Raw genomic sequence first — 41,658 nt, 5'->3', positions numbered from 1 at the left:
TCGGAAACGATGTTCACGAGCAACCATCAGGTGGGGCCAGATCAAACCGTCGCAACACCACCGGCGAGTCGCAAACGGGGCCAGGTCTAGCCGTCGAGCCGGGGCCTCTTCAAGCTGTCATAGCCAAACAGCTCGCGCACCGGCTCGCGCGCACTAAGAACGTCCTGTTCAACATCGGCTTTCACCAGTACTGCGAACGCTTTCCCACTAGAGCCCGCGCACTCCTGCAGAGCCAAACCGTGCGAATCCTCGGGCCCGAAGCCACCGCACAGCACTTCACCCCGTCCTACCGCCCGTGGGAGCAACGCCTGTGTGCCGCGCCCGGCGCAGACATCTTCAAAGCGATCAAGGCCGGACACGCCAGCGTCGTGACCGACACCATCGACTCGCTCGTCCCTGAAGGCATCCGCCTGACATCCGGCCAGGTCCTCGAAGCCGACGTCATCGTCAGCGCCACCGGCCTGAAACTGACGACGTTCGGCGGAATAGTGCCAAGCGTCGAAGGCGTACCTGTGACGCTGGCAGACCAGTACGTTTGGAAGGGCGCCTTCGTCACCGGGCTCCCCAACTTCGCGTTCACCATCGGCTACACCCAACTGTCCTGGACACTTCGCGCAGATCTCACAGCACGACTGGTGTGCAGAGTCCTCAACTCGATGAAGGAGCACGGCCACCGCGCGCTTGTGCCTGTCGCCGATGACACACTTGAGCCGCTGCCGCTATTCAACCTCACCTCCGGCTACGTACAACGCTCCGTCGACGCCTTTCCCCGGCAAGCCATCCGAACCCCGTGGCGCATGCATCAGAACCACCTCATCGACCTCATCACGACACTGCGGCGCAACCATGCTCCCGATGTCCTCGTGCCTGTCGGTCCCACCCAGGAGGGACGCTAAGGTGCGATCTACGACCTCTGCCCAAATAGAACAGCAGGGGACTGGTACATGGGTAGGTGAAATCTGATCCGGCTTGCCCGAGCGGCAGACCTCCCGCTTCCGGTGAATCCAGGGCCAGGCATCAGTACCTCCCGCACCTGCCGCTGGACGTCCTGCCTTTCGGCCAGCACGAGCGGACGAGCCGCGATTGGTATAGGTCTTTATAGGTCGTCCCTAGTTATAAAGACCTATAAGTCGCGTGTATCACAACACTGGCAGGCCAGGTTTTGACATTACACACCCCACCTGCGGTAAGACATGCAACGGCGCTTTCCGACCACTCCCAGAGCACCTACAGGAACCCCCACCTCGAAAGCACGGTGTGCCAGACCCGCTCGTACAGACGGGGCCAAATGATCTCGTCCATGTGCTCGGCGACGGTGCGCGGGTCGATCGAAAATTGGGACCCTACAGCGGTGTAGGGTCCCGACCTACCTGGCGACTGTCAGCCTTCTCACCTGCACTGCATCACGCAGTCCCACGGAGTTGGCATCTCGCCAGTCCCAGCAACATGGCATTTCCACCACAGCATTCAGGCCGTCGCCGGACTCCCACTCCAGCAGCAGTACCGTTCCCACAGCCTTCGACAGGTCGTAACTAGAACTGGGTCTACGAATTGATCAGCCGGACCACGTAGGGCATCGCGCCGTCGGTGCGCAGCGGCGATACTTTGACCGTCGATCCGGACTCGGGTGCCTCAAGCATCTGGTTGTCACCCAGATAGAGCGCTTCGTGCTGGCTCGCATTCGGGCCGAAGAAGATCAGGTCACCCCGCTTGATCTCAGCGAGCGGAACCTTCTTGCCGATGTTGTACTGGTAGCCGCTGTAGTGCGGGAGCTTGATGCCGACGGCAGCAAATGCGAACAGCGTCAGGCCCGAGCAATCAAATCCCGGGTTCTCGAAGTCACGGAAGGTATCGGCAACGCCGCCGTCGCGGACCCCGACGGTGGGGCCGTTGATATCACCACCCCCCCAGGAATATCTGGTGCCGACCACCGACAGGCCCCGGGCAATGACCGTGTCAATCATTTGCTTGCCCGACATCGACGCGACTGACACAGGCGCTACTGGTGCCTGGATTGCAGGCACCTGGGCTGCCGCTTGAGCCGGGACCTGGGATGCGGTCTGCGGTTGCGGCGTGAACCCGAACAGGTTGCTCAGTTGCCCGAGCAACGACGACGCTGCGGTCGCGGCCGACGGTGGCCCCCCGGGCGCCGACACTGCCGGTGCCGCAGAAGGAGCCGCTACGGGTGTGCTTGCGTTCGGGGGTGCCGCCGGTGCAGGAGCCGGCTGCGAGGAAGGCACCGTCACTGTCTGCTGTTCGCTGACGACGTATTGGTCATAGATCCGCTGCTGACCTGCGGCATCCCCGGACTTCGCCTTCGCCTCGGCGAGCGCCCTTGCGGCCGTCTGCCGACGCAAATCCAACCGTCGGCGTTGATCGGTCGCCGAACGCAGCGCCTCCAGGGTCTGGGCCACCGACCCCTGCGCTCGGGTGCGGCGGTCGGCAGCCGCGCCAGCCGCTGCATCCGCGGAGATCTTCGCGATCCGCGCAGCATCGCGGCTCGATCGCGCCCGCCGCCGGGCGTCATTGAGGCCGGTGACAGTACCTGCCTGGGCGGCAGCAACGCGCCGAAGAACCGCAGTGCGGTCTACCGCCGTCTGCCCATCCGGGGCGGTCAGAGCATCCGCGACCCCGCCCGAGGTGTTCCCCTGCATGTAGGCGGCGCGGAGCATCTCATCGAGCCTGCGCTGAGCAGCATCCACTGCCTGGTCGGAAGCCACGGCCTCCCGATCCGCAACTACTACTGCATTCGTCGCGGCCCGCGCAGCGTCGGCGGCCAACGCCACGTCGATCACCGCCTTGTTCACCGACTGCCGCCGAATGTCAACGTCGTTCTGCAAAGCCGCGATCTGCTGATCAAAGTCCGCAAGGCGCACGATCAACGAAGGAACCACCGCGACCGAGTGACCTGCTCGAGGGTCGTCTCCCACGTGCCGCGCCCACGCAGGATCCGCTCCGCCGACCACGATCGCAGCCACGATCGTCACCGCCGCCGCCCGCTGCATTCCAGACGCCCATCGATGCTGATTCACCACGGAACATCTCCTTCAACGAGCCGACCGCCCCCCGCGGGGAGGTTGCGCCCACGCGAGGGGATCAGAAGCGGAATATTGTTGGTGCGCAATCTTTTTACGCAAAGTTTGACGCGCCGCACCGGCACCCCTTGAGTACCATCCGAACCGTACGTCACAGACGCCACAGAGGGAAGCGGTGATCGAGCAGATGCAGAGCCTTAACTGCCACCTACAATGGGGTTGGCCTGCGGTATTCAAGATTCAATCAAGATCCTGCTACTATCCACGATAGTACTAAGGAGGAGTGCGACCCTTGCCTGGTGAGTTGGAATCCGCGGTCATGCAAGTGCTCTGGGACAGTGAGCACGCCTTGAAGGTGCAGGAGGTGGTCGATGCCCTCGACACCGGGCGGGCACTGGCCTACACCACGGTGATGACGGTTCTAGACAACCTGCACCGCAAGCAGTGGGTCCAACGCGAGAAGGTCGGCAAGGCCTACTTCTACGAGCCGACACTCAGCCGCGCGGAGGCTGCGACCCAGGCGCTGCGTGACGTGCTGGATGCATCCGGCGATCCTGAGGCAGTGCTGCTGCACTTCACCGAGTCCGCGTCGGACGAGGAATCAAAGGTCATCCGGCGGGCACTACGCCGTCGGTCACGGCAGCAATAGACTAAGCCCGGTGCGCGAGATCCGAATCCGGACCCGGATGGAGGGAATGAGTACACGATGACGGTGTTCGCGGCATTGGTCGTCGCGGCGGCTGCGATCGCGGCTGCCGGACCTGTGCTGCTCACCCGCGCGGGGCGTACGCGGCTCGATCCAGTTGCCCTGCTCATCGGCTGGGTGGGAGCGCTGGCAATGCTTGGACTGCTGACGGCGTTAGCGATCGTGGCACTGTTGCTGCCGCTGCACGCAGACTACTCGGTAACCACTGCGTTCGGAGACTGCTGGTCCCTGGCGGTCCATGGCACCGTGCCGCAGGGACGCCGGGCGACCGGCGCCGCACTAGCCGCGCTCATTGCGGGCTCCGTCGTGATCTCCGGCGTGCGCTGCGTCTTCGTCCTCGCGCGCCGGCGGGCGGTCGCGACGTTGCATTGCGACCGAATAAGGCTGGTGGCCAGTCCAGCCGCCGGGGACGGCCGAGTGTGGTGCCTCGAGCACGACGCCCCCTTGGCATTCGCCATCGCCGCACCCAGGGGCGGGATGGTGGTGATCTCCCGCGGCCTACAGACCTTGTTGGCACCCTCCGAGCTGGCGGCAGTGCTGGCACACGAGCACGCACACCTCCGCGGTCGCCACCACCTGATCGTTGCCATCACTGAGGTCATCGGGCAGGTCCTGCGCCCGATCCCGCTGTGCCGGAACGCCCCGAGCGCCGTGCGGGAATTGGTCGAGGCGATCGCTGACGGAGCAGCAGCACGCCGTTGCGGGGCGGCCACGGTACACCGGGCCCTGCTGCAGATGGCCTCCGCACAATCGGTGCGGCAGCGATCAGGGACAGCCGGGCGGGGCCCTACTCTGGCGATGGCGACCACCGCGACCTCGGCGCGGGCCCGCCGCCTACAGCTCCCCGCAGCGAGCCGCAGTGCTCGCGTGCGCCACTGCGGCGCGGTCGCCGCGGCCACCGCCCTGGGATCAGCCGCTACGGTGGCGCTTGCAGCCCTCGTCGTGTCCGCTATTTCCTGCCCAGCGCTCTAGCCCGCTGCGCCCGTGGCGCAGCGTGACAGAGAGATTTGCCTGTTCCCCGGGGGGCCAACTGCGCAGCAACATCCGCTGCGACGCTTCATCGTGACTAGCGAGTGCGACCCACGAGTCGCATTTCAGCGACCGTACACCGAGTCCCGAGCGCCTACGTCCTTGAGCCACTACGCTCCGGTGCCGCTATTCGACGAGTCACGAATGCCGATGCCCGGCGGTCGTGTCCACAGCCACAGGCATCTTCGCCGAGGGGTCGCACACCCCGGCGGGGCATTCGCTCACCTGTAGCGGATGCTCAGGCTCGCCGCCCCGCCACGACCACCGTATCCCCCAGCGGGTGGCGACCGCGGCACCCATGGCGAGGGCCGAGACGACAGCAACCAGGGGCTGCAGCGGCGCCCACAGCGTCAACGCTCCCGACGCGCCCAACATCGCGACGACGACCTTGTTACACAACGGGCACCCCACCGCGAGCGTCGACAGGACCACACCGGAAGTGCCTCGCACAGCACCACGATTCCACCCGGCCACCACCGGAGCTGCCAGCCAGGCGGCCGCGAGAACGGTCACCACCACGAGGACGAGGTAGTCCCACCAGCGCACCGGCGTCATCCGGGTGAAGACAGGATTGGGAAGCACTCGGGAGGGGATCGCGATCACCAGTGCGATCAGCGCACCGCCAGCCGCTGCGTGCCACCACCGCACCCGTCCAATGACCGCCCTGCGGTTCATACCACTCACAGTGCACCCTCCTCACCTCGCGCTTGTCTTTCCTCGAACTCAGCATAACTACTAGATCACATAGTAGTTCTTGGTGGCGGGCCTGCCCGCCCCTCATCTACTATTCAACATAGTAGTTACCTACTAAGCGTGTTAGTAGCTCAATCTCGGGAGAGGCCTGATCGATGAAACATCTCTCTAGCGTGCCGGATCCAGACGTGGGCCTTCCAACGGTGACCGAATCCGTCGGCGCGCCGGTGCGGCATGACGCGGTGCAGGCGTCGGAGAGGATCTCGACGATCACCGGTCCGGTGGGCGGTTGCGACCCAGTGAACGAAGCGGAGCCACAAGGACTGTCCGCTACGTACGTGCTAGACGCGGTCAGCGCTCCCGGTGCGCTCCGGATGCAGTACGAGGGCCTACGGATCGGCGCCGAGGCCGACGATACGCAAGGGCGATTCACCTGCCAGCGCGATGTCAGTCTCGCGGCGGCCCGCGGGCGGCCGGTCGCTGTGACCGAGCGGCTATCGGGGATCCCGGCAGGCGAGTGGGATATTCGGGTGCGAGCAGCGTGGACACCGGCTGCGACGCAGGCGGGCGAGCTGGCGGGCGAGATGAAGCTTCCGGACCAGCAGATGCGGGTCCGGACGGTGTTCGCGCCTCTGGCACACGGGCCCGCGGTGGCAGCGTGGTGTTGGCCGCTGCTGGTGGGGCTCGGCGCTGTCGTCGCGGTCGCGCTCATGGCAGTGAACGTCTCCCTCGCTGGCGGCTCTGCATTCGCGGCGGTGGGGATCAGCGGTGTGGCCTGTGCTGTGGGGTTTCTCGGCGCGCGGTTGTGGTTCTTGGCAATCCATCGGATGCCGCTACGGAAGCTGCTGTCCTCCGGAGCCTGCATTCAGGGGTTCAACGCCGCTGCCGCGGTGGTCTTGGTGATGGGGGCGCCGGCGATCGGACTGTCATGGGGCGCGGTGCTCGATTCTGCTGCCCCGGCACTGCTCGCAGGGATGGCCGTCGGGAGGCCGGGGTGTTGGCTGACCGGCTGTTGCGCTGGAAAGGTCACCGTGTCGCGGTGGTCACTGTGGTCATCGGATCGGAGGGTGGCCGCTTCACGCTATCCGGTGCAGCTGTTTGAAGCTGCGGCGTGCGGGACGCTGGCGATAGGGGCCGAATTCCTGTTCCTGGGCGTCCGGCACTCGGGAGCGATCTTCGTGATCGGACTCGCTGCCTACGCGCTGGTCCGGCAGGTGCTGTTTCCGCTGCGCTCCGACCCGCACACTCGGTGGGGGCGTACCGCAGTCGCAGCAGGTGCTACGGCCGCGATCGCGGTGGCGATATGGGTGATGACGTTGTGACGAGTCGGCGGGGCTACCGGGATGTGCTCAGACAGATCCGGACTGCCTCGCCCATTCTCCGTCCTGGTCAGCGGCCTTCCGACGACGCCAGGGCGCTGGCTTTGGTCCACTGCTGCCAGGGCACACTCCAGTCACCGTTCTGCCATTGCTCGAGAGGTGCGCCGCCAGTGTTGCGGATTTCGACGATGTCGCCGGGGACCGAGAAGTCGAAGAACCATCGAGCGTTGTCACCGTTGAGGTTGAGGCACCCGTGGGAAGTGTTCGTGTTGCCCTGCGCCCACACAGAACTGTCGAGTTGGTGCAGGTAGATACCGTCTGTGCTGATCCGTGTCGCGTAGTTGATCGTCTGTTTGTACCCCAAGCGCGAGTTGATCGGTAGCCCGTAGGTGGACGAGTCCATCACCACCGGGTTCGCCTTGTCCATCACGGTGTAGATGCCCCGTTGGGTCCAGAAGCTGATGGTGTTGCCGTTGATGATCTCGCTGCCGCCCATGCCCATGGAGGTGGGCATCGTACGGACGAGATTACCGCCGTCGTAGACGGTGACCGTCTTGGTCGCGTCGTCGGCGATCGAGACATGCGAGGCGCCGATGGTCGCACTGGCACGCACGTCCTCGGCGCCGTAGAGGCGCTCGCCCAGGCGGACACCGTATAGCGCGGCGTCCACGGTGATCTGAGTGCCCGGCGTGTGGTATTTCTCAGGTCGCCAATGCGCTTCGGTATTCGAGACCCAGCACCACGCTCCCTCGACCGCGGGTGTACAGGTGACTTTCATACGACGTTCTGCCTCGGCGCGGTCTGCGATGTCGGTGTCGAACTTCGCCACCAGCACCAGCCCCACACCGTAGGTCCGCCCTTCGCCGACCGGGGTGCCCGCCGTCGTTGCCAGCTCCATCGTCGCCTGCGCCTGTGGCGCGAGAGTGGTGAACGTGCTCTGCCGTTCGGTCCGGCGTCCTGCCTCATCGACCGCGACCGCTCGCAAGCGGTAGGTGCGGCCGAATCCAAGGGGCTCACCGGCCGACCAGGATTTGCGCGGTGCGTCCAACGTGCCGGCAACGGCGCGTCCCGCCTCGTTGGTGAGCGTGACTTCGGCGAGGGCGCCGGTGCCCACGACACGCACAGTGACCGGTGTGCGGGGTGTGACCTCCGCGGCGCCGTCGGCCGGCGCCAGCTCGATCAGTGGCACGGCGCCCGACGGTTTCGGTGAGGACGAGGATCCGCTCAGCGGCACCGCGCCCCGCTCGGCACCGCAGGCGGACGTGATCGCGACGGCTCCGATTCCGGTTGCCGTCCGCGCCAGCAGAGTTCGCCGTTGCAGAACCATTCAGCCTCCCTCGACCCGCCTCATCACGCAACTACTAATTTGCATAGTACTTTATGGTGAGTGGTCGAGCCCGCCAGGTCCGCAGGCGAGGTACTCTCACCCGCTCCGCCGGTACAGGTACCAGGCGCGGCGAGTCGTCGAGCAGGTGCGGGTGGGTGTTCTGACCGTTCCATCGACTGAAGCGCTCACTTGCCCGGAAGCGAGGGTTGCGCCCTAGCAACAGCGTCCTCGATGTCCTGTACTGATCGGAAGACCAGCGGGTCCACGATCCGCTGCACGGAGCCGTCGGGGCGGACGAGAAAGGACAGCGGCAGCAGGGGCGGGATCTGCAGTGTCCTCGCGACCGCGCCGTCCGCGTCGATGATGCTCGGGTACGCGAGGGCGAGATCGGTGGCGAAGGTACGAGCGTAACTCTCGACGTCGCGGACGTTGATCCCGAGTACCTGGACTGCTTCGGGGCGTTGGGCATAGCGCGAGAGGATCGGCATTTCTTCGCGACACGTCCCGCACCAGGACGCCCAGAAGTTGAGCAAAGTGGTTCTGCCTGCGGTGAGTTGTCCGAGGTTGATCACATCGGGGGTAGTGAGGCAGGGCTCGGACAGATCTGCCAGGGGCCCAACGGATCGGGCTGATACCGATTTCGTTCCGCCGCACTGCGGTTTAGGTACACCGCGGGCTGAGCTGGCCTGGAGTGGGGCCTCGGTTCCAGTGCGGGTGCCGGTGGAGGCGGTATCGTGGTCTCCTGGTTTTTCCGTGAGCGAATGCGCGGTCGAGACGGCGATGAGCAGCAGCGCGGCAGCGATCGCAATAAGGGCCAGTGCGTACCGGTGCCGGCGATGCCACGGCGGGGTTGAGGCGCACTCGTCGGGTCCGGGGGGAAGGGCGACGCTCATGGTGTCTTCTGCTCGTCGATGGGCACGGGCGTCGTATCGGCGGGGACCGACTGTTTGAGACCGGTGGTGCGACGTGCGCGCCGTTTGATCACCGTTGCGGCGATCAGGGCCGCAGCGGCCAGGGCGGACGTGACCGCTTCGGGCAACGCGCCCCAGCGGGTGGCGAGTGTGAGCCGGTCGTCGAGGGGAACAGTCGCGATCAGAGTATCCGCGCTGAACAGTGCGGACTGGTCGGTGACCGTCCCGTCCGGGGTCACGACAGCGCTGACGCCACTCGTCGCGGCGATCAGGACGGTGCGGCGGTGCTCGATGGCCCGCAGTCGGGACATCGCCAGTTGTTGGTACGACATGGCCGTGCGGCCGAAGGTCGCGTTGTTAGTGGGCACGGTGATCAGCTGGGCTCCACCGCGTACAGATTCACGGACGAGGTCGTCGAAGGCCACTTCGTAGCAGATGGCAGCCGCGGTCGGTATGCCAGCGAGGGTGACAATGCCGTCACCATCGCCAGGCACGAACCGGCCGGCCTTGTCGGCGTATGCGGACAGGCGGGTCGCGAGCGGCCGCATCGGTAGGTACTCCCCGAAGGGCACCAGTCGCCGCTTGATGTGTTGCTGTCCAGGACCGGAGCCGGGGTTCCAGACGATGGAGACGTTGCGTGATGTGCCGTCGTCGGCGGAGAGCACTGCACCGACGAGGACAGGTACGCCGAGCCTGTTGACCGTCTCATCGATCCGCGCGCGCACCTGCCGATCGCGCAGCGGGTCGATATCCGAGGCGTTCTCGGGCCAGACGATCATGGCGGGCCGGGGCATCTGGCCAGATTCGATGGCACTGGCGAGGTCCTCGGTGCGTCGTAGGTGATTCTCGAGCACTGCGGCACGCTGAGCATTGAAGTCCAGTCCTAGGCGGGGAACGTTGCCTTGGATCACCGCAACGGTCACGCTCGCTCGCGGTTCGTACGCTGGTAGCGCGATTAGGAGTGCTGCGCCGGCGAACGGGAGGATGCCACCAAGCGACGCACGGACAGCAGCGCGCGGTGACCTCCGCAGTGCCGCGCGGACCACGGCGAAACCGGAGCACCCGATGAGGGCGACCGCGAACGAGACGGCCGGTGCGCTGGCGATCGCGGCCAACTGTACGAGAGGCCCATCGGTCTGCCCGAACGCCAACTTTCCCCAAGGGAACCCGCCGAATGGCAGGCGGCTGCGCAGTGCCTCCGTCGCTGTCCACGCGCAGGCGCACCACAGCGGGTAGCCGGGGAGAACCACCATCCGGCTGACCAAGGCGCCGAACACCGCTACCGCGACGGCTTCGACCGCGGCGAGCGCGATCCACGGCCCAGCCCCAACGTAGATGCCTACCCACGGAAGCAAGGGCAGGAAGAACGCCAGCCCCGCGGCGTAGCCGTACAGCAGGGCTTGGCCGATTCCGCAGCCCCACACGGCGGCGACCACGAGCGCGACACCGACCGGCGCCGCTCCCCACAGCGCGGTGGGTGGGAACGAGATGAACATCGCTCCGCCGCCGGCGGCAGCCAGAAGTAGCCTGACCGCTGTGTGCGTCCACGGCCAATGAGCCGGCCCCCACCGAGTGGATGTCGCGGATGGGAGCCTTCGTGCTGTCTGCGTGGTCACGAGTGAGATCTCCTCAATTCTGGACCGTGGTGGTGCTGCTCGTCGCGAGTCGTCTGGGCGATCGCGGGCGTACTGGTTGGTGCGTGTCGACGGCGATTCCTGTCAGATCGGCATGACGATGTTGGAGACGAAGAGCCGCCGGACCATGTCGACGAAGTCGGACCAGTAGCCGGTGACCAGGGCGAGTCCGACGGCGATCATGAGCACGCCGCCGGCGACCTGGATGCGTCGGCTGTTGCGGCGAAGCCATCCGACGGCCCGCACCGCGGCGGTCGATCCGACGGCGAGTGCGATGAACGGCAGGCCCAGGCCTACGCAGTAGGCCACCACCAGCGCGGCACCGCGTGCCGGCGCTGCGTTGGTGCCCACAATGATCGACATGATCCCCGCCAGGGTGGGACCGATACAGGGAGTCCAGCCGAGCGCGAACACCCCGCCCAGCAGCGGGGCACCGGCAAGCGTGGTCCAGGGTCGTGGCGCAAAACGCACCTCGCGGGCAAGTGCCGGGACCAATCCGATGAACGCCAAGCCCATGATGATGGTGATTCCCCCACCTATCCGCATCAGCGTCTCTGCATTGAGCCGAATCGTCGCCGCCAGACCAAACACCGACATCGTCATCAAGAGGAAGGCCGCTGTGAACCCGCCGACGAACAACGCGGCTGCGCCGAGCACTCTCCACCGACCGGACCGGTCTACCGCCTTTCCGCTGCCGCCGAGCTCTGCGATCGACGTCGCTGGAGCCTCGGCGCCGACCAGCCCCGCGAGGTACGACAAGTAGCCGGGAACAAGGGGCACGATGCACGGCGAGGCGAAGGACACCAACCCGGCGAGCAGGCATGCCCCGATCGCCAGGATCAGCGGACCTGACACGGCGGCGTCGGCAAAGGCTTGTCCCATCAGCCCTCCCCGGCGACGCGGTCCACGGCATCGGTGAGGGTCTTCTCGTCGATCGTCGTCAGGTATGCCGCGGCCACGCGATGCTGCCGATCAAGGACGAAGGTCATCGGCACTACTGTGGTCGGGTACTGCTCACCGAGCGCGAGCAGCGTCTTGCCAGGGGGATCGTAGATCGACGGATAGGTCAGCCCGTGGGAGCGGATGAAGTCCCGCGCCGCATCGTCGCCGGCGGTTTCACGAACGTCGATACCGAGAAACTGCACACCCTTGGACTTGCGCGCCGTGTACACCTTTTCCAGAGCAGGAGCCTCGAGACGACAGGGGGCGCACCAGGAGCCCCAGACGTTGATCACCACGACCTTTCCGGCGTAGTCCGACAGTCGCAGCGTGGCCCCGGGATCAGTGACACTACGTCCGGACAGCTCACCGACGACGCTGCGCCGCTCGGGCGGGTAGAAGTGCCTGGCCTTGCCATCCGGAGCGATGATCCCGCCATCGCGTGCCCGGTCGCTGAGCTGAACGCACCCGCCGAGCAGCATCGCGACCACAAGCACCGCGATCACACCGGCGCACCGGCGCAGACTCGAGCTGCCGCTCGGGGGACGGTCATCATCGCCCAGCGATGCCCGTGTGGACTGTCGTCGCATCCTCACCCCTTCTCGGCGGCTAACGAACCAGCCACCAACTACTAAGTAGCATAGTAGTTGGTGGCTGGTCGGTCGCACTCGCCATCGGGGGCAGCCGCGGAGACGTCGGTCGCGTCAGGTGTACTTGAGGGTGGTCATCATGCCCATCTCCATGTGATAGATGTTGTGGCAGTGCAGGGCCCAGGTTCCGGGGTTGTCCGCGTCGAGGTCGACCTCGACCGAGCCCATGGGCTTGATGAGCACCGTGTCCTTGCGCAGTCCGCCACTGCCGGGGAGGCCCCAGGTGTGGCCGTGGATATGCATGGGGTGGAGCATCATCGTTTCGTTGGTGATCTGCATCCGCAGTCGCTGGCCCTTGCTGACGCGCAGAGGCGTGTCTTCGCCGTGCTTCTTGCCGTTGATGCCCCAGGCGTACGGGTCCATCTGGCCGTTGAGAGTGACCTTGATCGTGGAGTCGGGCTGGGCGTCAGGAAGGCGCGCGGAGTCGGCGGCGGTGAGTTCGGTGGCGCCGAGCAGGACCGGGCCGTCCAGTTCCGCGGGGCGAATGTCGGCGGCGGGTGCGGCGCCGGAGCCTGTGCGCAGGACTGCCAGAGCCTGGCCCTTCTTACCTTCGGCGGCGGCGACTAGCGGAAACGCGCCGTCGCCTGCGGTGACGGTCACGTCGTAGCGTTCCCCCATAGCGACGAAGAGCGCGCGGGCCTGCATGTCGTTGACCCTGTGTCCGTCGGTGTGGGTGACGGTCATCGTGTGACCGCCAAGGGCGACCCGGAAGACGGTGTCGGAGCCGGCGTTGATGATCCGCAGGCGGATGCGTTGTCCGGGCTTGGCGCGGAACTCGGTCGGCGCCGTAGGGATTCGGCCGTTGATGAGGTAGTGCGGGTAGACCACGTCGCCAGCATCGCCCAGCGGAGAGCTTCCCATGCCAGGCATCGAGGAGTGGTCCATGCCACCCATCCCGCCCATTCCGGTCTGCAAAGGTCCGGTCTTGGCTTGGAAGTCGGCAAGGATCTGGTCAGGGTTCTTGCCGATGCCGTCGGTCCAGTCGTCGAGGACGACGATCCACTCGGCGTCGAAGGCGCCTGGTTCATTGGGGTCGTCGATGATGATCGGAGCGTAGAGGGCACGGTCGAGTTGGGCACCGACGTGGGGATGGAAGTAGTGGGTGCCGGCGTCCGGGGCGGTGAACTCGTAGACGAATCGCCCCCCGGGGCGCACAGCATCCTGGGTGACGCCGGGAACGCCGTCAGCTTCGTTACGCAGGCGGATGCCATGCCAGTGGATGGTGGTGTCGGCGGGAAGCTTGTTGTCGAGGGTGACGCGGAGGAAGTCTCCGGCGTTGGCGCGCAGGACCTTGCCGGGGAGGGCGTCGTCGTAGGCCCAGGTACGGGCGGTGATACCGCCGAGGTCTACGGTGGTCTCGCGCGCGGTGAGGGTCGTCTCAACGACCTTCTGTCCGGCCTGGGGTGTGGCCTGTAGTGGCGGTCCTTGCAGCGCACGAGAGGCACCACTCGGCGTGCTGGCGGTCTTGTCGCCACATGCGGCGAGCGCGCCGACGCTGAGCGCGGCGAGACCGCCGAAGAGGGCTGTTCGTCTGGTCACCGGTGTCATGAATTGGTTCCTTGGTTTGACGTCGAGGAAGTCGGGGGCGGCCCTGCTTAGGGGGCAGCGGGGCTGACTGTCGGGCTGCCGTCGCCCATCCCTGGCATACCCGACATACCCGGCATGCTTGTGTGAGGTGTCGGCGATGAAGTCGGGGAGCTGCTCATCGAGTGGCCTGCGGGCATCGACGGTTGGGTTGAGGTGGGGGTAGTGCTGGTGTCGTCGTTCATGTTCATCGTGGACATGTCGTCGCCGCAGGCGGTGACGGCGAGGGCAATAGTGGCGGTGACGGCGGCGGTGGTGATCAGTCGTTTCGGGTTCATCGGTTCGTCTTTCTGGCAGGGATTCTCTGTGGGGTTCGTTGAAGGGGCGGTCGGGGTAGTGGGCTCGAGGCTGTACCGGGTTCCGGTGGTGGGTGTTCTCGCTTGGTGTTGCGGCGTTTGTAGACCGGCAGGGTCAGGGTGAACTGGGCGCCTTGTCCGGGGCCGCGGCTGGTGGCGGTGAGGGATCCGTCGTGGGCCTCGGCGAGCGCGCGGGCGATAGTCAGGCCGATACCGCTGCCGCCGGCGTCGCGGCTGCGAGAGGTGTCGGTGCGGTAGAAGCGGTCGAAGATGTGTGGGAGGTGTTCGCTGGCGATGCCTTCGCCTGTGTCCTCGACGATGATGTCGATGAGGTTGTGGTCGCGGCGGCGGCTGCTGACCGTGACGCTGCCTCCCGGTGGGGTGTGTCGGCGTGCGTTGCTGAGCAGGTTCGCGAGGGTCTGGCCGATGCGGGCACGGTCGGCGTCGACGAGGTCGGTGGTGGTGGGTCCGAGGCCGAGGTGGATACCTACGGCGTCGTAGCCGGGTTGCGCTTCTCGGACCGCGGCGGTGGTGATGTCGTTGACCGCGGTCGGCTCTGCTTCGACGCGTAGTTGTCGTTCGCCGGCGCGGGAGACGGCGTCGATGTCGTCAGCGAGTCGCTTGAGGCGGCCGGTGGCGCTGCGGATGACGCCGTACATTTGCGCGCCCGGCGTGCGGATGCCGTCCTCGGCGGCTTCGATTTGGGCGGTGATGGTGGTGATCGGCGTCCGGAGTTCATGGGCGAGGTCGGAGAGCATCTGCTGGCGGATCTCTTCGGTGGTATCGATTTGCTCGGCGAGTCGGTTGACGCTGCGGGTCAGGTCGCTGAATTCGCGGCCCAGGCGGCTGGGCGGGACGCGAATGGCGTGGTTGCCGGCGGCGATGTTCGCCGTCGAGGTCACCACGGCGCCGATGGAGCGTCGGACGCGGCGGGTGATCAGCCAGCTGACGACCAGTGCGAGGACCACGGAGCTCAACAGGGCGACCGAGACGGATACCACCAGTGAGGAGGCGAACGCCTCCTCGACGTGTTTGGCTTGGGGTGAGGTGGTCGGCAGGCCGGCGTGGGCCATGTGGGTGTGGAACAGGTGCGGTGCGACAGTCCACGCCACCAGCGCGGAGGCCCCAGCGCCAGCGGCGATGACGATGGTCTGGGCGATGAACAGCCTGGTGGTGAACCCCGAACGTGGGCGACGGGTGCGCCGTGCGTCGGATCGGGGCGCGCTCATTGCTTCGACCGGCCGTCACCCATTCGGTAACCGATGCCGCGGATGGTGCGGATGTAACGCCGCTCGGTGGTGGTGTCGCCGAGCTTGCGACGCAGGCTGGCGATGTGGACGTCGACGACGTGTGCATCGCCGACCCAGGTCGGTCCCCAGAGTTCGGCGAGCAGTTGGTCGCGGCTGAACACCATGCCCGGGCGGCGGGAGAGGACGTCGAGAAGGTCGAACTCGGTGCGGGTGAGAGCCGCGGGTCTACCGGCGACGCTCACCTCCCGACCGTTCGGGTCGATTAGCAGATCCCCGATGCGGCGCTCCGCGCCCTGGGGCATGGCGGGCCCGTTGACGGTTCCGGCGCGGGGGCGGCGCAGCATTGCTTCGATTCGGGCGATCAGCTCCCGCGGGCTGAACGGTTTGGTCAGATAGTCGTCCGCCCCGACGGACAGGCCGACCAGAGTGTCGACTTCGTCGGCGCGGGCGGTGACCATGACAACGTAGGCGTCCGAGAAGGTGCGCAGTTGTCGGCACACTTCGACACCGTCGAGCGAGGGCAGCCCGAGGTCGAGGACGACGACATCCGGTGGAGTTCGGTGCGCGGCGGCGACTGCGGCCGCTCCATCGCCGGTGATCTCGACATCGAAACCACTGCGCTGAAGGTAGTCGGCGATGACCTCGGCGAGGTCCGGCTCGTCCTCGACAACCATCGCGCGCAGGCCCAGCTTCGGCCGCGGTTCGGTCACCGCCGTCGGCTTGGGCTCGGCAACAATCGCATCCATGCCTCCATCGTGGCCTGACCGTATGCCCAGGATCGACCCGAGGCGCGGTTCTTGAGCAAATCTTGATCTTGAGCACACGTAACGGCCTGGTTAGGGCACGCACAGTCGAGGGCGATCAGATACCCCTCACCGGACTGATCACCGGTGGCACGTCTTCACCCGGCGGGCCACGGGCACGCCATCTGCCGACTCACGCTGACCGTCCTGGTCCTGCAAGACCGTCGCGCCGGGTGGCGTGCCACACACCTGTGCCGCCCTTTTCCGCTTCCGAAAGGACCCCAGCACGTGAGCACCGAAGTGACCACGGTTCCTGATTCTCGCCCCCCACTGTCATTGCTGCACCCGCCGTTGCCCGCCCGGTCGCTCCTCGACATCGGACCTGTCTCGGAGCGCCCGGCGGCCCTGGTCGGCAACACTCCGGTGATGCGGATCGCCGAACCGTTCGCGCCGGCCGGGCACGGGTTCTGGGCCAAACTCGAGGGGTTCAATCCCGGCGGCATGAAGGACCGCCCTGCCCTGCACATGATCGAACGGGCCAAGGCACGGGGGGATCTCACGACGGGCGCACGGATCGTGGAGTCGACCAGCGGCACGCTCGGGCTCGGCCTGGCGCTCGCGGGCATCGTGCACGATCATCCGGTGACGCTGGTGACCGACCCGGGGCTGGAGCCGATCCTGACGCAGATGCTCGCCGCCTACGGCGCCGAGGTCGACCTGGTGACGGAACCTCATCCGGCGGGCGGATGGCAGCAAGCCCGACGCGACCGGGTCTGTGAGCACCTGGCTGCGGACCCGACCGCGTGGTGCCCGGACCAGTACACCAACCCGGACAACGTCAGCGCCTATCAGCCGCTGGCCCTCGAGCTGCTGACCCAGCTCGGGCACATCGATGTGCTCGTCTGCTCGGTCGGCACCGGCGGACACTCGGCCGGGGTCAGCCGCACCCTGCGGCAGTTCCTGCCGGACCTGCAACTCGTCGGAGTCGACACCATCGGATCGACGATCTTCGGCCAGCCCGCGCACAAGCGACTCATGCGTGGCCTTGGCTCGAGCATCTATCCGGAGAACGTCGACTACTCGGCGTTCTCGGAAGTGCACTGGGTCGCGCCCGAGGAGTCGGTGTGGGCGTGCCGGACCTTGGCATCGACGCACTACGCGACCGGCGGCTGGAGCGTCGGTGCGGTAGCCCAGGTCGCCGGGTGGATCGCCGGCACCCGCTCGCCGGACACGGTCGTTGCTGCGATCTTCCCCGACGGCCCCCAGCGCTACTACGGAACCGTCTACAGCGACGCCTACTGCCACGCCAACAACATCGACCCGACGCTCGCACCACCGTTGGCGCCGATCACCATCGCCGACCCAGCCAGGACCGTGGTCACCCGCTGGTCCCGCACCACCAACGTCCGCAACCCGCTGACCGTCGTATGAGGGGGCCCATCGCCACGTTCCGGACCTTCGACCGGCCCAGCCAGGTGTTGATGGTCAACCAATTCACCATCAACCTGGGCTTCTACATGCTCATGCCCTACCTAGCCGGATACCTCGCTGGCCCCGTCGGGCTCGCCGGCTGGGCGATCGGGTTGGTGCTGGGAATTCGGAACTTCTCCCAGCAAGGGATGTTCCTCATCGGCGGCACCCTCGCCGACCGACTCGGCTTCAAGCCGCTCATCGTCGCCGGGTGCCTACTGCGGACCATCGGGTTCGTACTGCTGGCGACGGTCGAATCGCTGCCTGCACTGCTAATCGCATCCGTAGCTACCGGATTCGCCGGGGCACTGTTCAACCCCGCGGTGCGCGCGTACCTGGCCGCTGACGCCGGAGACCGGCGCATCGAAGCCTTCGCGATCTTCAACATCTTCTACCAGGGCGGCATCCTGATCGGCCCGCTGGTCGGGGTAGCGTTGATGGCCTTCGACTTCCAGGTGACATCGGCGGTCGCCGCTGGGGTCTTCGGCGTGCTGACCGTCGCGCAGATCCTGGCTCTGCCACGCGATCGGCGCGACCGCAGAGCCACAGCCGAGCCGCGGCCGTCGGTGCTTGCCGACTGGCGGACCGTGGCCAGCAACCGGCGGTTCGTGCTGTTCTCGTGCGCGATGATCGGCTCCTACGTGCTCTCTTTCCAGGTCTATCTAGCGCTGCCACTGCACGCGACGTCGATCACCAGCAGCGAGCAAGCGTCGACCTACCTTGTGGCGGCCGTATTCGTGGTAACCGGTGTGATCGCCGTGGCCGGGCAGCTGCGGATCACCGCTTGGTTCCGGAGCCGGTTCGGGCCCACCCGCAGCCTCAGCCTCGGGATGGCGCTCATGACGGTGGCGTTCGTGCCGCTACTAGCAGTGCCGACCGCAACGCTGACCGGGCAGGTCGCCGCCATCGCGGCGCTGTTGCTGGCGGCAGCGGGCCTGGCGATAGCCACGGCGACCGTCTTCCCATTCGAGATGGACACGGTCGTCAGCCTCTCCGGCAATCGACTCGTCGCTACCCACTACGGGCTCTACAACACGGTGGTCGGCGTGGGGATCCTGGCCGGCAACCTCGGCACCGGGGCGCTCATGTCATTGGGGGACCGGCTCGGGTTCCCGGCGCTGATCTGGCTGGTGCTCATCATCGTCGGTTCCGGCGCGGCACTCGCGTTGCGGGCGCTCCATCGAGCCGGCGCACTGAGTGTGCCCGATCCCGCGGCCCGCGAAGCGGACGTGGCCGCTGCGGCGGGAATGCATCGTCGGTGACCTGCTGTCAGGAGTCTGTGCTGCGGTGTTCCGATACGCAGGGCCCCGGTCCCTCCGCGGTGGAGGGCCGGGGCCGGGGCCGGGGCGACGTTAGTTGGCGACGCTGGTGAAGCCACGCAGCCGCAGGCTGTTGCCGACGACGAAGACGCTGGAGAAGGCCATCGCGGCCCCGGCCAGCATCGGGTTGAGCATGCCCGCCGCAGCGACCGGTATCGCAGCGGTGTTGTAGGCGAATGCCCAGAACAGGTTCGTCTTGATCGTGCTCAGCGTTTTGCGAGAGAGCCTGATCGCGTCAACGGCGCTGCGCAGGTCGCCGCGCACCAGCGTGATGTCAGAGGCTTCGATCGCGACGTCGGTGCCGGTTCCCATTGCCAGGCCCAGGTCGGCCTGGGCCAGCGCAGGTGCGTCGTTGACGCCGTCGCCGACCATGGCGACGACCTTGCCCTGATCCTGCAGGCGCTTGACCACCGACACCTTGTCCTGCGGCATCACCTCGGAGATGACCTCGTCGATGCCGACTTCAGCCGCGATTCGTTGTGCGACGGCGGCGTTGTCACCGGTGAGCAGCACCGGCTTCAGGCCCAGGGCCCGCAGTTCGCTGATGGCCTGGGCGCTGGTCGGCTTGACCGCGTCGGCGACAACGAGGATGCCCTTCGCCTGACCGTCCCAGCCAACCGCCACGACGGTCTTACCGTCCGATTCGGCGTCCCGTTTCGCGGCCGCCGTCCGAGGGGACAGTTCGAGTGCCCAGTCAGCCAGGAAACTCTCGCGGCCCACGATCACGGCATGCCCGTCGACCACGCCCTGCACCCCTTGTCCTTCGACGTTGGCGAAACCTTCCGGTGTGGGCAGTTCTCCGCCACTGTCGCGAGCCGCGGCGGCAATGGCCTGGGCGATCGGATGCTCGGAGGCGTTCTCCAATGCACCGGCTAGCCGTAGCAGTTCGTCAGAGTCGGTGCCGTCCTCTGCAATCACCTCGGCCAGCGTCATCTTGCCGGTCGTGACCGTTCCGGTCTTGTCGAGCACGATGGTGTCGACTTTGCGGGTGGACTCGAGCACTTCCGGGCCCTTGATCAGTACACCCATCTGGGCTCCACGACCCGTTCCCACGAGAAGCGCTGTCGGCGTGGCCAGTCCAAGTGCACACGGGCAGGCGATCACGAGCACGGCGACCGCGGCAGTGAACGCGGCCGCGACGGGGAAGCCAGCACCGAGCCACGCGCCGAGGGTGGCGAACGCGATCGCGATGACGATCGGCACGAACACACCCGAGATCCGGTCCGCGAGCCGTTGCACCTCGGCCTTCCCCGTCTGCGCGTCCTCGACGAGCTTGGCCATCTGCGCGAGCTGCGTATCCGCTCCGACCCGGGTGGCGCGCACCTCAAGCCGTCCTCCGGAATTGACCGTCGCTCCGGTCACCGTGTCCCCAACGGAGACCTCGACCGGGACGGACTCGCCGGTCAGCATCGACGCATCGATGGCCGAGGATCCGGACGTGACCACCCCGTCGGTGGCGACCTTCTCCCCCGGTCGGACCACGAAGGTGTCGCCGACGGCCAGCTCGGCGACCGGGATCCGAACCTCCGCGCCGTCACGCAGCACTGCCACGTCCTTGACGCCGAGCTCGAGGAGCGCGCGCAATGCTGCTCCGGCCTGCCGCTTGGACCTCTTCTCGAAGTAGCGGCCGGCGAGCACGAACACCGTGACCCCTGCGCCGACCTCGAGGTAGATGTTGCCTGCTCCGTCCGACGGAGCGATCGAGAACTCGAACCCGTGTGTCATCCCGGGCGTGCCGGCGGTGCCGAGGAACAACGCGTACAGCGACCACAGGAACGCTGTTAGGGTGCCCATCGAGATGAGGGTGTCCATGGTGGCGGTTCCGTGTTTGAGGTTCATCCACGCCGCCCGATGGAACGGATAGGCACCCCAGACGATCACTGGCGCAGCGAGCGTGAGCGATGCCCACTGCCAATAGGTGAACTGTAGGGCCGGTGCCATCGCCATCGCCATCGCGACTACCGGCACCGCCAGCACAGCCGAGCCGATCAGCCGCTGCCTCAGGGACGTCAGCTCCGGGTCCATGTCCTCGCCGGCAACCCCAGCACCAGGTCCTCCAGCCCCCGGCGTCGAGGACCGCGGGAGAGTCGCCGAGTAGCCGGTCTTTGCCACCTCGTCGATCAGCGCCTGCGCATCGAAACCCTCGGGGACGTGCACCTTCGCCTTCTCCGTGGCGTAGTTCACCGTGGCCTCGACCCCATCGAGCCCGTTGAGTTTGCGCTCGATCCGGTTCGCGCACGAGGCGCACGTCATCCCGCCGATGTCCAGCTCGACACTACGGCCGCCCGACGGCGCTGACACACTCATCATTTTCCTCGATCCGTACTTGCGGTCTATCGCCAGGCCTGTGGCCCGCGCTGCTTCATTGCGTCACTGCTGGTGGCCGCCACCGTGCGGGGCGCCCGGTTCACTCGCCGGCACGGCGGGCGATCCACCGGGGGCACGGTGCTCCCACCGCGCGACCGCCGAGTCGGGTACTGCCACCCCACCGATCACATACGCGCTGGCGAAGACACCGGTCACCGCAACCACGTAGACGATCAGCCTGCGCATGGCACTCATGGATTGCGCACTGCCGAGTAGCCAGCCTCTTCCACCGCGGCGAGAACCCGCTCGTCGGTCACCTGCTGCGCTCCCGTGACACGCAGCCGACCCGTCTGCGCGCTGACCTCGATGGACTCGACACCGGGGATAAGGCTGACCTCCTCACGGATGGACATTTCGCAGTGGCCGCAGGTCATGCCTGTCACCTGGTATTCGCTGGTCGTCATCGCCTTCTCCTACCCAGTTCAGATACCCCCTGTGGGTATCTCCAAATCATGCTTAACATACCCCAGGCGGGTATGTCTAGGCCCTCCTGTCGCGGCGAGTGCGCCGGAGCGGTGGTCGCGCGGCCGATCCCGAGCAACCCTTGCGGTCAATACCCCGCCGGGGTATATATTCGGGGTACCCGGCTGGGGTACCCGTTCAGGTGAATGTGAGACGGTCGGGGGGCCTGAGATGAAGGAGTTCGACGATGACCGACAATGCACACCGACAGTCTTGCTGTGGGCACACCGGCCCCGGCGAGCAGTCGCTCGAGCTGACCCGCAGCGCCCGGCAGGCGGGCACAGGCGGTACCGACACGGCGGAGTGCCCCGTCATGACCGGCACGGTGGTGGACAAGTCTGCCGCTGTCAGCAAGGGCCTCTACCGCGACTTCGAGGGCACGCGGTACTACCTGTGCTGCGCCGGGTGCGGGCCTCGGTTCGACGCCGACCCACACAAGTACGTTACGGCGGCCTCGGCGTGAGCACCGATATCCCCGCGGTTGCGGTCGAGCGGGCCGAGTGCTGTGCGGCGCAGCACGGGTATTTGACCGATAAGTCGCGCTATCTGATGCGGGCGAAGCGGATCGAGGGACAGGTGCGTGGCATTGAGCGGATGATCGATGAGGACCAGTATTGCATCGACATCCTGACCCAGATCAGTGCCGCGACGAGCGCCCTGCAAGGGCTCGCCTTGGCGTTGCTGGATGACCACATGCGGCACTGCGTCGTCCAGGCCGCCCGCTCAGACCAGCAGGAACTCGACACCAAGCTGAACGAAGCGACTGCCGCGATCACCCGTCTCGTCCGATCATGAGTCCACCCGGGGTGTCGTCCCGGTGGCTGTCGTTTCCGCGAAGGAGCACGTTATGGAGCACGGTTCGCATACCGATCACACAGGACACGCCGGTCACGGCGTTGGGCCCGAAGTGCCACAGGGGCTGCAGGTCGCCGCTCGAGGCTATCGCTTCGAACCGGCGATCCAGATCGTCGACGCCGGGACCGTGGAACTTCGCTTTGTGATCCTCGGGCCCGACGGCGAGCCGCTAGTCACCTTCGAGGAACGTCACGACAAGCAGTTGCACTTGATCGTTGTGAGCCGCGACACCAGCGTCTTTCACCACGTCCATCCGTCGATGGACAGTGCCGGGTCCTGGACTGTGCAGCTGGCGCTCACGCCGGGAGTGTGGCGGGTCTTGGCCGATTTCGTGCCGCAGGGCGCGCCGGACGGGCTCACGCTCGGTGCCGACCTGTTCGTGCCGGGCGGGTTCCATCCTCGGCCCTTGCCTGAGTTGAGAAGGGCCTGGACCGGCGGCGACTACACCGTCACGCTCGAGGGCGATCTCGTTGCCGCCCAAGCCGGGGAGCTGCAGGCCGTCGTCACCTGGAATGGCGTCCCGGTGACCGATCTGCAGCCCTATCTTGCTGCGTACGGCCACCTGGTGGCGTTGCGGGCCGGTGACCTCGCTTACCTGCATATCCATCCCGAGGGGAGCCCGTCGGACCCGCAGACGCCTGCAGGTCCCCGGATCCGGTTCCACGCGGTCGCTCCCTCCGTGGGAACCTACCGGCTGTTCCTGGATTTCCGACATCAGGACACCGTCCGGACCGCGGACTTCACCCTCGTTGCCACCGGAGGCACCACCGGTGCAGTCACTGGCGGTGCGAGCGCGCACCACCATCAGTAGCGCTGATTCAGGCAGTACTAGGTTTTCCGGAGCCCGGGGTGGCGTGCGCTGCGGGCCCTGTTCGATCGACGTCGTCGCCAACTAGTTGGGAGCCATCGTGGGGCCTTTTTCTCATCGCGATTTCCGCCTGTTGTTCAGTGCGCAGATCGTTGCGCTGCTCGGCACCGGGCTAGCGACGGTCGCCCTCGGGCTGCTCGCCTACGACATCGCTGGCTCGTCCGCAGCGGTCGTCCTGGGAACGGCGCTGACGATCAAGATGGTTCTCTATGTCGTTATCGCACCGGTGGCGGCGGCGTACGTCGACCGGCTGCCGCGACGCGCGTTCCTGATTGCGCTGGACCTGTTCCGTGCGGCGATCGTGCTGGCGTTGCCGTTCGTCACTGAGGTCTGGCAGATCTACGTGCTCATCGGATCACTGCAGGCGGCGTCGGCCGCGTTCACGCCTACGTTCCAAGCCGTGATCCCCGACATCATCACCGATGAGCGCGAGTACACCACTGCGTTGTCGGCCTCGCAAGTTGCCTACACGATGGAGAGTCTGGTCAGCCCGGTCGTGGCGGCGCTGGCGTTGCTGGTGATCGAGTTCAATGTGCTCTTCGTCGGTACCGCGATCGGGTTCGTCCTGTCCGCGGTGCTGGTGCTGCAAGCCAAGGTACCCAACGCGAAACCGTCGGGCGCCACGCGGCCAACGGACCGGATCTTCGCCGGTCTGCGGATTTTCACAGGTACCGCCAGCCTGCGAGGAGTCATCGCGGTCAATTTCGCTGTCGCCGCGGCCGGTTCGATCGTGGTGGTGAACACCGTCAACTACGTCCGTGACCGACTGAGCGGGTCCGAGTCCGACGTCGCGTGGATGATGGCGGCGTCCGGCGGTGGGACCCTAGCTGTGGCACTAGCGGTACCACGCTTGCTCGACCGGGTGACCGCCCGCGCCGTGATGCTCACCGGAGCGGGCCTGCTCACCGCCGCGGCTACTGCGGCGGTTGCCATGGCTGCGGTGGACCGGCCGAGCTGGGCGGTGACCGCGGCGATCTGGCTGGCGAGCGGTGCCGGCTCAGCGCTGGCTATCACCCCGACCGGAAAGGTGCTGCGGTCTGCTGTGGCGCCGGCAAACGTTGCTTCCGTGTTCGCGGCGCAGTTCTCGCTCTCGCACCTCGCTTGGCTCATTGCCTACCCGATCGCGGGTTGGGGGGCCACACGATTCGGTCTCGTACCCGCGTGGGGTGTACTCGCGCTGATCGCCGCCGCCGGTGCGATCGCCGCGCCGCTGCTCTGGCGGCGCGGTGCCCTGCCCGCTGGCACGCAGGTACCGGCCCCCGCGGAGGAAGGCGGCGCGGTCCCACCCGATCAGGCATGGCGTCACGCTGCGGCCGCCGACGGGACCCTGACCGAGTGCCAGTGTACATGCACACAAGCCGCGTAACGCCCAGGCGACGAAATTCCAGCACCTGCGCCGTCCCATCGCGGCCGCCTCGTCTATGGCAGGCAACCAATCCTGATCCGTACAAGCTGGCCGCCCCGCTCACCACCGTCCGGTGGGTGGATACTGACGCTATGGCGACAAGCGACGAGGCTGCGCAGTTCGTTTCAGGCAATGCCGGCTGGCCCAGATCCTGTCCGATCCGGAGCGCCGGACGCGCGTAGACGCCATCACCACAGAGATGGCCTTGCTCGACCGTCAATACCGCGCGGCTGTACGGCTCCTCGACGGCGCGCTAGCCGCGAAGACCACCACTGGCGAGTCCCCCAAGGTTCGAACAAGGCAGTGCAGGCCAAAGAGCAGGACGACGCCGCAGGCGGCCGCCACAACCGCGTCATCCGCACCGCGCCCCACGCTCTCGGGCGGGTGGTCCTCCGGTGCCAATACCGGCGCCTATACGCGGAACTGCGGTGGACCGATGCGACGAAGCAGCACGCCGAGTACCTCGGCGAGATGACCTGGCAGAGCCGCGCCGACAACCTCGCCGCCGCCTGGAGCGCAGCACACGCCCGCGGTCTCACCGCGAAGGTCCTCGAGGAAGGGTCCGCCGAAACCGGTACCAGGTAACCGCTCCGGTGCCACGCCCCTACTGCAGCCAGCGGGCGCCGTCCTCGGATGCACGTGCCAGGACGGTGTCCAGGCGGCGGGGATCACGCGGGCCGCGGGTGAGGTAGGTGATCGCCGTCTGGTCATCGAGGTCCGCCGACGGCGCGCACATCCAGCACGCCGCCGTCCACGGCTCGGCGGCGCGCCGCAGGGCCTGCCAGACGGTCAGCAGCCGCTCATCCACCCAGCGACCGTCGGGGAACTGCCACGCAGGGAACACCGGTGTGCCGCCGGCCAGCGGCACCCAGATCACCTGCTCCGCGGCGACCATCCGCGCCAGGTCATCGCCATCTAGACCGAGGTACCCGGTGACACCATCGGCGTCGTAGAAGGGACCGACGAGCTCGTCGAGTATCGCTGCCGCAGCGGCGCCGGCGCTCGTCTCGTCCACGCAAGGTGATGATCCGCGCGGCCGGTGCACTTGTCCACCCGAAATGACCCGCACCCAGAGCTGGCCCAGAAGTGGATACTGACGACCATGACGGAAAGCGGCGACGAAGTGCGGTTCATCTCCGGCGATGAGCGACTGGCGCGGATTCTCGCCGACCCGCAGCGGCGGGCCCGGGTGGACGCCATCACCGCCGAGATGGACCTGATCGATCAGCGGTACCGCACGGCCGCCCAGCTGCTCGACGACGCGGTGCCACGACAGCCGCAGAGGTCGGCGCCCGCGCGACCGCCGCGGTCCTCACCGCACTCCAGCGTCACCTCACCGCCGCGGGCGTCCGCGAGGTCAGCATCACGCTCACATTCGGCGATCACGACGTGACGGTGCCGTGGATCCGGTTCGCCGGACATCGCCTGCCAGACACCGACGACTGATCACCGTGCACCCGGACCCACACCGACCCTTCTAGTCCGGTGCGGACTCGTCGAGGGTGAATCCGCTCGCCTCGGCGTCCGCGGCGCACAGGGTCCGGACCCAGCTCCCGCGGCGCGTGAGGCCACCGTCACCGCCGCACTGCTCGCACATACGCTCGGACCGCCGTTCCGCCGCCCGGATCAACTCGTCGAAACCCGGCCGGGGCCGGTCCGGTTCGAACTCGACGTAGTACCGCAGGCCGCCGAACTTCTCCTTGATCTGAATCAGCTGGTAGCCGGGGTCGATCGCCGCCAGCTCCCGGTCGAGATCGACGATCAACCGGTACCAGCCAGGCCCCACATCCAGGGACCCGTACCACCCCGGAAGGAACCGGGCACGGATCCCCGCCAGATCATCCTCACTCACTTCGTCGGCCATGCAGGCCAGCCTGCCAGGACGCCTGCACCGCGGAGTGACAGGCCCGGCACCACCCCCGACTCCACCGGTTCGGTGCGCAATCACCGCCGGGGAACTACCCACAACCCCGGGGAAGCGATGGATCCGTGCCGACGCACTGCGACCCCGACCACCCTGCCTACAGGCCGAATGCGCCGCCCGAGACGAGGATGATGACCCCGAGGGTGATCAGCACCAGGGGAAACAGCACGCTTTCCCCTCGTTCGAGGATCTCGGCGATGCGGCGGCGGGTGGCGACGTACCGGGCAATGGACACCAGTGCCCCCACCAAGATCACGAAGACCACGCAGTAGGCGGCGATCGCGGTGTGGTTGATGCTGGCGAAGACGGGCACGTACACGCCGATGTTGTCGCCGCCGTTGGCGAAGGTCACGCCCGCCACGCCCAGGACGCCGACCGCGTTGCCCGCCCCCTTCCCCGTCGCGCAGTCACCATCGCCGCTGCCGCTGCCGCGGTATTCGCGCCAGCTCGACCACGCTGCCCGCAGCCCCAGGATCAGGGGGACGAGCCCGAAGTACGGGATCGCCGCGACGGGGAGGAAGGCGCCGGCGCCGAGGGCGATCAGCACTGCGGCAGCGAGGATGCCGGCGAATCCGAGGTACTGCCCGGCGGTGATCTTGGCCGTCAGGTGCCGCTGGCCCGCGCCGCGGGCGAAGAACAGGGAGATCACGATGATGTCGTCGATGTTGGTGGCCACGAACAGGCCCACGGCTTGCAGCACGGTCGAGATCATCACCGGCCACCTGCCCGTGATGTGAGCGCTGACCCGGCGGGTGACGTGACGGAGGTCGTCGCAGCGGCAGTGGTGGTGGCCGGGGCGGTCGCGCGGTCGAATCGGCGGGCGCAGTCGGCTGAGCAGAACCACCATCGGCCGGTGTCGGTGTGCCGGTGTGCGGGGGCGGTCGCCGGGTCGATGCGGGCGCCGCAGATCGGGTCGTGCGGGTGCCGGGTGTCGGTGAAGGTGATGCTGTGCAGTTCGATTGGGGTGCTGATGTTGCGCAGGTTTCGCGGGCCGAGGGCGGTGGTGGGCACACCGGCGCGGGTGGCGGCGGGCAGGAGCGGGTCGGTGAGGACGGCGTGGCCGGCGCCGGCGAGGGCGGTGATGCGGGCGGCGATGTTGACCGCGTGCCCGTACAGGTCGCCGTCGCGTCGGAGGGCGGTGCCGTGGTGGATTCCGGCGCGGAGGGCGAGGAATCCGTCCTCGTCGGCGGCGTGCCCGGCGAGCGCGGTGATCGTGGCCAGCATCGCATCGGTGGTGTCGGCGGTGAGCATCACCGCATCGCCGATGGTCTTGACCAGCCGGGCCTGCGGGTGCAGGGCTCGACGGGCGTGCTCAGCCAACCGGAGCGCAAGCTCGGCGGCTTCGTGGTCGCCGCACATCTCGGTGAGCACGCTGTAGCCGGCGAGGTCGACGAATGCCACGGCGACCTCCACCTGTTCGAGGCCGTCCAGCTCGGGCCGCGCACCGTGGTGATGGCCGCGGCCGAGCCGGTGTTCGGGCCCTGGCGTGGTCATCGGCCTGCGGTGCGGGTCGCGCGGAAGCGGGTCAGTGCCGCGTTCTCCCGGACGGTGACCTCCCGCAGCGGCAGGCCTGCCAGGTGCGGGCGCAGCTGGCCGCGGTCGATGAACCGGTGCGGTGCGCCTTCGAGCCGGTGCAGGATCCGCGCCGGCGCGGTGCCGAGCAGGTCGTAGCCGACCAGGGTTCCGCCGGGGCGCAGCACCCGGACGGCTTCGCGGAGGGCCTGCTCCCAGTCGACGACGTGGTGCAACATGATGAACGAGACGACGGTGTCGAACTCGTCGTCGCCGAAGGGCAACGCGGCGGCGTCGGCCACCCTCGCCTGCGCTCGGTCACCGAAGCGCTGCAACCGATCCTGCGCGGCGGCGACCATCACCGGGTCGAAGTCGGTGACGGTGAGCTGCACCTGATCCGCAGGGGCGCTCGCCGCCAGCAGCTGCGCGGCCATCGCGCCGCCGCCGCCGCCGATCTCCAGCACCCTCCCCGTAGGGCGCACGCCCTGCAAGGCCCACGGCAACACCCACCGCCGTGTCGCTGCCTCCCACGGCGTGCTGCGGCAGAACAGGGACTCGATCGTCGACATCGATGGCATACCCAGCAGCTCCCAACACCGCTCACGGCCACCGATCGGCGGCCTGTTCCTCGCGAGAACTCGATTACACCACAGAATACCGCTATCATCGTCGTATGACGATGAATGAGTGTTCGGTGGCGACGGGCGCGCAGCTCGATCCCGCGGTCGCGTTGTTCCACAGCCTCTCCGACGGGACCCGGCTGGCGATCGCGACGCGGCTTGCCCACGGTGGCGAGGCCCGGGTGGCGGACCTGATGGCCGAGCTGGGCCTGGCGCAGTCGACGGTGTCGGCGCACGTGGCGTGCCTGCGGGACTGCGGTCTGGTGCAGGGCCGCCCGCAGGGGCGGCAGGTGTTCTACAGCCTCGCCCGCCCGGAGCTGATGGACCTGCTCGCGGCGGCGGAGACGCTGCTCGCGGCGACCGGCAACGCGGTCGCGTTATGCCCGAACTACGGCACCGACAGCGCCACCTGCTGCAGCCCGGACGCTGTGACGACCGAGGAGGCTTCGGCGGCGAAGGTGGTGCGGCGATGAGTGACGCGTGCGGCTGCGGGCACGACGAGCCCGCCGGCGAGGACGAGCAGGCTCCCGGGCAGTGGTGGCAGGTGCGGGAATTGCAGGCCGCCGCGGCCGCGGCGGTGTTCCTACTCGCCGCATACATCGTCGGGTGGGCCGGCGGCCCGCAGCGCCTGTCACTGGTGCTGGAGTGGATCGCGCTGCTGATCGGGGCGTGGACTTTCGTGCCGTCCACGCTGCGGCGCCTGGCCCAGGGCAAGATCGGCGTCGGGATACTGATGACGATCGCCGCCGTCGGCGCGGTGATCCTCGGCGAGGTCGGCGAGGCGGCGATGCTCGCCGTGCTGTTCGCCATCAGCGAGGGCCTCGAGGAGTACGCCGTCTCACGGACCCGCCGCGGCCTGCGGGCGCTGCTCAACCTCGTCCCCGACACCGCGACCGTCCTGCGCGACGGCACCCCGGCCACCATCTCCCCGGCCGAGCTGGCGGTCGGAGACCGGATGCTGGTCAAGCCCGGCGAGCGGATCGCCACCGACGGCGTGATCCGCGACGGCCGCACCGCCCTGGACGTCTCGGCGATCACCGGCGAATCCGTGCCCGTCGAGGCCGGACCCGGCGACGAGGTGTTCGCCGGGACGATCAACGGCACCGGCGCCCTCACGGTCGAAGTCACCACCACCGCGGAGAACAACTCGCTGGCCAAGATCGTGCAGATCGTCGAGGCCGAACAGTCCCGCAAGGGCGACGCACAACGCCTCGCCGACACCATCGCCAAGCCCCTGGTCCCGGCGATCATGATCTTCGCCGCCGCGATCGCGATCCTCGGGTCCCTGCTCGGTGACCCCGCAACGTGGATCGAACGGGCCCTGGTCGTGCTGGTCGCCGCCTCCCCCTGCGCACTGGCGATCTCCGTCCCCGTCACCGTCGTCGCCGCGATCGGCGCCGCCAGCAAGATCGGCGTCCTGGTCAAGGGCGGCGCCGCCCTCGAGGCCCTCGGCCGGGTGCGGACGGTCGCCCTCGACAAGACCGGCACCCTGACCGCGAACCGCCCCGCCGTCGTCGACATCGCCACCATCACCGACCCGGCCACCGACCCGGCCGGCCCCTCCGTCGAGGCGAGCGACCTCGGCTCGGGCGTCCGGTCGCCGGAACAGGACCGGGTGCTCGCCGTCGCCGCGGCGCTCGAAGCCCACAGTGAACATCCCCTCGCCCGGGCGATCCTCACCGCCAATGGCGACCGCATACCGGCGGCGGTCGATGTGCAGGCCGTCCCCGGGGCCGGGCTGACCGGGCTCGTCGACGGGCGGCCCGCCCGGCTCGGCCGGCCCGGCTGGATCGACCCGGGCCCACTTGCAGCGCGGGTCGCGGCCATGCAAGCCGGCGGCGCCACCGCGGTCCTCGTCGAAGACGACGGGCAGGTCATCGGGGCGGTCGCCGTCCGCGACGAGCTGCGTCCTGAAGCCCGCGAGGTCATCGATCACCTGCACCGCGGCGGCGCCACCGTCGCGATGCTCACCGGCGACAACACCGCCACCGCCACCGCCCTGGCGAAGATCGCCGGGATCGACGACGTACACGCCGACCTGCGGCCCGAGGACAAGGCCCGGATCATCGGCGAGCTCCGCAAAGACCGGTTCACCGCGATGGTCGGCGACGGCGTCAACGACGCCCCCGCCCTCGCCACCGCGGACCTCGGCATCGCCATGGGCGCCATGGGCTCGGACGTCGCGATCGAAACTGCCGACATCGCGCTCATGGGTGAGGACCTACGGACCCTGCCGCAGGCCCTCGATCACGCCCGCCGGGCCCGGAACATCATGCTGCAGAACGTGGCCCTGTCCCTCGGGCTGATCGCGATCCTCATCCCGCTCGCACTGTTCGGCGTCCTCGGCCTCGCCGCCGTCGTCGCCGTCCACGAACTCGCCGAGATCGTCGTCATCGCCAACGGCGTCCGCGCCGGCCGCGTCACCGCGCTCCCGCCGGCTCCCCCAGCAACGAGCCGGCGGCCGACGATTCAGCAAGCGGTGTAGCGCCACGCCACGGGCCTCCGCGCGGGTACTGGGGCGGGATCAGTGCGGTCTGCGGGCGGTGCGGCTTGCGTTCGCGGACTCAGGTCCGGGCGGGTGAGCTGCTCGGTGTCCTTCGGGATTTCAGGGGACACCGAGGAAGGACAGTCGCTTGTGCTCGGTGCTCTGCTCGCCGTCACCGAAACATGCGCGGCTCGGTCCGTTCGTTTGGGTTCGAGGGATGTCCCTGGTATTTCGCGCGCGCATTTCGCACACCGCTCCTACCAAGCGGCGGGCCACCGTCGAGCAACCTCCGAATTGGTTACTGGCACGCTTGTACCAATGTCCCGGAGATCAGATCGCAACCGCACCCCTCGCCCGAAGCCCGCGCCCGCACCGCTGGATCACACACCGCTGATGACGGCATTGCGGCAGGTGGAGATCGCCGTCGCCGGGTTCAACCGCGAGGCCGCGCGGATCGAGAGCGAGTACGGCATCGCCATCTGTCCCGAGCGGGTCGTCAACACTCCCGAGACCACTGGCCTGGCACACTACATCGAGGTCGCGATCGGCATCGTCGCACGTAAGCTTCCCGTGGCGGTGTATGGGTCGGACGGCCGGCGCTGGACCGGCGCCCGGTCTCCGCGGCAGGTGTTCGCGCTGTACGAGGCGGCCGGCGACAACACCGCTGACTACCTGACGCAGATGGCTCTCAACGTCGAGCGGATCAAGGCCAAGAAGGACGACCTCGACCGCAGCCTCAAGAGGAAGTGCCTGCGGCCGAAGACGAACGGGAAACCGTGTCAGATGCGGCCGCTGTATCAGGCCGGAGTGGGCCACCAGGACGGGTTCGGTTGCTGGCGCCATGCCACCGACGACGAGAAGCTCGAGCTGGAGAAGTCGCGTATCGCCATCGAGACCAAGACCGGTTGTCCGGGGTGCAAGGCCGGGCCTGGCGAGGCGTGCTTGATCCCCACCGAGGACGGCCTCACTCCCGCCCAGGCCGGCCTGACGATGGTCGACGGCGAGTGGCCCCGTGTGCGGGTTCTCGGTGGAGCCGAGATCCACGTCCCGCGGATCGAACTGATCCATCCTCGCGTCCTCGAGCCCGCCGAGTAGATCCGCCAAGGACGGCACGCGAACCCCAGGCCCAAAATCATGGGCGCACCCGGCAGCGGCACCCCAAATCAACTCCGCCTAGCGTTCGGGACAGTGAGCCTGACCCTATACCCCTATACGAGGAGTCCCATGACGGATGAACCGGATGTCCAGCAGCCGCCCGACGGCAACGATCCACCGTCGGAGACGGTGGATGAGCTCACGGACGGTATGCGCGGCCGGTGGGTGGTGGCCTCGCAGGGATCAACGCACCTGTGGGACCTGGATGCGTTGACGTACACGCGTCGTCCCGGCCCCGCCAGCCCGTCTGGGGCGTTCGACTACGACGGCATCGCGCACCGGATCACAAGGGTCACCCGCTGGCCGCGTGTCGGTGACCAGTCACTGGTCTGGTTCGACGATCCCGCGAGCCCCTTCGACACCGAGCAGTTCCGCCGCTCGTCGGCGATCGTGTCGATCACCCGCGCCCCAGAGCTGGCGGATGAAGAACCAGACGGTTCTGAAGTCGGTGACGCCGGCTGAGTCCGGTAGGTGTAGGCGGCAGTCAGCTGCGTCGTTCGATGAGGACGACGTCGCGCCAGCGGCCGTCGCGTTGGCCGATGCGTTCGCGGGTGCCGACGGTGCGGAATCCGGCGCGCCGGTGCAGGGCGAGGCTGGCGTGGTTCTCGGGGAAGATCCCGGTCTGGATGGTCCACACCCCGGCAGCGTCGGCGGACTGGATGAGGGCCTGCAACAGCGCGGCTCCGATGCCCTGCCCGGCGTGGCCGGAGTCGACGTAGACGCTGTGCTCGATGACGCCGGCGTAGACGCAGCGCCCCGAGACGGGCGCCGCTGCAACCCACCCGGCGACCTGCCCACCTGGGGCGAGGGCGACGACGCGGTGCTCAGGTAGGTGTCGTTGGTCGAAGTCCGTCCAGCCGGGTGCGGCGGTTTCGAAGGTGGCGTTGCCGGTGTCCATGCCGGCTTGGTAAATCGCGAGGACCTGTGGCCCATGCTCGGGCCGCATCGCAACGATCGCCGGGTCCGCCGCTCGTGCGGCGGACCCGGTTGAGTCGTGGGGGCTGGTGGTCACCTGTTCAGGCTAAGGACGCTGCGCTGATGGTGCAGCTGGTGCTCGCGGACCCAGCTCTGGGCGGCGACCTGCACGGCGTCCCACGGGGACCCGAGGGGCGGGGTGTAGGACAGGTCGAGCTCGGAGAGGGCGTCGACGCTCATGCCGTGGTGCAGGGCGGTGGCGTAGGTGTCGACGCGCTTGGAGATCTCGGCCGTGCGGTGCCCGATGAGCTGGGCACCGAGTAGTGCGCCGGTGTTCTGGTCGCCGGTGATCCGGATGCTGATGGGGGTGGCACCCGGGTAGTAGGCCTTGTGATCGTCCGGTGTGGAGGTCGTCGACACCGGCACCCAGCCGCGGTCGGCGGCAAGGGCTTCGGTCTCTTTGAGGCCGGTGCGGGCGGCGACGAGGTCGAAGATCTTCACGACCTGGGTGCCGAGGGAGCCGGTGTAGCGGGCGGTGCCGCCGAGGGCGTTCTCGCCGGCGACGCGGCCCTGCTTGTGCGCGGTGGTGCCGAGCGGGAGCCAGGTGATGCCGAGCTGGCGGTGGTGGGTGTGCACGGCGTCGCCGGCGGCGAAGACGTCGGACAGATTGGTGCGCATCTGCTCGTCGACGGCGATCGTGTTCTTGATGCCGAGCTGCGCGCCCGCTGCGGCAGCGAGGTCGGTGTCGGGGCGCACGCCCACGACAACGAGCACGAGATCGGCGGTGAGGTGATCGCTCTGGCCGTCACTGCTGGTGGTGACGGTCAGGGCGCCGGTGTCGGTGCGGTCGACCGCGGTGACCAGGGTGTGGGTGCGGACGTCGACCCGGTTGCGGACCAGTTCATCGTGGACGAGGGCGCCGAGTTCGGGTTCGACAGTGGGGAGCACCTCAGGGAGGGCTTCGATCTGGGTGACGGTGATGCCGCGGGCAGTGAGACCTTCGGCCATTTCCAGGCCGATGTAGCCGGCGCCGATGATGATCGCGGTCTTCGGGTCCTTCGTGGTGAGGGTGTTCATCACGGCGAAGGTGTCGCCCATCGAGTGCAGCAGGTGCACGCCGTCAGCGGGGCCGAGGTGGTCGAGGCCGGTGATCGGCGGCCGCACGGACACAGCGCCGGTGCCGATGACGAGGACGTCGTAGTCGAGGTCCCGGGCGGCGCCGTCCGGGCCGGTGACGGTCAGGCGGTGTCCGGCCGGATCGATCGCGGTAGCTCTGGTGTCGGTGTGCACGGTCATGCCGGTGGCGGCGAGGTCGGCGGCGGTGCGGTGGGCGAGGTTGCTCCAGTGGGTGACCTCGCCGGAGACGTAGTACGGGATGCCGCAGATGGAGAAGTTCGGGTAGGCGTCGGCGACGACCACGGTGACCTCGCTGGTGGGGTCGAGTTCGCGGGCCCGCAGGGCGGCGGAGATCCCGGCGTCCGATCCGCCGATGGCGATGATCTTGCGTGCAGACATGGGGTGTCGGTTCCCTTCCAAGAACAGGCAAATGAGGTGTGAGCAGGCACAGCGGCACTGACGGCGGTGAGCGGGGCCGTCGAGCACGTCGATCAAAGGGGTGGGTCAGGTGATCGTGGGATGGAGCTCGGCGAGGAGGTCTTTGACGCGGCGGTCGAGGTCGTCACGGATCAGGCGGACGGTCTCGATGGGGTGGTTGTCGGGGTCGGCGACCTGCCAGTCCAGGTACCGCTTGCCCGGGTAGACCGGGCAGGCGTCGCCGCAGCCCATGGAGATCACCACGTCCGCGGCCGCGACCACGTCGTCGGTGAGAGGCTTGGGAAACTCAGCGGCCAGGTCGAGCCCGACCTCGGTCATGGCCTGCTCGACGATCGGGTTGATCACCGCAGCAGGCAGCGACCCGGCGGAGCGTACGTGCACCGCCCCGGCCGCGTGGTGTGTCAGGAGCGCGGCAGCCATCTGCGAGCGGCCCGCGTTGTGGACGCAGATGAACAGCACCTCGGGCACGGTCTTGGTGCTCGCACCGGTCGACTGCGCCAGGGCGGCGAGACGCTCGGCGGCGAACCGGCCGGCGAGAGTCACCAGGTGAGTGTGGATGCGGGCGGTGCGCCGCAGCGCGGTGTAGGACTCGAAGACGACCCGTTCGACGGTCTGCTCGGAGACGATCCCGCGGTACTGGGCGGCGAGCCGCTCCGCGGTCCGCGCCAGCAGGGCCTGGGGCATCAGCAGTTCCGGTGTTCCGGCCGACTCGGTCGTGGCGTTGGCGTTCATCCGACTTTCTCCCGCTTCTCGGGCTTCCCGGCCTGCTCGGTCGCTACCGGGTGGTGAGTTCGGCTGCCAGCGCGGTGACGCGGGCGGCGATGTCGTCGCGCACGAGGCGCATCCGCTCGATCCCGTCGATGCCCCGCTCCGACGGCTCGTCGGTATCCCAGTTGACCAACGCGACACCGTCCGGGGTGTCGACGACGGCTTCCCGGCCGAGAGTGACCACCAGGTCCACCCGGGCGAGCAGCGCCGGGTCGATCGGTTTCGGGGTCTCGCCGGTGATGTCGACACCGACCTCAGCCAGCGACTCGGCGGACAGGCCGTTGACCACGGAGCCGGGCTTGGTGCCGGCCGAGTGCACCTCGACGGCATCGCCGACGGTCTTGCGCATCAGGCCGGCGGCCATCTGGGACTTGCCGCCGTTCTTCACGCACACGAACAACACGCTCGGCGTGGCCGATTCGGTGTCGGCGGTGATCGTATTGTCGGACATCAGTTCACACTCCTGGACGGATCCGCGGTCGCGGCGGTGGAGGACGGGGTCAGCGGGAAGCGCTTGCGCAGGGCCAGCGAGACATAGACCAGGCCGACCAGGACGGGGACCTCGATGAGCGGCCCGACGACGCCCGCGAGGGCTTGGCCGGAGGTGGCGCCGTAGGTGGCGATCGCGACGGCGATGGCGAGCTCGAAGTTGTTGCCGGCGGCGGTAAACGCGAGCGTGGTGGTGCGCTCGTAGCCGAGTCCCATGACGGCGCCGAGCAGGTACCCGCCGCCCCACATCACGGCGAAGTACACCAGCAGCGGCAGGGCGATACGGGCGACGTCCCACGGGCGGGAGGTGATCTGCTCGCCCTGCAGGGCGAACAGGATGACGATGGTGAACAGCAGCCCGTAGAGGGCACATGGTCCGATCCGGGGGAGGAACTTCGTTTCGTACCAGTCGCGGCCCTTGGTCTTCTCTCCGATTCGGCGGGAGAGGTAGCCGGCGAGGAGCGGGATGCCGAGGAAGATCAGCACGGATTTGGCGATCTGCCAGGGCGAGGTGCTGATGGTGGTCTGTTCGAGGCCGAGCCAGCCGGGCAGGATCGAGAGGTAGAACCAGCCGAGGACGGCGAACATGATCACCTGGAACACCGAGTTCAGCGCCACGAGGACGGCTGCGGCTTCGCGGTCGCCGCAGGCGAGGTCGTTCCAGATGATCACCATGGCGATGCACCGGGCGAGGCCGACGATGATTAGGCCGGTGCGGTACTCGGGCAGGTCGGGCAGGAAGATCCAGGCGAGTGCGAACATCAGCGCCGGGCCCAGGATCCAGTTCAGGAAGAGGGAGCCGAGCAGGAGCTTGCGGTCGCCGGTGACGGTGTCGAGGCGGTCGTAGCGGACCTTCGCCAGCACCGGGTACATCATGATCAACAGGCCCAGGGCGATCGGCAGCGAGACACCGTCGACCTGGATCTTCTCCAGCGCGGTGTTCAGCCCGGGGATCATCCGGCCGAGCAGCAGGCCGGCGACCATGGCGACACCGATCCACACCGGCAGGAACCGGTCGAGGGTGGAGAGCTTGCCGACGACCGGCTGATGCTCAGTCGTCGGGGCGGGGCTGGTCACGAAAGAACCTCCAACGAGATGGCGGGGTCACCGGACTGCAGGATCCCGGCGAGCGAGGACAGGACTTCGGGGATGACGCGGTAGTACACCCACGAGGCGCGGCGCTCGGACTCGAGCAGGCCTGCGGTCTTGAGGACCTTGAGGTGGTGCGAGATCGTCGGTTGCGAGACGTCCACCGCCGGCGAGATGTCACACACGCAAGCCTCGCCTCCCTCGTGGCTGGCGATCAGGCTGAACAGGCGCAGCCGGACCGGGTCGGCCAGGGCCTTGAACACCGCCGCGAGGTCGACGGACTGCCCCTCCGACAGAGGCTCACGGACCAGCGGTGAGCACCGCACGGTCACATCGGTCAACGGAATCGAATTCGACACACATCAATATTGACAGATATCGATGTTGGACACAAGCGTGTCTGGGTTATAGGTAGCGACAGATATCTTCGCTAGCGCACGACTTCGGATCGGTGTGTTCGGCAGCTTGGCGTAGGTGGGTGATGTTGTCGCGCAGTGCGATCAGTTCCGCGATCTGTTGATCGAGGTGGTGGATCGACCTGTCTAGCTGGTCGCGTACGTGATCACATGGGGCTTGGCCGGTGCCGCGTATGTCGATGATTCTTTTGACTTGCGCGAGAGTGAGTGCCGCCGCCTGCCCCCTCTTGATGAATTGCACGATGCCGATGGCGTCGGGGGTGTAGTTGCGGTATCCACCGGCGGTACGTCCCGGTTCAGGGAGGAGCCCCGCTTCCTCGTAGTACCGCAGCGTCGATGGCGTGGCGCCAGATTTGCGGGCGAGTTCTCCGATCCGCATCGGGTCCTCCCTGTCCGGATTCTGGGCTTGACCTTCAAGGGTACTGGAGGGTTGATGATGGTGACATGAGTGAAGAGTTTGATCTTGCGATCGTTGGTTCGGGTGCTGCAGCGATGGCGGCGGCGATCCGCGCAACAGCCATGGGCAAGTCCGTGGTGATGATCGAGCGAGGCACTTTCGGCGGCACCTGTGTGAATACCGGTTGCGTGCCGTCGAAGGCGTTGATCGCCGCGGCGCAGGCACAGCACACGGTCTCTGATGCTGGCCGGTTCCCGGGGGTCGGTGCGACCGCCGTGCCGGTAGATATGGCCGCCCTGGCGGCGGGGACACGGCGCTTGGCAGAGTCGATGCGGTCAGAGAAGTACGTTGCCGTTGCGGACTCGTACGGCTGGCGCCGCGTCCAGGGTGCGGCCGCGTTCGCGGGAACGCGGGCAGCGCCATCGCTGGTGGTCACAGCTCCCGATGGGACTACCGAGACGATAATTGCTCGACGGTACTTGGTGGCAACAGGGGCCCAACCGTCGATTCCGTCGATTCCCGGACTCAATCTGGTCGACTACCTGACGTCGACGACCGCGATGGAGTTGACCGCAGTCCCGGAATCACTCCTAGTGATCGGCGGCGGGTTCATCGCGCTCGAGCAGGCGCAACTCTTCGCGCGACTGGGGGCGAAGGTAACCGTTTTGGTGCGGTCCAGGATCGCTTCGGCCGAAGATGCTGACGTCGCAGATGCTCTCCTGGAAGCGCTCGCTGACGAGCACATCGAGGTAGTGCAGCTCGCGACCGCGACCTCGGTCGACACCGAGGCGGGTGAGGTCGTCGTGACCGCCTCCAGCCCTGGTGGACAAGGCGACTTCCGTGCGGCGAAGCTGCTCGTCGCGACGGGCAGAACCCCGAATACTAGAGGTTTGAATCTGGAGACGGTTGGAGTCGACACGAGCACCAGCGGCGCGATCCTCGTGTCGAATCAGCTCAGAACATCAAACCCGCGTGTGTGGGCAGCGGGCGATGTGACCGGCCATCCCGAGTTCGTCTATGTCGCAGCCGCGCAAGGCACAACGGTCGCCGACAACATGTTCGGACAGACCCCGCGGTCGTTGGACTACACGCACCTGCCGCGCGTGATGTTCACCAGTCCGGCAATCGGGAGCGTCGGTATGACCGAGACGCAGGCCCTCGCAAGCGGAATCCGGTACACGAGCTCGCTTCTTCCGCTCACTCACGTACCCCGGGCCCAAGTTGACCGAGATACCCGAGGCTTCATCAAGCTCATCGCAGACTCCGATAGTCATCGAGTCCTCGGAATTTCGGCGGTCGCGAATAGTGCCGGCGAGATCGCCGCCGCTGGGGTCTACATCCTCGAAGCAAGGATGACCGTCGAGCAGGTCGCCCGGACATGGGCGCCCTACCTGACCATGGCCGAGGGCATCAAAATCGCCGCACAATCCTTCAGCACCGACATCGCCCAGCTCTCCTGCTGCGCTTCCTAATTCCTGATTCCACCGATCCGCAAGCGAAGTCCCAGACAATGACCAATCCACTCGATCGACTCATCACCCCCGAGGGGTCCGGCCTCGATCCGGCAGTCCTGGTTCCCCTACTCAGGCTCCTCTCCAAGGGAAACCCCGTCAGCGTAGAGGACTTAGCAGCTGCGGCCGGACTGTCGGAACCCGATGTACGGGAACGACTCCAATCCGTTTCCGACACCGAATACGACGATCGCGACCAAATAGTCGGGCAAGGACTGACCCTCCGTCCGACCCCGCATCGGTTCACCGTCGCAGGTCACGAACTGTTCACGTGGTGCGCACTCGACACCCTGATCTTCCCCACACTCCTAAACCAGTCAGCCACCATCGAGTCGACCTCACCCGCGAGCGGTCAAACGATCAGAATCTCTGTCACGGCAGACACCGTGACCAGCATCGAACCCGACACCGCAGTGCTATCGCTCGTCGACCCCGATGACCTCAGCTCGCTTCGAACGTCGTTCTGCAACCAAGTGCACTTCTTCGCCTCCCCACACGATGCCCAAACGTGGACGCGCGAAAATCCCGGCAACCAACTCCTCGACATCACCCACGCGCACGCCCTCGGGAAAGCTCTCGCTGAACAAGCGCTCATCAGCCCGGACACAGCCCGACAGGCCGGATGCTGCTCGCCGGATCAGCACGAAGGAACCGCCCAATGACCAACACAGTGAAATCGCCCCTCGCACGCAGGACAAGAGAGATCGGCCGATGGGGCACCGCCGCCCGGACAGTGATCGGTGCCGCTTTCGTGGGAGCCGGGATCATCATCGGACCTTCCACAATCGACCTCATCATCGCGGTCGCACTGGTCCCTGCCGCGATCACCCTCGCGGTTGTACTTCGGGGTCGTGATTCGGCACCACTGCGGGTCACAGGCGCGTGGGCCATGGCCACTAACACGCTGGTCTTCTTCGCGTTCTTCGCGCTCACCCCGCCGGCGGCAGCAACGTTCTACGGGCTTTCCATGCTGCTCGCCGCTAGCCGCGGGCTCGCAGCCTGCGAAGTGATGGCGGCATCGAACGTGATCCTCAACCGAAACGACCAAGTCGGTTGCCCTGTCTTTACCCCGATCGACCGCATCGAGGGATTCCACCCACGCGACTGCGCCTAACCGCAGATGCCTCTCCTCCAGCGCAGCCTCCGCCCAGGGGGACGCCGACCGCGAGAACCAGCCGGTACAGCGCAGTGCGGCCCGCTACTGCGTTTCGCGCCAGCGCTCTCTGGTAACCGCGTCGATGGCCGCCACCCGAAGCGGTGACGGCCATCGATCGAGGGCGGACTAGCAGCAGTTCGCCGCCGCAGGGGTGCAGCACGCGGCCGGCGTCGCTTCGGAGTCCTCGGCTGTCGTCGCCGGAGTGTGTCCGCCGTCGAAGGTCTCGGCGTCAGCGAGGACGGTGTAGACCTCCCAACGCTCGGCGTCGGGGGCGGTGACCCAGACCTTGTCCTGGGTGGCGAAGCAACAGGTGGCGCCGATCTCCTCCTCGGTGAACAGCTGCTCCTCGGTGAGGCGGGCGATCTCAGCGTGCACCTTGTCGCTGGAGTCCACCTCGACGCCGAGATGGTTGATGCTGCCGCCCTGGCCGGGGTTCTCCAGCAGGACCAGCTTGAGCGCCGGGTCGGCGACGGCGAAGTTGGCGTAACCGGGCTTGACCTTCGCCGGGCCCGTGCCGAACAGCTTGGTGTAGAACGCGATCGACTGATCGAGGTCATCGACATTGAGGGCGAGCTGGACGCGGGACATGAGAACCTCCGAGGCTTCGACATACATCTAACTGTTGCTCGTTCAGTTCTAGACCACGCTTTGACATATGTCAACGAGTAGGTAGATTGAAGCGTATGCCCAAGACGCTCCCCGTCGTCGACATCAGCGCCCCGATCTGCTGTGCTCCGCTGGCCGCCGGCGTGATGGACGAGGCCGCGGCACTCGAGCTCGCCCTGCGCCTCAAGGCCCTCGCCGA

The 41,658-nt window shown here is 67.3% G+C and carries 46 protein-coding genes (1 of these 46 cut by a window edge); 20 read left to right on the top strand and 26 right to left on the bottom strand.

The genetic code is table 11. From position 1 onward, the window contains the following. Window positions 1–896 (top strand): NAD(P)/FAD-dependent oxidoreductase (locus FK530_RS25880; protein WP_166443300.1); only part of this gene is annotated, 896 nt, incomplete at its 5' end. Window positions 897–1,544: 648 nt separating this feature from the next. On the opposite strand, the gene FK530_RS16395 is transcribed toward FK530_RS25880, so the two are convergent. Beyond that, a complete protein-coding gene (locus FK530_RS16395) occupies window positions 1,545–3,035 on the bottom strand; it encodes an NlpC/P60 family protein (RefSeq protein ID WP_126195761.1) in 1,491 nt (496 codons plus the stop codon). 283 nt (window positions 3,036–3,318) lie between these two features. Between FK530_RS16395 and FK530_RS16390 the strand changes: the two genes are divergently transcribed. After that, on the top strand, window positions 3,319–3,684 hold the full coding sequence (locus tag FK530_RS16390; RefSeq protein WP_040765956.1) for a BlaI/MecI/CopY family transcriptional regulator: 366 nt from the start codon (window positions 3,319–3,321) through the stop codon (window positions 3,682–3,684). Window positions 3,685–3,741: 57 nt separating this feature from the next. Next, window positions 3,742–4,713 carry a M56 family metallopeptidase gene (locus FK530_RS16385; RefSeq protein ID WP_019201638.1) on the top strand — a complete coding sequence of 324 codons (972 nt, stop codon included), beginning with the start codon at window positions 3,742–3,744 and terminating at the stop codon, window positions 4,711–4,713. A 195-nt stretch (window positions 4,714–4,908) separates the two neighbouring features. On the opposite strand, the gene FK530_RS16380 is transcribed toward FK530_RS16385, so the two are convergent. Beyond that, the gene (locus FK530_RS16380; RefSeq protein ID WP_019201637.1) at window positions 4,909–5,445 is read right to left on the bottom strand and encodes a hypothetical protein; all 537 of its coding nucleotides are present in this window, start codon (window positions 5,443–5,445) and stop codon (window positions 4,909–4,911) included. Between the two features lie 221 nt (window positions 5,446–5,666). On the opposite strand from FK530_RS16380, the gene FK530_RS16375 reads away from it, so the two are divergent. Then, window positions 5,667–6,785: a prolipoprotein diacylglyceryl transferase family protein gene (locus FK530_RS16375; RefSeq protein WP_158635062.1), complete on the top strand. Its 1,119-nt coding sequence runs from the start codon at window positions 5,667–5,669 to the stop codon at window positions 6,783–6,785. 67 nt (window positions 6,786–6,852) lie between these two features. Here FK530_RS16375 and FK530_RS16370 read toward each other — a convergent pair whose 3' ends face one another. From FK530_RS16370 to FK530_RS16335, 8 genes are all read right to left on the bottom strand, one after another. Further along, window positions 6,853–8,109 carry a L,D-transpeptidase gene (locus FK530_RS16370; protein ID WP_019201635.1) on the bottom strand — a complete coding sequence of 419 codons (1,257 nt, stop codon included), beginning with the start codon at window positions 8,107–8,109 and terminating at the stop codon, window positions 6,853–6,855. 185 nt (window positions 8,110–8,294) lie between these two features. Continuing rightward, window positions 8,295–9,002 carry a TlpA family protein disulfide reductase gene (locus FK530_RS16365; protein ID WP_081585946.1) on the bottom strand — a complete coding sequence of 236 codons (708 nt, stop codon included), beginning with the start codon at window positions 9,000–9,002 and terminating at the stop codon, window positions 8,295–8,297. Further along, window positions 8,999–10,516 carry an apolipoprotein N-acyltransferase gene (lnt, locus tag FK530_RS16360; RefSeq protein WP_019201633.1) on the bottom strand — a complete coding sequence of 506 codons (1,518 nt, stop codon included), beginning with the start codon at window positions 10,514–10,516 and terminating at the stop codon, window positions 8,999–9,001. The genes FK530_RS16365 and lnt overlap by 4 nt, the downstream gene beginning before the upstream one ends. A 222-nt stretch (window positions 10,517–10,738) precedes the next feature. Then, entirely contained in the window at window positions 10,739–11,536 is a 798-nt protein-coding gene (locus FK530_RS16355; protein ID WP_019201632.1) for a cytochrome c biogenesis CcdA family protein, read from the bottom strand. After that, the gene (locus FK530_RS16350; RefSeq protein ID WP_019201631.1) at window positions 11,536–12,099 is read right to left on the bottom strand and encodes a TlpA disulfide reductase family protein; all 564 of its coding nucleotides are present in this window, start codon (window positions 12,097–12,099) and stop codon (window positions 11,536–11,538) included. Before FK530_RS16350 ends, FK530_RS16355 begins: the two co-directional genes overlap by 1 nt. A gap of 198 nt (window positions 12,100–12,297) precedes the next feature. Beyond that, window positions 12,298–13,791 (bottom strand): multicopper oxidase family protein, encoded by a 1,494-nt coding sequence (locus tag FK530_RS16345; protein WP_019201630.1) that lies wholly within the window; start codon window positions 13,789–13,791, stop codon window positions 12,298–12,300. Between the two features lie 310 nt (window positions 13,792–14,101). Then, window positions 14,102–15,352: a sensor histidine kinase gene (locus FK530_RS16340; RefSeq protein WP_019201628.1), complete on the bottom strand. Its 1,251-nt coding sequence runs from the start codon at window positions 15,350–15,352 to the stop codon at window positions 14,102–14,104. Continuing rightward, window positions 15,349–16,119, bottom strand: coding sequence for a response regulator transcription factor (locus FK530_RS16335; RefSeq protein WP_051158842.1), 771 nt, complete (start codon window positions 16,117–16,119; stop codon window positions 15,349–15,351). The genes FK530_RS16340 and FK530_RS16335 overlap by 4 nt, the downstream gene beginning before the upstream one ends. A 348-nt stretch (window positions 16,120–16,467) precedes the next feature. On the opposite strand from FK530_RS16335, the gene FK530_RS16330 reads away from it, so the two are divergent. Both FK530_RS16330 and FK530_RS16325 read left to right on the top strand, forming a co-directional pair. Then, entirely contained in the window at window positions 16,468–17,547 is a 1,080-nt protein-coding gene (locus tag FK530_RS16330) for a PLP-dependent cysteine synthase family protein (protein WP_051158972.1), read from the top strand. An 8-nt stretch (window positions 17,548–17,555) separates the two neighbouring features. Next, a complete protein-coding gene (locus FK530_RS16325; RefSeq protein ID WP_193560354.1) occupies window positions 17,556–18,848 on the top strand; it encodes an MFS transporter in 1,293 nt (430 codons plus the stop codon). 90 nt (window positions 18,849–18,938) lie between these two features. On the opposite strand, the gene FK530_RS16320 is transcribed toward FK530_RS16325, so the two are convergent. The 3 genes from FK530_RS16320 to FK530_RS16310 all read right to left on the bottom strand — a co-directional run bounded on the left by FK530_RS16320 (window position 18,939) and on the right by FK530_RS16310 (window position 21,676). Beyond that, the gene (locus FK530_RS16320) at window positions 18,939–21,206 is read right to left on the bottom strand and encodes a heavy metal translocating P-type ATPase (RefSeq protein WP_410468445.1); all 2,268 of its coding nucleotides are present in this window, start codon (window positions 21,204–21,206) and stop codon (window positions 18,939–18,941) included. Between the two features lie 69 nt (window positions 21,207–21,275). After that, window positions 21,276–21,458, bottom strand: coding sequence for a hypothetical protein (locus FK530_RS16315; protein WP_139057781.1), 183 nt, complete (start codon window positions 21,456–21,458; stop codon window positions 21,276–21,278). 5 nt (window positions 21,459–21,463) lie between these two features. Beyond that, on the bottom strand, window positions 21,464–21,676 hold the full coding sequence (locus FK530_RS16310) for a heavy-metal-associated domain-containing protein (protein WP_019201623.1): 213 nt from the start codon (window positions 21,674–21,676) through the stop codon (window positions 21,464–21,466). 245 nt (window positions 21,677–21,921) lie between these two features. Here FK530_RS16310 and FK530_RS16305 point away from each other — a divergent pair, with 245 nt between their 5' ends. The 5 genes from FK530_RS16305 to FK530_RS16285 all read left to right on the top strand — a co-directional run bounded on the left by FK530_RS16305 (window position 21,922) and on the right by FK530_RS16285 (window position 25,447). Further along, the gene (locus FK530_RS16305) at window positions 21,922–22,197 is read left to right on the top strand and encodes a YHS domain-containing protein (protein WP_019201622.1); all 276 of its coding nucleotides are present in this window, start codon (window positions 21,922–21,924) and stop codon (window positions 22,195–22,197) included. Then, complete coding sequence (locus FK530_RS16300; protein WP_019201621.1) at window positions 22,194–22,529, top strand: metal-sensitive transcriptional regulator; 336 nt, start codon at window positions 22,194–22,196, stop codon at window positions 22,527–22,529. Before FK530_RS16305 ends, FK530_RS16300 begins: the two co-directional genes overlap by 4 nt. A gap of 52 nt (window positions 22,530–22,581) precedes the next feature. Beyond that, window positions 22,582–23,400, top strand: a complete 819-nt coding sequence (locus tag FK530_RS16295; protein WP_040765953.1) for a DUF8832 domain-containing protein — start codon at window positions 22,582–22,584, stop codon at window positions 23,398–23,400. Window positions 23,401–23,497: 97 nt separating this feature from the next. Next, window positions 23,498–24,823: an MFS transporter gene (locus FK530_RS16290; RefSeq protein ID WP_019201619.1), complete on the top strand. Its 1,326-nt coding sequence runs from the start codon at window positions 23,498–23,500 to the stop codon at window positions 24,821–24,823. 342 nt (window positions 24,824–25,165) lie between these two features. Then, window positions 25,166–25,447 carry a hypothetical protein gene (locus FK530_RS16285; protein ID WP_019201618.1) on the top strand — a complete coding sequence of 94 codons (282 nt, stop codon included), beginning with the start codon at window positions 25,166–25,168 and terminating at the stop codon, window positions 25,445–25,447. 19 nt (window positions 25,448–25,466) lie between these two features. Here the strand turns inward: FK530_RS16285 and FK530_RS16280 are convergent, their stop codons facing one another. After that, window positions 25,467–25,877 (bottom strand): hypothetical protein, encoded by a 411-nt coding sequence (locus FK530_RS16280; protein ID WP_019201617.1) that lies wholly within the window; start codon window positions 25,875–25,877, stop codon window positions 25,467–25,469. Between the two features lie 87 nt (window positions 25,878–25,964). On the opposite strand from FK530_RS16280, the gene FK530_RS16275 reads away from it, so the two are divergent. Then, window positions 25,965–26,255 (top strand): hypothetical protein, encoded by a 291-nt coding sequence (locus tag FK530_RS16275; protein ID WP_126195757.1) that lies wholly within the window; start codon window positions 25,965–25,967, stop codon window positions 26,253–26,255. Window positions 26,256–26,339: 84 nt separating this feature from the next. Here the strand turns inward: FK530_RS16275 and FK530_RS16270 are convergent, their stop codons facing one another. The 4 genes from FK530_RS16270 to FK530_RS16255 all read right to left on the bottom strand — a co-directional run bounded on the left by FK530_RS16270 (window position 26,340) and on the right by FK530_RS16255 (window position 28,876). Further along, the gene (locus tag FK530_RS16270) at window positions 26,340–26,726 is read right to left on the bottom strand and encodes a hypothetical protein (protein WP_126195756.1); all 387 of its coding nucleotides are present in this window, start codon (window positions 26,724–26,726) and stop codon (window positions 26,340–26,342) included. Window positions 26,727–26,883: 157 nt separating this feature from the next. Continuing rightward, on the bottom strand, window positions 26,884–27,501 hold the full coding sequence (locus FK530_RS16265) for a cadmium resistance transporter (protein ID WP_068526155.1): 618 nt from the start codon (window positions 27,499–27,501) through the stop codon (window positions 26,884–26,886). After that, window positions 27,498–28,280 carry an adenylate/guanylate cyclase domain-containing protein gene (locus FK530_RS16260; RefSeq protein ID WP_068537260.1) on the bottom strand — a complete coding sequence of 261 codons (783 nt, stop codon included), beginning with the start codon at window positions 28,278–28,280 and terminating at the stop codon, window positions 27,498–27,500. The genes FK530_RS16265 and FK530_RS16260 overlap by 4 nt, the downstream gene beginning before the upstream one ends. After that, window positions 28,277–28,876 (bottom strand): class I SAM-dependent methyltransferase, encoded by a 600-nt coding sequence (locus FK530_RS16255; RefSeq protein WP_040765948.1) that lies wholly within the window; start codon window positions 28,874–28,876, stop codon window positions 28,277–28,279. Before FK530_RS16255 ends, FK530_RS16260 begins: the two co-directional genes overlap by 4 nt. Window positions 28,877–28,971: 95 nt before the next feature. Here FK530_RS16255 and FK530_RS16250 point away from each other — a divergent pair, with 95 nt between their 5' ends. The 4 genes from FK530_RS16250 (at window position 28,972) to FK530_RS16235 (ending at window position 33,020) form a co-directional block, all read left to right on the top strand. Next, window positions 28,972–29,391, top strand: coding sequence for an ArsR/SmtB family transcription factor (locus FK530_RS16250; RefSeq protein ID WP_051158840.1), 420 nt, complete (start codon window positions 28,972–28,974; stop codon window positions 29,389–29,391). After that, window positions 29,388–31,403 (top strand): heavy metal translocating P-type ATPase, encoded by a 2,016-nt coding sequence (locus tag FK530_RS16245; RefSeq protein WP_019201610.1) that lies wholly within the window; start codon window positions 29,388–29,390, stop codon window positions 31,401–31,403. Before FK530_RS16250 ends, FK530_RS16245 begins: the two co-directional genes overlap by 4 nt. Before the next feature lie 393 nt (window positions 31,404–31,796). After that, complete coding sequence (locus FK530_RS16240; RefSeq protein ID WP_019201609.1) at window positions 31,797–32,498, top strand: hypothetical protein; 702 nt, start codon at window positions 31,797–31,799, stop codon at window positions 32,496–32,498. Window positions 32,499–32,627: 129 nt separating this feature from the next. After that, window positions 32,628–33,020 carry a hypothetical protein gene (locus FK530_RS16235; RefSeq protein WP_068537262.1) on the top strand — a complete coding sequence of 131 codons (393 nt, stop codon included), beginning with the start codon at window positions 32,628–32,630 and terminating at the stop codon, window positions 33,018–33,020. A gap of 22 nt (window positions 33,021–33,042) precedes the next feature. Here FK530_RS16235 and FK530_RS16230 read toward each other — a convergent pair whose 3' ends face one another. The 7 genes from FK530_RS16230 to FK530_RS16200 all read right to left on the bottom strand — a co-directional run bounded on the left by FK530_RS16230 (window position 33,043) and on the right by FK530_RS16200 (window position 38,168). After that, window positions 33,043–33,456, bottom strand: a complete 414-nt coding sequence (locus FK530_RS16230) for a GNAT family N-acetyltransferase (RefSeq protein ID WP_225536086.1) — start codon at window positions 33,454–33,456, stop codon at window positions 33,043–33,045. A 110-nt stretch (window positions 33,457–33,566) separates the two neighbouring features. Further along, entirely contained in the window at window positions 33,567–34,988 is a 1,422-nt protein-coding gene (locus FK530_RS16225; RefSeq protein ID WP_146488060.1) for an FAD-dependent oxidoreductase, read from the bottom strand. Between the two features lie 105 nt (window positions 34,989–35,093). Then, window positions 35,094–35,759 carry an arsenate reductase/protein-tyrosine-phosphatase family protein gene (locus FK530_RS16220; RefSeq protein ID WP_068526159.1) on the bottom strand — a complete coding sequence of 222 codons (666 nt, stop codon included), beginning with the start codon at window positions 35,757–35,759 and terminating at the stop codon, window positions 35,094–35,096. Window positions 35,760–35,802: 43 nt separating this feature from the next. Then, window positions 35,803–36,246, bottom strand: coding sequence for an arsenate-mycothiol transferase ArsC (locus FK530_RS16215; RefSeq protein ID WP_068526160.1), 444 nt, complete (start codon window positions 36,244–36,246; stop codon window positions 35,803–35,805). Continuing rightward, a complete protein-coding gene (arsB, locus tag FK530_RS16210) occupies window positions 36,246–37,361 on the bottom strand; it encodes an ACR3 family arsenite efflux transporter (protein ID WP_068526161.1) in 1,116 nt (371 codons plus the stop codon). The genes FK530_RS16215 and arsB overlap by 1 nt, the downstream gene beginning before the upstream one ends. Continuing rightward, window positions 37,358–37,732: an ArsR/SmtB family transcription factor gene (locus tag FK530_RS16205; protein ID WP_068526162.1), complete on the bottom strand. Its 375-nt coding sequence runs from the start codon at window positions 37,730–37,732 to the stop codon at window positions 37,358–37,360. The genes arsB and FK530_RS16205 overlap by 4 nt, the downstream gene beginning before the upstream one ends. 46 nt (window positions 37,733–37,778) lie before the next feature. Then, a complete protein-coding gene (locus FK530_RS16200; protein WP_068526163.1) occupies window positions 37,779–38,168 on the bottom strand; it encodes a heavy metal-responsive transcriptional regulator in 390 nt (129 codons plus the stop codon). 65 nt (window positions 38,169–38,233) lie between these two features. Between FK530_RS16200 and merA the strand changes: the two genes are divergently transcribed. The 3 genes from merA to FK530_RS16185 are packed head-to-tail and all read left to right on the top strand — an operon-like array spanning window position 38,234 to window position 40,811. Further along, window positions 38,234–39,658 carry a mercury(II) reductase gene (gene merA / locus FK530_RS16195; protein WP_068526164.1) on the top strand — a complete coding sequence of 475 codons (1,425 nt, stop codon included), beginning with the start codon at window positions 38,234–38,236 and terminating at the stop codon, window positions 39,656–39,658. A gap of 38 nt (window positions 39,659–39,696) precedes the next feature. After that, entirely contained in the window at window positions 39,697–40,359 is a 663-nt protein-coding gene (gene merB, locus FK530_RS16190; protein WP_074850279.1) for an organomercurial lyase MerB, read from the top strand. Next, the gene (locus tag FK530_RS16185) at window positions 40,356–40,811 is read left to right on the top strand and encodes a hypothetical protein (protein WP_126195754.1); all 456 of its coding nucleotides are present in this window, start codon (window positions 40,356–40,358) and stop codon (window positions 40,809–40,811) included. Before merB ends, FK530_RS16185 begins: the two co-directional genes overlap by 4 nt. Before the next feature lie 168 nt (window positions 40,812–40,979). Here FK530_RS16185 and FK530_RS16180 read toward each other — a convergent pair whose 3' ends face one another. Then, window positions 40,980–41,441 (bottom strand): ArsI/CadI family heavy metal resistance metalloenzyme, encoded by a 462-nt coding sequence (locus FK530_RS16180; protein WP_068526166.1) that lies wholly within the window; start codon window positions 41,439–41,441, stop codon window positions 40,980–40,982. A 95-nt stretch (window positions 41,442–41,536) separates the two neighbouring features. On the opposite strand from FK530_RS16180, the gene FK530_RS16175 reads away from it, so the two are divergent. Beyond that, window positions 41,537–41,658, top strand: the 5' end (the start) of a protein-coding gene (locus FK530_RS16175; RefSeq protein ID WP_068526167.1) for an Rv2640c family ArsR-like transcriptional regulator. Its footprint extends 232 nt past the window's final position; the window shows 122 of its 354 coding nt (coding positions 1–122); its start codon is at window positions 41,537–41,539; the stop codon falls past the right edge of the window.

The organism is Tsukamurella conjunctivitidis, from assembly GCF_007858475.1.
Classification (GTDB): Bacteria; Actinomycetota; Actinomycetes; order Mycobacteriales; family Mycobacteriaceae; genus Tsukamurella; species Tsukamurella conjunctivitidis.
The sequence above is the reverse complement of the archived record's forward strand: the minus strand, read 5'-3'. Positions and strand labels throughout refer to the sequence as shown.

Bases quoted from the DNA above. Each gene is read 5' to 3' on its own strand.
- FK530_RS16270 (WP_126195756.1), bottom strand. From the start codon at position 26,726: ATGGCCGACGAAGTGAGTGAGGATGATCTGGCGGGGATCCGTGCCCGG.
- FK530_RS16365 (WP_081585946.1), bottom strand. From the start codon at position 9,002: ATGAGCGTCGCCCTTCCCCCCGGACCCGACGAGTGCGCCTCAACCCCG.
- FK530_RS16335 (WP_051158842.1), bottom strand. From the start codon at position 16,119: ATGGATGCGATTGTTGCCGAGCCCAAGCCGACGGCGGTGACCGAACCG.
- FK530_RS16380 (WP_019201637.1), bottom strand. From the start codon at position 5,445: ATGAACCGCAGGGCGGTCATTGGACGGGTGCGGTGGTGGCACGCAGCG.
- FK530_RS16370 (WP_019201635.1), bottom strand. From the start codon at position 8,109: ATGGTTCTGCAACGGCGAACTCTGCTGGCGCGGACGGCAACCGGAATC.
- FK530_RS16295 (WP_040765953.1), top strand. From the start codon at position 22,582: ATGGAGCACGGTTCGCATACCGATCACACAGGACACGCCGGTCACGGC.
- FK530_RS16315 (WP_139057781.1), bottom strand. From the start codon at position 21,458: ATGCGCAGGCTGATCGTCTACGTGGTTGCGGTGACCGGTGTCTTCGCC.
- FK530_RS16305 (WP_019201622.1), top strand. From the start codon at position 21,922: ATGACCGACAATGCACACCGACAGTCTTGCTGTGGGCACACCGGCCCC.
- FK530_RS16185 (WP_126195754.1), top strand. From the start codon at position 40,356: ATGACCAACACAGTGAAATCGCCCCTCGCACGCAGGACAAGAGAGATC.
- FK530_RS16310 (WP_019201623.1), bottom strand. From the start codon at position 21,676: ATGACGACCAGCGAATACCAGGTGACAGGCATGACCTGCGGCCACTGC.
- FK530_RS16235 (WP_068537262.1), top strand. From the start codon at position 32,628: ATGACGGATGAACCGGATGTCCAGCAGCCGCCCGACGGCAACGATCCA.
- merA (WP_068526164.1), top strand. From the start codon at position 38,234: ATGAGTGAAGAGTTTGATCTTGCGATCGTTGGTTCGGGTGCTGCAGCG.
- FK530_RS16220 (WP_068526159.1), bottom strand. From the start codon at position 35,759: ATGAACGCCAACGCCACGACCGAGTCGGCCGGAACACCGGAACTGCTG.
- FK530_RS16260 (WP_068537260.1), bottom strand. From the start codon at position 28,280: ATGACCACGCCAGGGCCCGAACACCGGCTCGGCCGCGGCCATCACCAC.
- FK530_RS16225 (WP_146488060.1), bottom strand. From the start codon at position 34,988: ATGTCTGCACGCAAGATCATCGCCATCGGCGGATCGGACGCCGGGATC.
- FK530_RS16255 (WP_040765948.1), bottom strand. From the start codon at position 28,876: ATGCCATCGATGTCGACGATCGAGTCCCTGTTCTGCCGCAGCACGCCG.
- FK530_RS16275 (WP_126195757.1), top strand. From the start codon at position 25,965: ATGACGGAAAGCGGCGACGAAGTGCGGTTCATCTCCGGCGATGAGCGA.
- FK530_RS16180 (WP_068526166.1), bottom strand. From the start codon at position 41,441: ATGTCCCGCGTCCAGCTCGCCCTCAATGTCGATGACCTCGATCAGTCG.
- FK530_RS16200 (WP_068526163.1), bottom strand. From the start codon at position 38,168: ATGCGGATCGGAGAACTCGCCCGCAAATCTGGCGCCACGCCATCGACG.
- FK530_RS16240 (WP_019201609.1), top strand. From the start codon at position 31,797: ATGACGGCATTGCGGCAGGTGGAGATCGCCGTCGCCGGGTTCAACCGC.
- FK530_RS16230 (WP_225536086.1), bottom strand. From the start codon at position 33,456: ATGGACACCGGCAACGCCACCTTCGAAACCGCCGCACCCGGCTGGACG.
- FK530_RS16355 (WP_019201632.1), bottom strand. From the start codon at position 11,536: ATGGGACAAGCCTTTGCCGACGCCGCCGTGTCAGGTCCGCTGATCCTG.
- FK530_RS16345 (WP_019201630.1), bottom strand. From the start codon at position 13,791: ATGACACCGGTGACCAGACGAACAGCCCTCTTCGGCGGTCTCGCCGCG.
- FK530_RS16245 (WP_019201610.1), top strand. From the start codon at position 29,388: ATGAGTGACGCGTGCGGCTGCGGGCACGACGAGCCCGCCGGCGAGGAC.
- FK530_RS16250 (WP_051158840.1), top strand. From the start codon at position 28,972: ATGACGATGAATGAGTGTTCGGTGGCGACGGGCGCGCAGCTCGATCCC.
- FK530_RS16340 (WP_019201628.1), bottom strand. From the start codon at position 15,352: ATGAGCGCGCCCCGATCCGACGCACGGCGCACCCGTCGCCCACGTTCG.
- FK530_RS16215 (WP_068526160.1), bottom strand. From the start codon at position 36,246: ATGTCCGACAATACGATCACCGCCGACACCGAATCGGCCACGCCGAGC.
- lnt (WP_019201633.1), bottom strand. From the start codon at position 10,516: ATGTTCATCTCGTTCCCACCCACCGCGCTGTGGGGAGCGGCGCCGGTC.
- merB (WP_074850279.1), top strand. From the start codon at position 39,697: ATGACCAATCCACTCGATCGACTCATCACCCCCGAGGGGTCCGGCCTC.
- FK530_RS16385 (WP_019201638.1), top strand. From the start codon at position 3,742: ATGACGGTGTTCGCGGCATTGGTCGTCGCGGCGGCTGCGATCGCGGCT.